The organism is Paenibacillus sp. PvP094, assembly GCF_040546835.1.
Classification (GTDB): Bacteria; Bacillota; Bacilli; order Paenibacillales; family Paenibacillaceae; genus Paenibacillus; species Paenibacillus illinoisensis.
In genome coordinates, this window is record NZ_JBEPOM010000001.1 from 1,557,131 (window position 1) to 1,614,801 (window position 57,671).

The window sequence follows — 57,671 nt, forward strand, 5'->3', positions numbered from 1 at the left end:
AGGCTGCAGCTACACCAAATATCGTATTCAGCGGTACGGTAATCGCTGCAACCAGCAGTGTCAGCTTCAGGGCTGACATGGCATCCGGTTCGGTAAGAGCTGCAATATAGACACCCCACCCTTGCTTCAGTGCTTCCATCATCACAATGATTAATGGCAAAATGAGAAGCCAGAGCAGTACCAGACTCGCCAGACCGATCAATAGCCATTTGACCCATGGAGCTTCCGTAGTTGCACGGTTTGGCCCCGGACCGGTTCGCACTTGGGGAGCAGGCGTTATTGGAACAGAACCCGCCATCATATGTACCTCCTTTTGGTTTAAGGTTGGCTTATTACGCCTAAGCCCTGCCAGCCTTCCGGCTCCAGCGTTGAAGTGAATTAATGATCAAGAGCAGGACAAAAGAAACCAGCAGCAGCAGCAGGGCTACGGCCGTAGCTCCTGCGTAATCGAACTGCTCCAGCTTCGCCATGATCAGCAGAGGTGCAATTTCCGTTTTCATCGGCATGTTGCCTGAGATAAATACGACTGATCCATATTCCCCAATGCCTCTGGCAAAAGCAAGTGCAAACCCGGTCAGCAGCGGAGGGATCAGGTCCGGAAGCAATATCGTCCGAAAAATGCGCCATCTTCCTGCTCCCAGCGTGGCGGCAGCCTCTTCCACTTCGGCCTCCAGCTCTTCCAAAACTGGCTGTACCGTACGTACAACAAACGGAATACCGATAAACATCAGCGCCAGGGTAATACCTGCCTGCGAATACGCCAGCTTGATACCCAAAGGCTCCACCAGCTGCCCTATCCATCCATTTCCGGCATACAGGGCCGTAAGGGCAACACCTGCCACTGCAGTAGGCAGGGCGAATGGCAGGTCAATGACCGCATCAAACAGGCGCTTGCCTGGGAATTCATATCGGACCAGTACCCAAGCCAGGAGCAGCCCAAGAACCAGATTAATCAAGGCAGCCACTCCTGCAGTCAGGAAGCTAACCTTGAAAGAAGCAAGTACCCGAGGGTTACTTGCTGTCTCAATCAACGTGGACCAGGTCAGGCCCGTGGAGTTAAAGATCAACGCTGCCAGTGGAATAAGGACAACCAGGCTCAGGTAGAACACACTGTACCCCATTGTCAATCCGAAGCCCGGCAGTGTGCGTCTCCGGGCCACCATCACCTTGCTCATGGACGTTCATCCTCTCTGCCTTCAGCCGGTAGGGCTGGTTGGCCGCTTACATGGTGGTGAGCTCTTTTTGTATTCAACATTAACTGCCTGGAACGTAGATCTGGTCAAAGATCCCGCCGTCATTGAAATGTTTGGCCTGCGTATCCCGCCAATTGCCAAATACATCATTCAGGGTAAACAATTCAACATCCGGGAACTGGTCTTTGAATTTCTCCTTCACGCTATCCAGCGTCGGGCGATAGTAATTTTCCGCGGCAATGGTCTGCCCCTCTTCGCTATACAGATATTTCAGATAAGCGTCTGCCACCTCGCGGCTGCCCTTTTTGTCTGCATTTTTATCCACGATCGCTACAGGTGGTTCAGCCAAGATACTAACGGAAGGAACAACAATATCGAATTTGTCCGGACCCAGCTCTTTTACCGATAAGAACGCTTCGTTCTCCCAGGCCAGCAGCACATCACCGATACCACGTTCAACAAATGTTGTCGTAGAGCCACGAGCCCCAGAATCAAGTACAGGTGCATGCTTGAAGAGTTCACCTACGAATTCCTTCGCCTTCTCCTCATCATTGTTGTTCTTTTTCAGCGCATATCCCCATGCTGCTAAATAGTTCCAACGCGCTCCGCCGGAGGTTTTGGGGTTCGGGGTAATCACCTGGGTATCCCCTTTGATCAGATCATCCCAGTCCTTGATGCCTTTCGGATTGCCTTTACGTACCAAAAATACAATGGTTGAGGTATATGGGGAGCTGTTGTGCTCGTATTTATCCTGCCAGCCTGCATTAATCAGCCCTTTATCCTCGATCGCATCGATATCATATCCCAATGCCAGTGTAACGATATCTGCGTCCAAGCCATCGATCACGGAACGACTCTGTTTACCGGAACCGCCGTGTGATTGCTTGATCGTCACTTCCTGGCCTTTCTCTTTTTGCCAATACGCCGCAAACGCCTTGTTATATTGCTCATACAGTTCCCGCGTCGGATCATAGGATACATTCAGCAGCTCGATGGCTTTGGCAGCTTCCTTGCCGCTATCCTGCTCTCCCGATGTTCCTGCTGCACTGGAACCGCTGCTCTCCGCGCCGCACGCTGCCAGTACCCCTGTTAATACCAATGCCAGACCAACCAGAATACCCTTATGAATTCTCTTTTTCATAAACAACACTCCCCCCAGAATGGTTCTGCAATGACTACCTCAGGCAGGCTGAACAGTATGGAACGCACCGAAAAAAGAACAAAAGACGGAGGAACCACCCGCACACTTCTCCCTCACAAAGTCATGCCGACCCAAGGCCGTGTATGCTTCATCCAGAAATGATGTGCTGCAGTGTTCCTCCGTCGATACGGTTAGAACGTTATTCTGTTCAAGTTACTCTTCTCTGACTGTCATGACTGCTGCCGCAATAGTTAAAGCAATCATTTTTATTATTCCTACCTGTTTAGTAAGTTATATGCATATCATAAGGGCAGCCCTCTGGCCTGTCAAACGTTTTTTCCGATTTCTTCGGGATTTCAATCCGATTGACATGGAATGAAAAACGGACAACAGGATTACCTGTTGTCCTTCGATCAGGCAGAATAACAGATTAACATTGCATCTTGCTCTGGTTGCTGCAACTCATGCTTATCTCTTATTTCCCGGCGTAATGAATATTGGGTACCGGTGGCGTGCTCATGCCTTCACCCAAATAAAAACCCGTGTGGGGTGGTTGATTATAGGCAACATTTTGCCATGCGATACCAAGACGATACACCGGATCATGCATCAGGGTATAGATCCGCTTGTCCGTGACCGCAGTTGTGGTGTAGATCCGCAGCGCAGAGCTATCGCTTGTCCGCCATACCACCTCTTCCCTCCAATCCCCGAACAGGTCAGCCTGCAGATTCGGTGTGGATTTCGTTCCGTTATTGGAGGAAACACCTGAAGCTGTTAGCAGATTAACCGTTTTACTGTTGGCATAGTCCCACTTATCGATTCGGTTGCTGTCCAGCAGCTCCCGCAGCAGATCTCCATCCCACCAGATACCAAAATTCGTGGATGAAGGCAAGGTTGTTCCAATTTTCTGTCCTTTGGCTGTATACAGACCACCGTCCGCCCAAACTTCAGCCCCCTTATATCTCGGGTCGATATCCGCTGCCATGCCGCGTCCGATATCCTTTGTTGTAGGTATGCCCCAGATCAGCTGCCCTGTACGTGCATCACGGAATTCAACTCCCGCATTGGACGGGGTCTCATGAACCTGAAATACCTCAAGCCCGGCACGGTCGGGGTCCAGGTCACTTAGATGCATGGCGTCGCCATGATGAAGCCCTGTTGTGTACAATCCTTTTCCGTTGTCATCTACCGCCATGGCACCGTAGATAATCTCATCCTTGCCGTCTCCATCCACGTCCGCTACGCTCAGATTATGATTCCCCTGCCCGGCATACCCCGAATTGCCGGATGTATTCGAATCGAATGTCCACTGCTTCGTCAGCTGCCCATTCCGCCAGTTGTAGGCTACAAGCACCGTACGCGTGTAGTATCCACGTGCCATGACCAGACTTGGACGTTCACCATCCAGATAGGCAATCGCTGCGAGGAAGCGATCAACCCGGTTGCCATAATTATCTCCCCAATCGGATACGTTGCCCCGTGCCGGTTCATAGTTCACTGTGGACAGGGCTTTGCCAGTCTGCCCATTGAAGATGGTCAGGAATTCCGGTCCGGATAGAACGTATCCGCTGGAATTGCGGTAATCCTTGCTGGCATCGCCAATGACCGTACCGGTGCCATCCTTGCTGCCATCAGCCGTTTTCATCGCAACCTCGGCCTTGCCGTCTCCATCCAGGTCATACACCATGAACTGGGTATAATGAGCACCTGCGCGGATATTTTTGCCGAGACTAATTCGCCATAAACGTGTCCCGTTCAATTTATAGGCATCGATAAATACTTCACCGGTATATCCACTCTGAGAGTTATCCTTGGAGTTGGAGGGGTCCCACTTCACGATTAGTTCATACTCCCCGTCGCCGTCCAGATCGCCTGCACTGGCATCATTGGCGCTATACGTATAAGCCACCCCATCCGGTGTTGTCCCGCCCGCTGGTATGCTGAGAGGCACAGACAGGTAGTTGTTTCCCCATACACTCGCAGCAGCCGAAGCCGACTGCTCGGTTCCGCCCACTACAGCCCGAACCGTATATTTGGAACTGCTTGTCCCGCTGGCGTCCTGAAGGTTCGTGCTATTGGTTATAGGGGATGCGTTCACTTTGGTTCCATCCCGATATACATTGAACGAAACATTGGATCCTTCCGTACCCAAAAGACGCCAGCTGACAAATACACCCGTACCTGTCTTTACCGCAACCACCCCACGGTCCAGGAACTCCATCTGACGCGTACCCGCCGCCTCGGTTACCGGTGTGTTCCCCAGTCCTAACGCAGTCGTCAGCATGGCTGAACTTAGCAGGGCTATTCCGGCAATTCGCAGCGTCCTTCTCCAAGACAATCGATTCAACATAGAATAATAGCCTCCCCAAATGGAATTGGTAAGCCCGTTGTCTTCTTAGCGTCATCTTTATGTAAGCGCTTTAATATTTCCATTCTAAATTAAACATTTAATTCCATCTATAGGTCTAAATTAGTAATTTCGTGTCGTAAGCACTTTGATTTTGTATTCTTCGGAATACCTTGAACTCTCGGGATACGTTGAATAATAAAAAAATAAAAAGACCATGCTGGATCAGGTCCATGCATGGTCTTGAGTTAATCAGATTTGAATCTGCTCATTGCAGCACTGCAGCTTATACCACAGGCGTAATGCATACCGGACGGGACACTTCCAGCTTAAATCCATTGTGCGTCAGACGACCATCTTCCCCATCCATTTGAAATGCAACAATATTGTTGCTATCCTGATTGGCCACGAGCAGAATCCCGCCTGGCAGCAAATTGAAGTTACGAGGGGTCTGACCGATGGTCGACGTCCATTCCACGGCTTCCAATTTTCCGGATTCCTGATCAATATGATACAGCACGATGCTGTCATCGCCGCGGTTGGAAGCATACAGGAAACGGCCGCAAGGGGATACACGGATATCTGCAGCTGTTCCTTCTCCCGAATGCCCTTCAGGCAGCGTGGAGATATGCTGCAGCGTATTGAACTCACCTCTCCGCTCATCATACATGAATGCGGTAACCGTGTTGTTCAGCTCATTAATGACATACGCCCATTTCCCACTCGGATGGAAAACCAAATGTCTTGGACCTGAACCAGGAGGCTGATTCGTCTCGCGGTGTGTGACCAGCCTTCCTTCTTCCATACGGTAAACAATAATCTGGTCGAGCCCAAGGTCACATACGACCGCATACTGTCCGGACGGGTCCGGCTGTATGGAATGAGCATGAGGTCCTTCCTGACGATCATCATTCTTCCCTCTGCCCGTATGTTCAACCAGTGCACTCATCTCTTCAAGCGTCCCTTGATCCCCTACCGGGAATACATTCACACTACCGCTGCTGTAGTTCGAAGTCAGCACCCATTTGCCATCCTTTGTGACCGACACATAGCAAGGGGAAGCCCCTTTGGTCAGCTTGCGATCCATCAGATGCAGTTCACTCGTTGCCGCATCCCTGCGATATACCAGTAACTCTCCCTCATCGGTTTCACTCGCAACGTACAGACAGTTAGCATCTGGGCATAATGCAAGATAGGATGGGTTGTCCACACCCTCTGTGTGACTGACGATTCTCATCTCACCTGTATCTGCATCCAGTGCGCACAGCACAATCCCTGGTTGATCTGCTGATGCATAAGTTCCTGTATAGAAAAATGTTTCATTCGCTGCTGCTCTTTCCATATTTATCATCTCTCCTTCTCTTTTCCAATTCCATGTCTATCTCTCTTCATGAGTCGGTTCATGCTCTAGATTGATTGATGGTTCCACTATAATGTACTTACCCAATTCACCGGCTTCTGCTTCATCGGAACAGACGCAACGTTCTCAAGATCATGATATTTCTGTGAACGCTTGCATATCCGACATTGACTCCCCCATCCTCCCTCACCATAATACAAGTATGAGACCTTACAACCATACAACCACACTGCGCAAATCTGCTGGATTCCCTATGCAAAAACTCGTTGTACTGCCTGATCCGCTGCTCGAAGAAGCAGCTCGATACCCAGTAACTGCAGGGCTGTACGTTACTGATATCGGATATTTCCATGAAGCGGAGCATCATTACCGGGATCGGCCTCAAGGATGTGACTCCCATATTCTCATGTATTGCGTACAAGGAACAGGATGGTACGAATTAGATGGCAGCAAACCACAAGTTGTACATGCAGGTGACCTGGTCATTTTGCCTGCATATATGGCCCACGTTTACGGGGCTAATGCGGCCGAACCCTGGAGCATCTACTGGATTCATCTGCGCGGCGAACATGCTTCTACCTATATTGAACTGCTCCTGGCCAATAAAATCTCTGCCATCGCTCCTTCCAAAGCCCCCAAATGGCTGGAACTGTTCCATGAATGCTATGATGCACTGGAAACCGGGTACTCCCTGCAAGCCATGATATACGCTTCGCAGATTACAGGCTATATGCTCGGTATGCTGGCCTATGGTCAGGGAACAGCGGTCAGCATGATCAGCAGCAAACGAGCGGCAGAGCAATCGATCCAGTATATGCTGGAACACCTGGAGCGCGGATTGACGTTAAAGGAGCTCGCCGCACAGGCCCAGTTATCGGCACCCCATTATTCACAACTGTTCAAGCAGGCAACCGGACATTCACCCATAGATTATTTCCTGCGACTCAAAATCCAGCATTCCTGCCGTTATCTTGATTTTACGGACTGGACCGTCAAACAGATCAGCTCTGAGCTGGGGTTCAAGGACCCTTATTATTTCTCACGACTGTTCAGCAAAATGATGGGACGTTCGCCCACGGAGTATCGCAACAAATCCAAGGGCTAGTTATGGATTCCCTTGTTACTTGAAACAAAACGAATCATCTGTTGGAAAAATGCAGCAACCTTTTTTAGACAAGGGTCGTCTATAGGGGCAAATAGCTTTTATACAAAGGGACTCCCTAGAAAAGTGAGGCGATTTCAACATGAAAAAAAATATACTAGCCACTATTACTGCCGGAGCACTGCTCACACTCTCCCTGAGTGCTGGCCCGATTAACGCTGCTCAAGCCCATTTTACTGACCTTCAAGGTATTGCAGGTGCTGACAAAATTGAAGCTCTGCATCAGGATGGATTGATCAAGGGAGTGAGCGACAGCTTGTTCAAACCGGAACAGCAATTAAATACCGCACAAGGAGTGCAGCTGATTACCGATGGTCTCGATCTGAACCTGGATGCGATTCGTTTTATCAAACAACCGCTCCCGAGTGATACCTTCAGCAACGTCAAGGACGGTGTATGGTACAGCGATGCCTTCGTTCGTGCCCAGTATAATGGAATTCAGATGCCTAAGGACATCGATCCGGCTGCAGAAATGACACGCGAACAATTCACTCTGTTCCTGATGAAGGGGATCGAAGCCAAAGGCGGCCTGCCGATGATTAACATCAAACCGGTAGAAATTACAGATGAACAGGAGCTTACTCCGGAATATCAGGGTGCGGTTCAGCGCTCGCTGGTTCTTAAAATCAACACGCTTGATGCGGATGGCAACTTCAATCCGAAAGAAACCATCACTCGTGCAGAAGCGGCAGTTATGATGTACAATGCCATCGAATACATGGAAAGCTTCCATGCTCCGCAAATCCCGGAAACACCTGAGAAATAAGAATTGCAATGAAGAGGTGGAAAGGATGGGCCGCTGAGCTACCCAATCCTTCCTGCCTCTTACAGCAAATAGCCGCATGCTCCCTGAGAGGGCATGCGGCTATTTTTAATATGAATATATCTTAGAACGAACCTCTAACTACGACATCAGACAATGGTAAACGACCTGCCGGACGAGCCGGTTGTGCCGCTTTACCTACTGTGATCAGCATGATAGGAATGTAACGAGGAGGAATGTTAAATGTTTCAATCAGTTGCTGCGGGTTGTAACCACCCATTGGGCATGTATCATAGCCAAGGGAACGCGCAGCCAGCATAATGTTTTGCGAAGCCAAAGAAGCATTGCGGATCGCTTCGTCGCGAGCCGTTTGCTGGCTTTGATAAGCACCGTTGATTTGACCAACCAACGCGTCGCGAATTTCAGGCTTCAAGTAGCCCGCTTCAACAGCCTGATCATAGATGACTGCATTGCGATTGGCTTCGAGGTCTCCGAGTACAGCGATCGTAACGGAGCTTTCTGTGATTTGACTTTGGCCATAAGCGATCGGCAGCAATTTAGCCTTATCCGCTTCGGATTCAATCACAAGGAATTTCCAGTGCTGCAGGTTCCATGCAGACGGAGCTTCAGAAGCTGCAGTCAGGATGGCAGTGAGATCCTCCTCTGGCATAACAAATCCGGCTTCATATTTCTTGACTGAATGACGTTCGTTAATGACGCGCAGTGTTTCATTGTTTTCAATGCTGGACATTCATTCCACTCCCCAAAATTGTTTTTTTATTATATCTTATCATTTCTGTTGTTTCATTTATGTTCGCAAGGCCATATCAAGTGATCTCTACGAGATACCCACCTTCCGAAAATAACATCAGCGCAGAGGATCGCACCCATCTGTGTTCACGTTATGCCCGGACTCTCCTGAAACATCCATGAATCTCATTTCCCCGGGACAACGTCCATGCCAATTAACTGTTCGACGACAATTCATTCTTGGACGAAGAGCATGCTTCCCCATTTCCGATACGATGCTTCACATCCTCAATCGATATACTGTCGAAATAGGAAGTTAGCGCATCCTCACCGCCATCATAGATGCTCCCCATGACATCCTGCATGTTAGAGGAGACGATGCAATTGGAACCGGACTCTCCGGAACACCAATTGGGCCCAAGTGAGCCGCCGGCAACCAGACGGTACAACTCCCCAAGCTTGATCTCCTCGCTCGGACGACTGAGCAGGTATCCGCCGTGAGCACCTTCCTTGGTGGTCAGATAACCATTCTTCCGTAGCACACTAAGAACCTTGCGTACTCTCGCCGGGTGCGTACCGACGCTATGGGACAGGTCTTCACTGTTCGCCATGCACTCATCCTTCATGGACAGAAAAACCAGACAATGGACGGCAATGGTAAATTCACTGTTCATCACTTACTCCCTTCCCGGCAGCAATCACCGATGTGGTACAACACAAGGTAAGTTCAACTGTTATTATAGGAATAACAGTTATGTTTGTCAACTTCTGCTCCCCCGTTCAACCAGGCCCAGGATTCCCTGTTATAGCAGCATTTATGGTCCTCAAATAGAACAAGGTCATTTTACGAAAGTAACCGCATTTCTATACAAAATGAACAAAAAAGTGAGCCAATCGCATCGCGAATGGCTCCAAAAAGATAGACATATGAAAGGGCTTACGTCATCATTATAATCGGTATTTCTCAATTTGAAAACGCTTTTTTTGTAAAGAGGAAATTTTCCTCAATTTTTTTTATTTTACAGGGCATCTTGCAAAAACTAATGACATTAGTTATATTACTAATACCATTAGTTTTAGGAGGCCAATTAAATGAGATTAACTCGTGAACATGACGTTATTCAAATTTCCTTTCTCCCCCGTCTTTTCCCTGTGAACGTCTATCTTGTAGAAGAAGAAGATGGTGTAACCGTCATTGATGCGGGGATGCCATTTAGTCTGAAGGGGATTCTTGCAACCGCCGAGTCCCTTGGTAAACCGATCACCCGGATTATTCTGACCCATGCCCATGGCGACCATGTCGGTGCTCTGGATGGCCTCAAGGAGGCAGTTCCTTCAGCGGAAGTCTCTATCTCCAGCCGGGATGCCAGGCTGCTGGCCGGAGACGCTGCCCTGCTCCCCGGAGAACCCCAGACCCCGGTACGCGGCAGTGTGCCGAAAGGCATCCGCACCCGTCCGGACCGGCTGCTGGAAGACGGCGATCGCATTGGCTCCCTGATCGCGATTGCTTCACCAGGCCATACGCCAGGGCATATGGCCTTCATGGACACGCGCAGCCGCGTGCTCATTGCCGGCGACGCGTATCAGCTGCATGGCGGCCTCGCCGTCTCCGGCCGCGTGCGCCCGCTCTTCCCGTTCCCCGCGCTTGCGACGTGGAACCGGGAACTGGCTCTAGCCAGCGCGAAGCACCTGGCCGAGCTGGAACCGTCCGTGCTGGCGGTAGGCCACGGACGGATGCTGCGCCAGCCAGCGGCCGTCATGCGTGCGGCTGCGGCTGATGCGGAACAGCGGCTGCGCCCTGCCGGGGGGCACCTGTGAGCCCGCGGCAGGGGCTGGATCGCGGCACACTGCTAAGTGCCGCGGCCCAGCTTGCCGACAGCGACGGCTTCCAGGCGCTGACGCTGGCCGCACTGGCCCAGCGGCTGGACGTGCGCTCCCCGTCGCTGTACAACCACATCAGCGGGCTTCCCGGGCTTCGCCAGGAACTGGCGCTGATGTCTGTACTACAGCTCAGCCAGGCACTTGCCGCGGCTGCCGCTGAACGCACGGGCGACGAGGCCATTCAGGCCATCGCCGCAGCTTATATCGGCTTTGTCCGCCAGCATCCAGGGCTGTACGAAGCCTCGTTCCACGCTCCAGATATCCATGAACCGGAGCTTGCCGAAGCCAGTGCAGCTACGCTGGACATTCTGCTGCATGCATTGCAGCCCTACCCGCTCACCGAAGCCGAAGCGCTGCATGCGGTGCGCGGATTAAGGAGCCTGTGCCATGGCTTCGCATCCATTGAAGCCCAGGGCGGGTTCAACATGGATTTCGATTCCAATAAGAGCCTGCACCTGACTGTCCAGGCCTTCCTTAACGGACTGCAGCATTTGCATCAGGACTGACTCTACACCGTAAATATCTGAAAAGGGATGCAGCACTACACTGCATCCCTTTCTACCTTCGGCCTTTCTCTCCGAACGGTCTTTCCCTATGGCCACACACGCTCTTCGGCTTGAACTTCCTTCAGAATCTGTTTCATGACAGGCACGTACACCTTCCAGTAAAACATATCTGGTATTTCTTTTCGATTCGGTGTAAGCCAGTCTCTGATGACATCCCATCCCTTGATCCTGCGCCAGAAGGAGTAATGCTCCATCTCTCCGAATGAACCTGTCATATAATAAGACTGATAATCTCCATCATTACGAAGGATGGCTGGAAAATCACCCGGAATACCGGCATTAATCAGCTTCTGTCGTCCTTCTTGAGTCAGGCTCGTTTTATATCTTGCCAGTATCGATTCTGGCGAATCCGGCACGACAACATCGAACCAGCTGGTATATTGGAACTCCTGCTGAATACCGCTCCACTGCCTGCCTTTCTCCGTAAAGGACAGCTTGATCTCCGCTGCCCCGACATCCTTGCCGCCACGCAGCACGATGACCCGGCCATCTTCATGCACCAGGAGAATGCCCTTTCCGGAGTATGGCCAAGCCTGCCCAGCAATACGCTCATAATCCATACGTACCTGTTCAGGCACTTGAATTCGGCTCTGCAGATTGGATATATATTTTCCCCGCCACCCGCTGCTCTTCAAGCCCAAAATGGGTTGCAGCTGCTCCCTGACGTTATCCGACGTCCATAAGGATTGTGTATTATACTCTGCAACGACTGCGACCCCTCTGCTGGCTGCTTCACGAATTTTAAGGACATCATAAACCGTTAATCCTGCGTCCTCTTCGGCTTTCTTCGTTCTGAAACTAACAGGAGGCGCTGCGTTTGTTTTCGATGAAGCCAGATAGATCAGATCGGTTTCAGTGACTTCGTCCGGAAGTTTTTTCGTTATTGGAGAAGCATACTCTAGGAGGTTAACCTCATCCTCGTTTTCGTCATAAACGTATCGTTCTCCAGTCTTCTGTACAATCTTTTGTTGATTTAACAGCCAAACCAGGCCCTTATATCCCGGAGAAGGTGCATTAGCATTCGTTTTGTCTATTATCATGATGTTCAGCAGCACTGGTGCTTGAGATTGCCACCAGATCCAGGGGACAACCAGACCGACCGATATCACTGTCAGACAAGCCAGCAACCATAAGGTTAGCGGCCTGTGGTTTCTTTTCATGCTGTGTCTTCCTCCCAGGGTGTCTTGCTTGCTCTCTTTGTGCATCGATATCGTGCTTGATTACCTGTTTTGCCCTTGTTCGCATAAATGCACCTGCATTGGACAAAATAATACAAATTTTCAATGCCAAACTGTGTTAATCTCGTTATACCGTATTCGGGCAAATGATGCACTAAGCATTCTATCGGCTTTCTTGGTTTGTGATATAATAGAAGCTATATATAGAAACATTAAATTCTATGATTTGTTTGATGATCCGGATGTACGGAACATATATTATTCCAGAAAGAGGGATATTTTCGTGGCTCAAATCAGTCCGTCTTACCTTCAGATCGGTGCAACCCTGGGTATGCTCATCATGGCATTGCTTGCCATTTTCATTCGGTTGAAAGCCAGTCACAGGCCGGTGACCATACGCAAAATTCTGATTCCCCCGCTGGGCATGAGTACCGGATTTTTGATGTTTGTTGTCCCGGAAACGCATATTCCACTATGGTGGGCTGTCATTGCATTTTTGGTTGGCTGGTTCATCTTCTCCTATCCTCTCATTCGCAGTACCCGGTTTGAAAAGGTAAACGAGGAGATATTCGCGACCCGTTCCCGCAGCTTTGCCTTCATTCTGCTTGGTTTGCTGGCGGTACGCCTGATCCTGCATGAAGTCATTCAGCAGTACGTTACCATTCCGCAAACAGGCGGATTATTCTTCCTTCTGGCCTTCGGCATGATTGTGCGCTGGCGGGTATATATGTACAAACACTACAAAGAAGTTGTCGCTGCATCGGCTTGAGCCTAACTAGCGACGACGTCAAAAAAGACACGTTCTCGGCATGTACGCATGCGGAACGTGTCTTTTTGTTGTTTATCTGGCCTTGATTCATGGCACATAGGGTAGCGCACGATCTTACTCGGGATCTGCAACTTTCACCAGCTGTTTACCCAGGTTATCTCCCGAAAACAGCCCCATGAAGGCTTCAGGTGTTTGTTCAAATCCCTCTACAATGTTCTCCTCATACTGAATGAGACCTTCCTTCATCCATTTTGCCAATTTGGCGCGTCCTTCTTTGAAGGATTTGGCATAGTCCCCGAGCAGAAATCCTTTCATCAGCGCCGTGTTGGTCAATAGCAGCGTCTGCGGTCTCATGCCGATGTCCGGCTTCTCCAAATTGTATGACGAAATCTGCCCACACAGCGGAATACGTGCATTTCGGTTGATATGTCTGAGTACCGCATCCGAAATGTCACCGCCAACATTGTCGAAGTAGACGTCTACCCCATCTGGACATACCCGTTCGATCGCTGCGGACATGTCATTCTCCCGCTTGTAGTTGAGGACCACATCAAACCCGAGCTTTTCTTTCAGATATGCGCATTTTTCGTCAGAACCTGCGATTCCAACCACTCTTGCTCCGACAATCTTGCCGATCTGACCGGCGATCATACCGACGGCTCCCGCTGCGCCGGATACCACCACCGTTTCGCCATCCTTCGGTTTGCCGATATCCTCCATGCCAAAATAAGCCGTCAGGCCCGTCAGGCCGAGGGCACCAAGATAGGCTGTAAGCGGCGCTTCCTCCGTATCGATCAGCGAGAGATCTCCCGTGTTGACAGCTGCATACCGCTGCCAGCCCCACATGCCGGAGACGAAGTCACCTTTGCGCAGATTGGGTTCTGACGAGTCCACCACTTGTCCGATGGCCCCACCTTTGATCACTTCATTCAGCGCGTATGGAGGTGCGTAAGACTTCGTATCCTTCATACGGCCCCGCATATAAGGGTCAACCGACAAATATAATGTACGCACCAGAACCTGTCCTGCTTCCGGTTCAGGGAGCGGCGTCTGAATGAATTTGAAATTATCCCTGGATGGTGCACCTTCCGGACGGGATGCTAGTACGATCTGTTCATTTTGAGACAACTTCATGACCTCCTTGTTGCCAGTGGCCTGCGTATAACCCTTATCATCGTATATGTTATACCACCAGCACTATATGTTATCTTTTCGAGCATTTGGACATAGCTGATCTGGAAGGCACCGTTAGCAATTCAGAATCCCCATGATGCTTTCTGTATCCCATATGCCAAATACTGACTCTTAATAGTTTAAACCGAAACAGGCGGATCACAAACGTGGGCCGCCTTGAAAACATCAAATCTCATTCTATTGCCATAATTGATTCACTATTCCTGCGCAGTCAAAATTACAGGACCATCTGCTGTGATGGCAATGGTGTGCTCGTATTGTGCAGACAGGCTTCCGTCCTGCGTACGGGCTGTCCAGCCATCCGCATCCAGCTTGCTGCGGTACGTTCCGATGTTCAGCATGGGCTCAATGGTAATGACCATGCCTTCTTTGAGGCGGGGACCACGATGCGGTGGACCATAGTGAGGCACCTGTGGTTCTTCATGCATTTTCTCGCCAATGCCATGACCGATAAACTCACGTACGACAGACAAGCCCTCCCCTTCAGCATACGTCTGAATGGCATGGGAAATATCACCGATCCGGTTGCCAACTACGGCAAGCTCAATGCCTTTGTAGAGGGACGTTTTGGTGACATCCAGCAGATGCTGGGCTTCCGGTGTCACTTGACCCACTGCATAAGACCACGCAGAATCGGCCAGCCAGCCATTCAGATTCACGACCATATCAATCGTAACGATATCGCCTTCTTGCAGTACGTATTTTCCCGGAAAGCCATGACAAATCACGTCATTTACAGACGCGCATGTCGCATATTGGTACCCGTTGTACCCTTTTTGCTCCGGTGTTGCGCCATTTTTCTTCATAAAAGCTTCTGCGAACTGGTCAATCTCCTGGGTGGTGATCCCTGGACGAATCATTTTCGCGATTTCTTTATGGCACGCGGCGAGAATTTCGCCCGCCTTTTTCATATTCTGTATCTGCTCTTTAGTTTTTAACGTAATCATTACAACTTCTCCTGTCCGTTAAGATCTTATCCTGTCTTCTATTGTAACGCGAAACGCACAAAATAAAAAATTCGTACAATCCGTAAACCGCAACATCCTATTATACGCCAACCTCGTGTGCAATGAATACCACATTCCATAAAAAACACGAAACCCTCCCCCCAAAGGCTGCGTATATGCTTAAAACGGAAGACGAAAGGATGATCTTGCATGTTCAAAAAAATTATTGGCAAACTCCTTGATTCGAAATCTTCATCACACCGAAGGCGCTATAGCTCCTCGGACAGACGCTCCTATAAACGCTACAGCAGCTCCTCAGGGAAACGAAGCTATAAACGATATTCATCGTCGGATATGAAATACAGGGATAACCGCCATGGCTCCGGTTATTACAAAAGCAGAAAGTACAGCTCCAGCTAATATGGTGCTGCAATGATGATATACGCCAATAGGGGATGTTCAGTCAGCCGTATCTCACGGCAGCAGAACATCCCCTATTGGCGTTTCCGATTCACTTTTAATAAGAATCCAGCAGGCGTTCTATCTCGGCCTGTAATTCAGGTGCTCCTTCTGTGTATCCCGGGCGAAGCCCCAGCAGTCTCTCCAGCATGTGGTGCAAACCAGGCGTAAGCTTCAGCTCTTCCTGCCAGCTTGCAGGTGCCTTGCCCTTCTCCGGCTCATATGCCGAGTACAGCATAAACAGAAGAAAGTGTCCCAGATCCTGCAGATCCTGATCAGGTGCAGCCGGCTCATCCTCCGGCATGGGCAGTTCCCGCATTCTTCGCTTCAGCTCAGGCAGCAACGGCTCCCCCATACGCCGTGCCAGACCGAAGTCAATCAAATGTACGCGCTCATCACGCAAAATAACGTTGGGTATCCGCACATCCCCATGGATATATCCCCGCTCGTGAACATGGACCACAGGCTCCAGCAGTTGGAGAGCCAGTGCCAAGCATTCCTGCTCTGTATACTTTCGGCCCTGTTCAAATATACACTGTTCCAGTGTCTCTCCCCGGATATACTCTGTGGAAATGTAGCTTCTCCTCTTATATATAAATGCATGCAGCAGCTTCGGGATGGCCGGGTGATCCATCCGGCTCATCACGTCCGCTTCCCGTTCCAGCAACCGGGCAGAAAGTCTGCCTTTGCTGGGCTTCGATTCCTTTAACGCCACTTCCTTGCCATTCAGTTCGTCGATACACAAATAGGTGAGTCCATAACTCCCCATACCAAGCAGCTCCTGAATTCGGTAACGTCCCGAGATCAGAGAACCTTCTCGCCGAGGACGGTCTGTCCACAGACCCACAAATCTTTGCCAGCTTCGTTGCAGCTCCACTTGTCCTCCCACACTGGCGACTTCTGAACTTCACGCGACCCTTCACAGGCACATTCGAGCAGTCGTAACAGCCAGTTTTCCTGTTGTACTATGGAGCCTATTATATCAGGCTGCCTGCACGAAATCACGGCAGCCCCCCTGCCGTCACGCTTCCTTGTGTTTCTTGGGCAGCAAGCCAAAGAGCATACGCAGCGAAGTCCCTTTTGGTTTGCGTTTACGGCCTTGGAAGCTGCGCAGATTGGTGACCAGTTCACGATCCCGTTCTTCTTCCAGCTTCTCATTCATCCATAGACGCTGCTTCTCCATCTGATCCTGGAGAGCCGTATGCGTATCAGCAAGCTGCTTCAGCGTTAACTCCAGTTCATCCACCCGCTGCTGGAGCATTTGCACACGATCATCCTGTGGCTCGATCATCCCGAAGGTCACTTCATTCACAAGCTGACCCAGACCTTCATAGGACCGGAGATGGCCAGTCGGCTCCGTTTCTTCAGAGAATACGGCAGGCAGCACGGCTGCTGCACATTCCTTCTCAGAAGTCATCTCTACTGTGCTCTCTGGCACATTCGGAGACAGGACCGTCACCACGGCATCTGCAAGTGGCAGGTTATGTTCCCTCAGCTCCGTCATTAATCGTTCAATGCACTGAATATCGTCCGATCTGAACAATCTGGACTTGTTGGCGGAACGCTCGAATCGATATCCCTGTTCCTCAAGTGCTGCCGCATATTTACGAAGAGTACTGGCTCCTATGCCCAGGCTCTTGGCCGTTTCCGTCGTTGCTCCTGCTTCTTCAATCATCATTATTCCCTCCCGGAATGAAGTCTTTTGAATTCGAAATGGTGGCTTCAGCGTTCCCTTCTGGAACTGTCATCGGATCGGGTCAACCTGTCTCATGAACAAATGGCTTTTGTTTAGCTTGCCATAGGTATTCGTCAACGTCTGGCTCGATCCCTTTGGCGGTTTTGTTCTGTTTCTGGGGATTCATAAGAAGTTTTGTCACGTCTGTTATTCGTAAAAATCTCTCTTATTCCGACATGGAGGAGGAATGCTGTCACAATCGAATTATGCTGGTGCAGACGCCGTCGGTTTATGAAAACAGGATATTCATGTCAATTTTGTTAACCCCACTACTCCAATACGCTCCCGCGACAGAGGATATCATTGCTGCACTGCTTTTCCATGTGTTATCTTATGTAACGTAGAAACGGATTTCGGCATAAATTAAAGGACTATACTTAACATATGGCTTAAAGTCAGGACAATTACATGATTAGGATATGGGGGTTGAACGGCAGTGTTAGGCAAATCAGGTAAAGTGGCGGTTATCGGGGCGGGTCTTGTAGGCTCAAGTTGTGCATATTCCATGATTAATCAGTCGATATGCAGGGAAATCATGATGGTGGATCGGACGTATGACCGTGCTGTTGCCCAGGCGCTGGATTTCTCGCATTGTATGGATTTTACACATAATCGTACCAAAGTATATGCCGGGACATATGCAGATTGCGGAAACATGGATGTCATTGTCCTGACTGCAGGAGCCAATCCAAAAGCAGGCCAGACACGTCTGGATATTCTGGAGGAGGCCGAATCGATTGCAAAAGACATCGTCCTCCCCATCATGGATAGCGGATTCAACGGTATCTTTGTCGTCGCAGCCAATCCGGTTGACATAGTAACTTATATGGTATGGAAATTGTCAGGCCTTCCGCGTGAGCATGTCATTGGCACAGGGACTTCCATTGATTCCTCCCGGCTCAAAACGCTGCTATCCGAAGTGTTTTCGATCGATCCGCGCAGTGTGCACGGATATGCTCTCGGAGAGCACGGGGAATCCCAATTCGTAGCCTGGTCCCATGTGACGATTGGAGGCAAACCGATCATGCACATCATGGAACAGCATAAGGAACGCTTTAAACATCTGGATCTCGATGATATTGCCCGCAAAACCAAAGATGCCGGTTGGGAAATCTTCACTCGCAAAGGTTCCACCCAATTCGGGATTGGCAATGCACTGGCTCATATTACACGTTCCATCCTTAATGATGAACACAAAATCATTGCCGTATCGGCCATTCTGGAGGGAGAGTATGGTCAGAAAGGCGTCTGTGCAGGCGTTCCGGCCATTATTGGAGGAAACGGAATTCAGGAAGTCATCGAATTGAATCTGGACCCATCCGAGCGTGAAAAATTCGAGCGTTCCTGTGAGATTTTAGCGGGCAATATCAATCGCCTGACCTTGGCCTAATTGTTCCATCAGCCTTACAGACTCATTTCTGAATTGAAAAGCAGGAACAATCAAACAGGCCAGCGACCTCCTGCTAGGAGAAATCGCTGGCCTGTTTGGATTAACATCTCAGGGTTATATTCAATTCGGTGCCAACTGGGGCTGATCTGTAGGCCCCCATTGCTGAAGCACCCGTTTCAGCTCACTGAGCATCACCGGTTTACTGATGAAGTCACGCATACCAATCTCGAGACACGCTTCCTTGTCTTCCCGTTTTGCATTGCCTGTTACGGCAATAATAGCCGGAATGCGATCCTGTGGAATCAGACGATGCACCAGATCGGTTGCCTTGAGCCCATCCATGACCGGCATGTGAATATCCATCAGCACAATATCATACGAATTCTGCGAGATGGCCTCAATGGCTTCGACTCCATTGGTACATACATCCGTTTCATAGCCCAGCTTTTCAAGATACTCGGTCAAAATTTTCCGGTTCACCGGGTGATCCTCAGCCACCAGGATACGCATCGCTACCTTGTCACCTTGACGTGTACGATCATGACTGAATTGACGTGCTGTGTCTTCTGACGCATAATCTACACTTGTGGCAGGTACCGCAAAACGGAAGGTCGATCCTTTTCCTTCCTCACTCTCCACACCGATACTGCCGCCCATAATCTCCACAAGTCGTTTCGAGATGACAAGGCCTAGGCCTGTACCTCCATACTTGCGATTAATGACCGGATGCAGCTGGGAGAAAGACTGGAACAGCTGATCCAGCTTGTCCGCAGGAATACCGATTCCGGTATCTTTCACTGCAAAATCAAGTACACTATCTTCAGGCTTTCTGCCCTTTACAATATCCACGTTGACATCAATACTGCCCTTGTCCGTGAATTTCAGTGCGTTACTGACCAGATTGACCAGAATTTGACGGATACGCATGGCATCACCCACCATGAATTCTGGAATGCTTGGATTCAGACGATACCTGAGCTGCAGCTGTTTTTCGTCTGCCCGAATTTTAAACAGCTCTGCCACCTGCTCCAGCATTTTGCGTAGAGAGAATGGTTCATATGCAAGAGCCATCTTACCCGACTCCAGTTTGCTGAAATCCAGAATATCATTCAGAATATTCAGCAGTGCATCCCCACTCTCTTGAATGATCTGTGCATATTCCCGCTGCTCTTCCGATAAATCGGTTCCAATCAGCAGTTCGGTCATGCCGACGATTCCGTTCATGGGCGTGCGGATCTCATGGCTCACCATTGATAAAAATTCCGACTTGGCCTGCGCTGCCAGCTCAGCTGTCTCCTTCGCACGCACAATTTCACGCTCTCCGGTTACATCATTAAATACAATCACCACGCCCTGAATCTGCTCCTGATCAATAATCGGTGTAACCTGGTATTCCACAAGGAAGCTGCTGCCATCCTTGCGCCAGAATACATCTTCCTTGACCGAGCGTCTTTGTCCATCCATGACGGTCATGTGAATTGGACATTCTTCTTTAGGAAAATAACTTCCATCCGCACGGGAGTGATGGATGATCGGATGGGCGCTTTTGCCGATAAACTCTTCCACTTCATACCCAAACATGGAAGCCGCCGCCGGGTTCATAAACATGGTGGTTCCTTCTGCATCCAGACCATATATGCCTTCTGTAACGGAATTCAGAATCAGCGCATGCTGTTTGCTGAGCTCCTGAATACGATCTATATATTCCTTACGTTCGGTAATATCAGACAATATTCCGTATACTCCAACCAGTTCCTGATCGACGATAATGGGCACATTGATAATGGATGCATCGAACGTCTTCCCCGTGGAATTCACAATACGCGTTTCATAATGCTGCGGTTTGCCCTGCTTCACCAGCTCAAAGTAGGATTTGCCGCGCCCTACCTCACATGGATCGAGATTGGACAGAAACGATTGTCCGATCAGCTTGCTACGAGGAATATTGAGCATTTTGACCAGATTACGATTCACCGCACTATACTTACCTTCAAGATTCAATGAATACACCGCAGCCGGATTGTGCTCGAACAAGGATTTATACCGCTGACGACTCTCTCTCAGACGTCTATCCGCATCCTTGTGCTGGGTAATATCACGGCTTATGCTTACGATCTGAATGCCTCTTCCCTTCTCTCCAGCTACTGGCTTAGCGAGAGTTTCCATCCAGATATAGTGCCCTTTCTTGTGCCGCACACGCATTTTGCAGCCGTTGCCAATCTCAGACAACTCCATCGGATCCGGGAAATCTCCGGGATAGCAATAATCCTTGAAGGACTTGCCAGTCACTTCTTCCGGTCGATATCCTAGCAGAGAAAATACGGATGGGGAAACGTAAAGCAGTTTGCCATCCAGAGCACTTGTCGTAATCAGATCCTGGGCGTGCTCAGCAAGCACCTGATACTTTTCTTGTGTCTCCTGGAGTTTCCGTTCCACTTCAACAATGTCCGTCACATCTTTGGCAATACCGTAGATGCCTACAACCTCTTCTCCCGCTGTTATGGGCACGTAGGTAATTTCAGCTTGTCTTACAGATCCATTTTTATGATAAAACGTTATGCTGTTACTGACTGAACGGCCAGTAATGACCTCGTTAATATATTCCTGCCTCGACTGTTCACTGTCTGGTGGACAGACCTGACCTGGATTCATACGCATCAGCTCGTCAAGAGTATAGCCTGATATTCGCTCTACTGATGGATTGGCATCGATATAATTTCCATGGATGTCCATCACATATATGGCATCCGGGTGATTAAAAAACAATGATTGGTAAGAACTTCCCTCAGAAATAATCCGCTTCAGGGTTTCCGTTTTATTAGTATCCAAGGCTTACCCCTCTTTTCTCAGCCTGTATCTTTTTCTAAACATTCTAAAAAGCCATTTTTAGTAATAAGTGTCTACCCTCGAATAACCATGTAAAGCTGCCTAGAAACAGCTTTTTTTATTTTACCAGATTCCAGTCTGATTTTGCTTGCAATCTCGTTTAAATTTGTAATATCCCAACTTGAAAAAGATGGAACCTTCCATTCTTTATTTCAAAATCAAAATCAAATGATTGTTCCGGAAGTCCAAAATTGGCTTTGAAAATCTGTATATTAGTTACAATGTCTTAGATACATTATGTATCATTTCAGCTATAATCGATACACATAGAGCATGCCTGTCCTGTATCAACATTACTTAATTCATGATCGACGCAACAGGACGCGGCTAGTTTTTGGAGAGGATGGAGATTATGCTGCCCAATCGAGTTAAAGTTGCTTATGGGAAGGTAAGAGGAATGGCCTTATTTGGAAGAATTCAGCCGTCACTTAAGCTGCTGCCACGAATAAGAGGCAAGGTATATCTGAATAAATTTGGTGATCTCCATGTGGGCAAACGACTCAATATCATTGGAAAGCCTTGGGGGACACAGCTGACTGTTGTCAAAGGGGCAAGGTTAACCATCGGGGATGACGTCATGATTAACGCCGGAGTGGGGATTGCTGCCAATATCGAGATCTCCATTGGCAATAATGTCATGATTGGACCAAGGACAAGCATATTCGATAGTGCCTACCACCGAATTGACTCTCTTGATGACGGGAGCAGCATGGCCAAAAAAATCATCATTAAAGACAACGCCTGGATCGGAACCGGCGCATTGGTCCTTCCCGGAGTAACTATAGGAAAAAATGCTGTCGTTGCCGCGGGGAGTACGGTCACCAAGGATGTACCCGACAATACATTGGTTGCCGGAACACCGGCAAAGGTGGTTCGTGAACTTACCATACACGAAGGTTGGTTGAGATAAAGAAAAGATCCCCCATGTCCGCGCATCATCCTTGCTCAGTGGACGGTCTTGGGGGATCTTGTTTTAATGAAGATCTGTTTTTAACATCGTGCAATCCTAGATTTCTTTTTTTCTAAAATACAAAACTCCGATCAAAATAAACAGCACTGCACTCCCTCCAACTACTGCAAGGAGCGTACCCAGCGGTACATTGTAGGCTCCGAATCCTCCGCCTTCCGCCTCTGTCATCAGCAACATCGGCTGAGCCCAAGGATAGAATGGACCGAATGTCGCCGAGTTCACAATCAAGATGTTCGGTACAGTCAAGGCGAAATTCAGAGCGAGTGGTGCTGCGAAGCTGCTCCAGATCAGGGAAACCAACATTTGCAAACCGGCAAGGGGCAGGCAGGCGAACAGGCCCAGCAGCAATTTGCCCCCAATCCATGCCCAGGGTATGGGCTCGGTTAGACCCTGAATAAATCCGGCCAGCAGAATGGATCCCAGCAGTAACACTTGGGTGCAAAGCAGCAGTAAAATGACGATCGTCAGCTTGCCTGCATAAACGCCTGTCCGGGTAAGCGGCAGCACCAGCATTTGCTTCCATCCCCCGCCAGCATGTTCAAAGCGGCAGACAAACGAGGTGAATACCCCTGTCAGGATCGGCATGAGCAGCATTCCGTGCAAAAAGACCATCGTGCTCATAAGGGTTTCCCACTGACCGGATGGCTCGCTGAGCAGCCCGATAAGCAAAGCTATCAATGGACTCAGCAGAATCAGAAGCCATATGGGAGACTTGCCCATCTTCAGCCGCTCGGCGGAAAGAATCCGGAAATAGGTCTTAGCAAAGTTCATCCTAGGCCACATCCTTCCTGCTGAAATGCATCATGCCAAGCAGCATAATCAGGAGTCCCACAGCCAATCCCATCCCTGCGTACATGAATGGATTCGGTCCATTCCATGCCATCTGCGCCCATGCAAGCGGGAAGGTTGGTGAGATACTAAGGGAGAACATGCCTGTGATGGCAAGCACAATACCAAGGGTAACCGGAAGCGCCTGATTTTTAGCAATCATGGTGAGCCACAGCTCAATTGACAACACGGGAAGTGCCCCAGCCAGTGGAAGCAGCCCCAGCTTGATTGCCTGCCCCCACGGGATTTCTCCTGCGCCGAAGCCGAACACCAGACCCAGAATGACGATTCCGGCTGTTAGGAGCAGACAAGAGATGATAAGCAGCACACATGCCAAAAGGAATTTGGCCAGATACACCGCCGGCCTCGGAATCGGCATGGCCAGAAGCTGCTTCCAGGAACCTTGCTCATGCTCAACATTGGCGATCATGGAGCTTAGGATTGTTGCACCCAGCATCAATGCAAGCGGCACAAAAACAACCACATTTTCCAAAAGCCCGTTCCACATGTCATCGCCAAATACCCCTTTTAGATAATCCAGACGCAATCCGAAATTCAGCGCCTGCATTAACGTAAGTCCAATGGGTGCAAGAAAAACAAGAAACCAGATCCCTTTGCCACGAATTTTGAGCCAGTCTGACGATAGTGCACGTCCCGTCATACCATTGCCCCCTCACCAATGACCCGCATGAAGAGGTCTTCGAGCGACTGACGGTGCTCCTCCACCCGGTAAATGGCGTGATCTTGCTCAACCAGTCTGCGCACCAGCAGCGCGATCGCACTGTTGTCCATGTATGGGAATGTAAGCTCAGACCCTTGACGCTGGCCAAATTGTCCTTGTTCTCTCGCCAGCTTCATCGCTTCCTCCGGCTCGGAGACGGTCAATCGGATGGAGCTGCCTGTCTGGCTGTGCAAATTCGCAATTGTATCCTGAAGGACCATTTTGCCTTCGCGAATAATCCCAACCCGGCTGGCCATCTGCTCCACTTCACTGAGCAAGTGACTTGATACCAATACCGTAATCCCGTGTTCCAGCGGCATGCGCTTAATTAACTCCCGGATCTCCTGAATACCGGCCGGATCCAGTCCATTCGTAGGTTCATCCAATATCAGCAGTTCCGGCTGGCCCAGCAAGGCACTTGCTATTCCGAGCCTCTGCTTCATTCCAAGCGAATATCCTTTAACCGAGCGTTTCGCATCCCTCGTCAGGTCAACAATGGACAGAACCTCGGAAATTCTCGATTTGGGCACGTTCAGGATCCGGCGCAATGCCTCCAGATTCTCCACCGCATTCAGATGGCCGTAGTAGGACGGGTACTCCACGAGCGACCCGACACGGCTCAGGATATCCATGCGATCCTTCCGAATGTCTTTGTCGAAGACACGAATGACGCCTTTTGTCGGTTTGATCAAGCCCAGCAGCATGCGGATGGTTGTTGTTTTACCCGCACCGTTAGGCCCCAGGAAACCGTAGATATCCCCTTTCTTAATATGCAGATCCAATTCGCGAACCGCCGCACGATCGCGATATGTTTTCCATAAGTTAGCCGTTTGAATAATGTTATCACTCACTGTTTGATCACCTCGGATATCATCGTAACCGCCCAAGGTTAAATCTAAAGTGATCTGAAGTTTAAGATTAGTTTAAATCGGGGTTCTACCCCACCTATTCAAGTCAGTAGATAAATATCCTTACGCCCTCCGGCGAGCTGTCCACCTTCTTGCGCAGACCCATCTCGCGAACGAGCAGATCCACAATGGACAGCCCGAGACCTGTACCTTTTGCTCCTATTTCATGCTGCATCCCAGGCCCCTTATCCCGAATAACCAGAGCTGTTCTGTCGTGAATTCGTTCAGTGGATATGCCAATGTATTTTCCGTCTCCTGCATACCGAACCACGTTCTGAAACAGGTTATCCAGAATACGTCGCATGCCCTGTTCATCTACGAGCCAGATCAGCGGCTCATCCGGCAGGTCAATATCGATGTCGAACTGCTCTTTCTCCCATACAGGGTACCATGCGGCAGCCGTTTCCCTGACGATCCGGAAAACATCTTTCTCTTCGAGCTTCAGCGTGTACTTACCGCTCGCCAGCAGATTGTACGATAACATGTTATCAATAAGTCCGCTTAGATCATCCATTTTGGACTCCATGCGTGATAATGAACTGATGCCCTTATCGCTGAGTGCTTCCTTGTGAAGAGTATGCATATGCCCACGAATGACCGTTAGTGGCGTCCGCAAATCATGAGAGAGTCCTGCAATGAGACGTTTGCGGAATTGTTCCTCCTCACGTTCCCTGTGACGGCTTTCGGTCAACTGATACACCATCTGATTAAAGGAGTCTTCCAGATGACCGATCTCGTCCGATCTGCGAATATCAACTGGAAGCGGTATGCCTTCCTTACCCGGCGTAATCATGGCTGTCTGCAGACGGATCAACCGTTTACGAATCCGCGCGAAGAACAGAATCGACATCACAATGAAGAACAGAAAAATAATCGTCATCAGCAAACCAAGATACAGGAGCTCCATCGGCCAGTTGCTCTGGGATTTTTGCAGCAGATATCTCGGCACTTCAATGACCATGAAGCCTTTTCCCTTGTCCTCATTGCCTCCACCTATAAATGAAACGACGGTTAACGGGTCACGATAGACGGCCTCCTTCATGAATGCCAGCGTGTAGGATGCATCCCATACTGCGGGAATGCGGGTTTCGACCTTTTTCTGATCATCCAGCGGCCATTTCAGAGTAGTCAGGGTTGAGCCATTTGCCGGAGTTTCAACTACTTCTACGCCTTCACCTCCAAGTATAAAAGCAGTTTTCCCATTCTCATCCACTCTGTACACTGAAGATTTGGGATACCGCGCATGCAACTGCTTCATGCGATTATCTATCATAGCAGGCGTTGCCTGACCCAGCTTCTTCGATTCATTGGACCAGAGATTGCTTATGTGTGTAACGTCACCATAAGGAGCAGTATTACTGCTCTTGCCCATGTTATTCACAATCACCACATATACGATGGAGGTGATGGGAAGAACGACGGGAACAAATAAAACGGCACACAAGATCAGAATCATATAACGGGACATGAGTGATTGGCCAAATCGAAACTTACGTTTCCCGGTATTTTCCCCTTCGCTCTGATCTTTCATATTCTCTTGCTTTCTGAACCGTCTGATCATGGTTTCTTCACACGGTATCCAACCCCACGTACGGTTTGAATGACCGACGGATTGGCCGGATCCCGTTCAAGCTTCTCGCGCAGATGGCGAATATGTACCATTAATGTCTTATCCCCATCCAGATAAGGCTCATTCCAGACAGCCTCATAAATCTGTTCTTTCGTACGGATCATGCCCATATGCCTGAGCAGGTACGCGAAGATGTGAAATTGTTTTCCCGATAGAATAATCTCCTCCCCCGTCTCCTCATTGACGATCCGATTGTCCTTCTCATAGATGGACAGGTGATCCAGCTTCAGGGCAGCATCGGATGAAACGGTGGTTCCTGCCTTTCGCAGCTGTACTTCAATGCGTGCTGCGAGCTCATCGGGGTGAAACGGCTTGGTTACATAATCATCGGCAAAATCAAGCCCATGCAGCTTGTCATCAATGGATGTTCTGGCCGAGAGCATGACGATGGGCACAGAAGGATGTTCCTTTTTCAGCCGTTGTCCTACCGTAAATCCATCCAGTCCCGGCAGCATGACATCCAAAATAATCAGCGAGCAGCCCCCGGCAGCTTCAGCTGCACCCTCTCCGCTTCCCAGCCATATGACCTCATAGCCACGCTCCTCCAGATCGGCTCTGACCCATGTCGCGATTTCCGTATCGTCCTCAATGTATAGCAGTTTTGTTTTCATGCGTAAATTCGTTTCCTTTCTGCACCCTTTGGGTTAATTATATATCTGAACATATTGGAGTAAGCTGTATGTATGAACGAAGCACCATCTAAAGGGACTACTCCGTTACTTTCATTAGTATTATACCTTAATCTTCAGCTACAGAAATGCCATACCTGATGTCCATGAAGTACATATGAAGTGAATAGACGGGAGGAGTTTTAACATGCTGCTGGAAGCCATCTATCATCAACCCAAACGGAACTGGGCATATGCCTACGATAAGGATACTGTTCGCCTGCGCCTGCGTGCCAAAAAGAATGATCTCACCGAGGTATACGCCATGACTGGCGACAAATACGCATGGGAAAATACCAAAAAGCAGATCTCTTTAACCAAGTTCACCTCAGACTCCATGTTCGACTACTATGAGGGTGAAATAAAGCCTCCGTACCATCGTCTGAAATACTCCTTTTTGCTCAAAAGCGGAGACGAGCAGATCTGGATGTCGGAAACGGGTTTCCATGAAGACGAACCGGACGATCCGGGGCAGATGTTTCAGTTCCCCTATATCCACCAGGGTGCGGTCTTTACGCCGCCTGAGTGGGTCAAGGATGCGGTTTTCTATCAGATCTTCCCCGAGCGATTTGCCAACGGCAATCCGGAACTTAATCCGGAGAATGTTGAACCATGGGGCGGCGAGCCTACACCATCCAACTTCTTTGGAGGCGACCTCCAGGGTGTAATGGATCATCTGGACTACCTCAGTGAGCTAGGCATTAATGCCATTTATTTTACCCCCATCTTCGAAGCAACCACCAATCATAAATATGATACCGAGGATTACCTCCGGGTAGATCGGCATTTCGGTGATGCAGACACCGTGAAACGATTGGTCAAACTGTGTCATGAACGCGGTATTCGGGTGCTTCTCGATGCGGTGTTCAATCATTCCGGGAAGACGTTTGCCCCATTTGTAGACGTGCAGGAAAACGGGGAGAAGTCCAAATACAAGGATTGGTTCCATGTTCATGAATTCCCGCTGGATGTGAAGGATGGCATACCTACGTATGAGACCTTTGGATTTGAGCCTCACATGCCGAAGCTGAACACGGAAAATCCGGAAGTGAAGGACTACCTGCTGAAGGTAGCCGAGTATTGGATCAAGGAAGTGGGCATGGACGGCTGGCGACTGGATGTCGCGGACGAAGTGGATGATGCGTTCTGGCGGGATTTCCGCCGGGTAGTCAAGGCTGCGAATCCGGAGGCGTATATTCTCGGAGAGATCTGGAATGAATCCTCTGCATGGCTGCAAGGTGACCAGTTCGATGCTTCCATGAACTATCCGTTTACCGATGCCGTGAATAGTTTCTTTGTCAAAAATAAAATGAATGCCGAGACATTCGCCAATTCCATTGGACGGCAGCTGTCACGTTATCCGCTGCAAGCCAGCGAAGTGGCATTCAACCTGCTGGATAGCCATGATACGCCAAGGCTGCTGACACTGTGTGAAGGCGATCAGCGCAAGATGAAACTGGCAGCATTGTTCCAGTTCACCTATCTGGGCACGCCGTGCATCTATTACGGAGACGAGATCGGGCTGGATGGCGACCATGATCCGGGCTGCCGGAAATGCATGGAATGGGACGAGGCGAAGCAGGACCGTGAGTTGTTCACCTTTTATCAGCAGCTTATCGCCCTTCGCCATGCCCATCCCGCTCTACGTGCAGAAGGTCATGTTCGATTCCTGCAAGCCCGTCCTGAAGGCAGCCAGCTCGTTCTCGAACGGCAGAGTGAGGATGAACGCATTCTCGTTCTGTTCAATCGTTCGGAGGAAACGGCGATGATTGAATTCGAGGGTGGCGCGGGCGAATGGACCGAATTGTTGGACGGTAACCACCGCACAGCTAAGGACGGCGATGTTCTCGCTGTTGAACTGCCAGCATACGGTTATGCTGTGTTAAGTACAGATATCAGTCAGGGATAAACGGTAAATATTTATTTCTCATCGTCGTAGATTACAAGAGTTTTCTCCTGTAAAGCCCGGAGTTAGGCTGAGGCTCTTTCTCATCAAATAAAAAAAAGGCGTCCAGCATGACCTGTAAAGGCCAGTGGACGCTTTTCTCCATTTTGTCTCCTGTATAATTAATCCTGTCCTATGGGCTTCGTTCTATGCCTGCTCTTTCGAAATATCGGTTGTGCTCTGTGGTTCGGACTCAGCTTCAGGTTCCGCACGCTTCGCTTTGGGTTTCGCCAGCTTCTCCATCATTTTCCGGCCCGTTGGCGTCTGGGCCAACCCGCCCTGCGCTGTCTCGCGGTGTCTGCTCGGCATCGCACTTCCCACTTCCAGCATGACATCAATGACTTCATCCGATGGAATAGCACTTCTTACCCCGGCCAGCGCCATATCGGCTGCAGCCAGTGCCGTTACCGCACCGAGTCCGTTGCGGACGATGCATGGAATTTCAACAAGCCCTGCGACCGGATCGCAGATGAGGCCCAGTGTATTTTTTAACGCGAGACCTACGGCATGAACGACCTGCTCCGGCGTCCCCCCACGCAGCTCCACCATTGCACCGGCAGCCATGCCGATCGCCGAACCGACTTCTGCCTGACAGCCACCCTCTGCACCAGAAATAAACGAGTTATTGGCGATGACATATCCAATTGCACCTGCACAGAATAAGCCGTTCACCAGATGCTCATCACTCCATCCGAATCGCTCCTGGGAGCTGATGAATACACCGGGGATAATCCCGCAAGAACCCGCTGTCGGCGTAGCCACAATCCGGCCCATGGATGCGTTGACTTCAGATACACACAGCGCATAGGCCATTGCCAGTGCGGAAGCGTCCCCCGAGCAGGTTTCGCCCTGGCGAATATATTCGGCCATCTTTTTGCCGTCTCCGCCGGTCAAGCCACTGCGCGAAGTGGTGTCCTCCGTCAGTCCTTTCCGTACAGCCTCTTTCATCACCTGATAATATTCCGACATCTGCCGCACAACATCCGCTTCCGGCGTATTGGTCTCCTGGACCTGCTCCTCGATCATTAGCCGGGCAATGGTTTTGGATTCAGCCGTACAGATCGTATTCAGCTCATGCAAGTGCTTAAAGCGCATCCGGATCAACCCCTCTCTTCAAATCAATGACGCGAATATCCAGCACATGATCCAGTGAACGCAGGCGTTCCAACATCTCGGCACTTGGTGCTCCGTCCATTTCCATCGCTGTTAGTGCTTCGCCATCCCGGGCTTTTCGGTCTACCTGCATATAACCGATGTTAACCCCTGAGGAGCTGATCGTAGACGTCACGGAAGCAAGCACCCCTGCCTTGTCCGCATGACGCAGAACGAGTGTGGGGAATTCCCCGCTGATCTGTACCCGGAAATCATTAAGCGCATGCACCGACACACTGCCGCCGCCAATCGAAGCACCAACGAGTGAACATTGACGCTCACCGTGCCACAACTCAATTTTGACCGTATTCGGATGCGGAGCAGGCAGTCCACTTGTATAGAACTCAACCTCCATACCCGCTTGTTCGGCATACGCCTCGGCGTCCGGTATCCGCGGATCATCCGTGACATAGTCAAGCAAACCACCAATTAACGCCAGATCTGTACCGTGACCTTGATACGTATCGGCAAATGAGCCGTATAGTGTCAGCCTGGCACGTTCAGGCGTACACCCCAGCCACTGCCTTGCAATTCTTCCCAATCTCGCTGCCCCAGCTGTATGTGAACTTGAAGGGCCCGTCATCGACGGACCAATAATTGAAAAAACATCTTTAAATCGCATCCTGCACCCCTCCATATCGTCATATCCATCCAGACATGCACCATAATGTTCCTTCATTACTGAATGATGACATCAAAAAAGGACAGTAGAAGGCCTTAGGCCCTCTCTCTGTCCTCGTTACCTGAGAGTTTCATGATCAGAGGCCGCCCCATGGGGTACCCTTCTCATCATATACCCCTTGGGTGGCGCATTCGCGCACTCTCCAGAGTTGCGTCCAACGATGGTACATTTACCTGAGAGATTAACCACCTGCGCCGGGTGCGCAGCGGCTTGCTCCTTCGGTGCCTGGCAGCCTACTTAAACCAATGGCCTGCCCAGGTCTCTCCCGCTCGTTCTCATCCGCTGTATCGTATATATTCGCTTGAACACATATCAAACGTTGTCCTTGTGAAATTGATCATTCATATAACAGATTAATATGCAACACACGTAATGTCAACAAAAGTAACGCATCATTATCATCTTGGCAAAATTCCTCTAATATTATATGCAGCTTTCCACGGAATCGTTCAGTTTTCAATAGGATATAGACTAGCTATGTAGAGATTTTGAGGAAGAGCTGTGATCCTTATAATATGACTGTCTTGAAGGAAGCCAGCTCGTAAGCCATAACAGAAGGGAACCCAGCATCAGAACTGCCGAAACGACCGTATATACCGTTCGAAGAGAGATCACTTCGGCAACTACACCCATGACCAAAATCGAAATGACCTGCAATGCACTCAGCATGAGTCCAAGTACGCTGCTCATTCGCCCCATCAAGTCTACCGGTATATTATTCTGATAAAAGGTGACCAGTCCCGTGTTTGCCGGCGCCGAACACAACCCAAGCAGAATAAAGGCGAATGCGGCAAGTTCGAACGAAAACGAACGAGCGAACAGGAAATAACCAAGCGCAACCAAGAGCACGCCTCCGCCCATCATGTGACGGATGGACAAGTGTTTGGCGAACAACCAAACCAGCAGAGAACCCGCCATGTATCCAGCTCCAGTAACACTCATCAACGCACCATAGTGTGACTCGGACAGGTTCATGACTTGACGGATAAACACCACTTCCTGTGCATCCAGCGACATGCCAATAACAAGAATAATCTGGAACAAGGCATAGATGCCCACCACATATCCTGCTTGGCGACTGAATAGCATTACGGCTCGCCAATCCTGGGCAATCAGGCGAGGGGTTAGCCTTGTCCTACCGCTGCTCTGCTCTCCAGTGCCCAGCCTTGGCAGTAACATCAGGATTAGCGCCGACACCACAAAGGAAGCTGCATTGGCATAGATCGCCGCTGCAGGTGACAGATAAATCAACATGACTCCGGCTATGGCTGGGCCTGTAATAAAAGCACCAGAACTGATCATTGCCTGCAGGGAATTGAATCGCTTGCGCCGCTCAGCAGGAACCAGCCGGGTGATGTACACCTGCGAAGAAGGTACGAATATGGATGAGGACATGCTGACAAGAAAAATGATGCCGTACATCATCCATAGACTGGGCATCAGCGGAAGCAATGCCACGAGCACAGCTCTCACCACATCCGCCCCAATCATCAGCTGCCGCTGGTCGTAGCGGTCAATCAGACTGCCTGACCAGAACTTGGTGCATACCGAGGCAATCGGCGAGATAATCCACAAGCCTGCAACTGCCGCCGGGGACTGTGTCATGTTAAGCACCATCAAATTAATGGCTACAATGTAGATGAAATCCCCCAGGTTGGATATGCCTACTCCGCCCAGGAGCAAACCAGCATGTTTCCATCCCCCTGACTGGGTGCCCTTCCCTTTCTCCTGATCTCGATCATTGCTCATCCATCAGATCCCTCCCAGGTTCATTCATGAATTTTAAGAAGCACTGAATTAAAACCCAATAATTGTATTATCTCCTATTTGATCCTTTTTCGCAGTAAAAAAATGGACGATGCCCGGCGTCGATCATCATGTTTCGCAAGGCTTCCCGTACCAAAAAGACTGCCGTTAATCGGGCAGTCTCAAGTCGGTTTAATCCAAGTTGCTTTTCTATATCATTTTTGGGTCAAATTCGAAGCCTGCCGAAACCATTCCTTTACGGCATTAGCCTGGCCATATTCTAGGAATATGGCTTTGAAGCCGCCCCGATTCACCATCAGCCTCGCCCGAACGGATAACAAGGACTTGCTTCGCTGTCTTCGGGTAGCCACCGTATCCACTGTGACCACATGAGGCCGGCGCATCAGCGCTGTTCTGCGGGAGATGGCCCGGTGGCGAAGGGTTAGCAGCTTGCCCTGAATGCTCAGCCCTTCATCCTTGAAGCACCCGTATCCCCAAACGACACATAAGGGAATAAGGAGAAATAGAAATGCACCCATCGGGCCCAGAAATACCGTCCCCGCTGTTCCCAGCAGGGCTGCACCAAGCAGTTTCCAGCGTAAGAATAACCAGCGAGCTCGGTCCGGGGGTCTGTTAGCAGGTGGCTGCATGACGAATTGCGGTACAATTCGGGCAAGCAGCTCATTGACATCGCGGAGCGGCAGCAGCGGATGAAGCATCATTTTTTTCTCCGTCTCTGAAGTCAAAACGAAAATCTCCACCTCGGCATAACCAAACGGCTGTCGCAGCAGTCCCTCCCTGATCTCCACCGCCTGGACCTTCCCTGGTGAGAACACATGCTTCTTTCGGTCGAGCAATCCGGAAACAATCGTAATATTACCGCCTTCCTGCTCCACCGTGAATCCGGCATACTTTATCGTGAACAGGACAGCAGACAAGATCCAAGCCAGCAAAAACATGACAGGAACCAGTCCGAGCCACCAGATCGCTGGCAGCTGTCCAGCCCGCTCAACCAAGCTGCTGTAGAAGTGCGCAGGGAGCAGGTCATCCGCGAAGGAATAAACCCCAGTACCGAATACGACAACGAGCGGCAGATTCATCGTGGTCAGCGCTCCGGCGAACAATCTGCCGGCTGACAGCCGCAGCAGGACCTCCCGTTCTGGCTGAATAAGCGGAGAAGATGCCTGGATGTGTCTCTCCTTTTGCTCAAGGGATTCTCCCTCTCCATCTGAGTTAAGATCTTCAGCATGTTCAGCTGAGAGAGGTGCTTCCGCTTTCTTCACAGCCTCATTCCGCTTCTGATATAACCACTGCTCTACCCGCTCGGCCTCCGCAACGGCGAGAGCGGGTAATACACCATCTGCCTCTTTGCTGCCGCCCGGCGTCTCAATCTTGAGCTGTGCCAGCCGGAGCAAGCGCTGAATCAGAGGCTGCTGTGTCTGGATGGAGTGAATACGGCTGAAATAGATCGATTTCTCCTCTCGGACAAATATGCCCTGACGCAGCACAATCCGATCATCCTGAAGCGTGTAGCTGAATTTACGCCATTTAAACCACCCGTACAAAATAAAAGGAAGCGTAAATAGAACAATGGCAGCAGCATAACCATACCAGGGAAACTTGCTCCAGTTCACGCCTTTGATGATGAGTAGAACGAGGATGGGAATGATGGACTTCATTACGCTAAAAAAAGGAAATAACATGTACAGCTTATGTAGATGCTTTGATTCATTCATCGGGATCTTCCACCTTCGCCAGATGTCCGATACTGCGCTTCAATTGCTCTGCTTCCTCTCTTTCCAGTCCGGCGATATGGAGTGTGGCTGCCGCAGTAACGATGCTGACTTTGGCAAGTCCATACTTTCGCAGCAGCGGACCGCTCTCCAGTTCCACCTGCTGTACACGCGTCATCGGCACAATCGTATCCGTATGCCATAACCAGCCGGAATGGATCTCCACTTCATCCTCAGCCACCCGAAAACTAAAGTGTCGGTGTCGTAATCCGGGCAGAATCCAGGTGTACCAGACCAGTGAAATGATAAAAAGCCCTAATCCAATCCAGCCCGGCCACAGCACCCATTCTCTAACCCATGCGATCATCAGATATCCAGCAGCCAAAAGAGTCAACAGCCCATTGACCATAAGGGCCGTCAGGGCTGTAGCTTGTTTGGCTTTGGGGTGGAGACGTCGCAGTTCTTCGTTGTTAACCTCTGTGTAATCCATTGCGTGACTCACACTCTCCTACCATTCAAAATTAAGGCTGATTAGGAAGCTTCAGATTCTTCGCCCAAGCCTGAAGCTTCTCCTTCGTCCATTCCTCGTTCTCACCCATGATGGAGTACCGCAGCCCATTCTCAGTCCATGATATGTTCCGTATACTCTTCATATACGAACCCTCGGTATCCCGAACCTCCACCTTGGACTCATCAGGCAGCAGTGTATCATCCACATTTTCATCCGGCGCCTTGAATACGGTCAGACTCACTTCAACCTTGTCGTTGTTGACGTAATACAAGGTCACTTCATCCCTGCCAAACTCTCCGCTTGATGAATACATTTCCATCCGAGACAGCTCCAGCTCAACGCTCATATCCTGTAAAAAGGGTTGGCCCAACGCTTGTTCCGCTTCTTCCAGACTCACTTCCGAACTCTGGCTCAGATCGTTCAGATCTTTCACTTCCACTTCTTCGGGAATGTCGATTACGAACGTATCCTCAGAAAATTCGGGATCATATTGAATCGGATCATAGACCATTTCTGACTTTTCATCACCATATGTGCTAATGACTTTAACAATCATCCACGTTTTGGGGTCAACCCAATATTCGGAGGAAATGGATAAAGTGCCATCCTCTTTCGGCATCAGCTTGATGTGAATGACTTCCTGTCCGTTAAGCTCTTCCTGTCCCATCATATCCACATCATGGGAATCCCGCAACCGTTCCAGCTGATCCACCAGCATCTGTTTTTGAGTCTGTTCTGGCTGTTGTCCCGTGTCAGATACGTTCATCGAATAGGCCGTTCCGGTCTCTTTTTCGTAAATGGTGATGTCTGTTCCGTTATTGACCGCGTAGCTGATATTGCCATTCTCCTCGGTTTCGGTGCGCTTACGCCCGGTCTCTCCGTCGACCCATTCCTTAATGTGCATGGTGTGACTCAATTTGTCATCCGACCACACTTTCATTACACCTTCAGCATAGTACGAAGCGGGTTTCGTTTCTGCAGTGACAACCTTCTCGATCATCTCATCTCCTGACAGGCCAACCAGATCCTTCTCAGCGCAGCCTCCGAGCAGTGACCCCGCAAGTAGCGCTGTACCGAGCATCATCCATCCTTTTTTCATCATTATCGTTCATCCTCTCTCATTCGTTTAAGGGCATTACAACTCGGGCAATCGACATACAGCCAGCGTGCCGTATCCTTCAGCCGACCACATGCGCATCTCACCTCCATGCTTGATGGCAATCCGTTTGGCTATGCTTAATCCGAGACCTGAACTGCCCGCATATGCCTTCTCTTCCTGATTCTGATGTTGAACATAGGGTTCGAAAATACGATCCAGCTGTTCTTCGGGAATAGCAGTCCCTTCATTTTGCACCAGAATTAATGTTGATCCCGTTCTGTACTTATCCAGCTCCAACGCCAGTGTTGGAATAACCCATTCCGGCAGCGGCTGATCTGAAGCAATAACACCCAGACCCATCAAACCGTTCTTGCTTGTATGACGCAGTGCATTGTTGATCAAATTATCTGTCAGACGCATCAGTTGTTCGGGATGAAGCCGGTAAAGGCGGTCTGTGCGGACAACCGTTCTTACCTCAACCTGTCCACGCTCAGTTAGTCCCCCGTAACTTCCAAGCAGCATATCGAAAAACTCTTCTCCTTCCACCTCAACCATGGCCATCTCCAATTCACTGGAACCCAGCGCCGAATACATTTCAAGTTCACCAATCATGTGTTTCATCCGTTCCACATTACCAAGCAACACATTCCGGTAGTCCCGTCTCTCTGACGGTTCCAGCGGAGCATCAACACTGAGTGCCTCTGCGTAGGCACTGATGGACATTAATGGCGTCTTCAGATCATGAGACAGCGAAGCGACCATGAGCTCTTTCTCTTTTTGCTCCTTCTCCACCTCTGCCTGAGTCTGCTTGACTTTCTCCTGCATCGCATCAAATTGCTCCAGCAGCATGCCCATTTCATCCCGACGTGCCGGTACGTCATCCATAGGAATTTTCCCCTGTGCAAATGCATGCATTCGGCCCATCAGATGTCTCATCGGACGGAAGAGCTTTCTGGATAGCAGCCAGAGCACGGTGCCGTATAACAGGATAAAGAAAATACCAGCAAACCCAACGACCCAGGCTGTCCGAACCGAGATGCCCTCCAGCCACTCTCCGCGAAGCATGGTAATCTCGTAAATGCCAATCAGTTCACCCTTTTCCCATACCGGCTTTTTCAGCGTAAACGTGCGATGACGAATCTGCATGTCGTACAGATCACGATATAGCTCCGAACCCCTGACTGTATAAGCTCCGGCAGCCCAGGTATCCCCGCCGGATGTATACACCCGGATCCCTGAAGGCAGATAGAGGTCAACGTTCAATTGATCACTAGCCAGCCCGGAGAGCGAAGCATAGGCATCCGAAGATTGCAGACGGTACAAGTCCGGATCGGACAACCTCTTTTCAATAGGAGCCAGCCGTCCGGCTAACTCTACATATTCCGCTACGGAGCGCTGGTCGTTATAGTAGTTGTACAGGGAGAAAAGTGCCCAACCTGCAGCGACAGGAAGCAGCATCACAATGAGAAAAGCAACCATCAGCCAGTACTTCAGCTTCATTCTGCTATATCTCCTATAAATCGGTATCCGCTGCCCCACACGGTCTGAATCCAGCGTGGTTGATGTGGTTCGTCGCCCAGCTTGGCCCGCAGGCTTTTTACATGCACGGTAACCGTACCTGAGCTTCCTGCTACTGGCTGGTTCCACACATGTTCATACAGCTCCGCTTTGGTGAATGCACGGCCCGGATGAGAGGCGAGCAGCGTGAGCAGGGCCCATTCCTTGTTCGTCAGCATGACATCTTCCCCGTGAACCTGCACCTGTTGTTTCAATGGGTTGATTGACAAGCCGTCGTTGTACGCTTGATGGGTCGCTTCCGGCTTGATGCCCTGATATCTGCGATATCTGCTCAGGTGGGCTTCAATGCGTGCTGTAAGCTCCGCCAGGCTGAACGGCTTGGTAATATAATCGTCAGCGCCCAGACCAAGACCTCTCACCTTGCTCTCCTCTTCGATGCGTGCACTCATCATGAGCAGCGGAACGTCGCTGATCAGCCGAATATTTTTACATACCGTGAACCCATCCATCTCCGGCAGCATCAGGTCGAGCAGGACCAGCTGATAGGTCCCCTTCCTGAAATCTTCCCAGCTCTCCAGGCCGCTCGAAGCCCAGGTCACCCCATATCCCTCACGCCGAAGATGGTCCATCAAAATGCGGGCAATTTCCGGATCATCCTCCACCAGCAATATGTTCACGTTGTCTCTCATCGCTGCTCATCCTCCCATGACTGTATTGTAACGAAATACAACTTTTTCTCCGCAGAGTTTATACTTTCTTCATAAATGGTTCTTGAAGCAAAAAAGCTAAGAGTATACAAAAAGAGCCCCCTGAGTTCAGGACGCCCCAATTATATTGGCTCAAGCATGTGGTCGTAATGTCGTGCTTACTGTATTAAATAACGATCTTATAATTCATAGAAAATACTGTGGTTCTCGACGTAGGGTCTGCAATATTTGCTGCAGAGCTTCGGCATCCGATCCTTCATCCATGCATGTCTGGACTCGTTGGCCATCTGGAAGGCATAGTAACCGAACGTAAAAATGAGCATGAATCCTTCCATCAGCCTGATCTCTTGTTTGGTAAGCGAAGCTGTTTGTTTGGTATAACCCGACAGGAAGATATCCCGTTCTTCCCTATTGAAGATCAAGGCTGCACCTGCAGCATCGAAAAGATAATAGCCATAACCATATAAGCAAAAGTCGATCATGGAGATCCCCTGTTCCGTCACCAGCAGATTCCCCCGGGTGATGTCACCATGAATGACTCCCCATGTCTCTGGGCCAATAGGATATGCTTCCAGCTGGTTGTTGATATTCTCAAACGTCTCACGTATCAAGGCAAAATCCTCAGGTGTAAATATGCCCAATGTGACGCCTTCCTCAAGCTGCCCAAGCATGTTCAGATTTTCTTCGATACTGCCATATGATGGACGGACTTCAGTCTGGCCTATCCAGCCATCCTTCGCTTCGAGTCCGGCGGCGATTATATCAAGCCTATCCTGCATGCGACCATATTGATGAAGTGTCTGCATCTGTATCCCCAAGTCATGAATCTGCTCTGTTGTCAGCTGCTCCCCTTGATGAATGTCCCTGCCTTCAATCCATTCCAGCATGGTGCAGCAGATTACCTCCCCACTTTCCAAGAAGCAGACAGTAACCCAATCTCCCGACAGATTACGAACAGGGTGCTGCACGCGTAATGCAGTCGTTGAATTTAATTCATGAAGGAGATTCATCTCCGCTTCCAGCGCTGGACGTGTATGTTGAATACCGGTCATGCTTGCATAAGCAGCTTTATGTATACGCAGCAGATACTTCTGTCCACTTGCTTCGTCCATAATATGATATGTCAGATTCTCATTGTGACGGATAAAGGAGGCCGCGGGCTTCCTTACGGGATAGCGCGTTATTGCATCCGCTACCAAGCTGTCCATGAATCGTTCGTGGTCCGTTGTTATCATCAACATCTCCTTCAGAGTCCTAGATATCCAACTTGTCATCATCTCTACCTTCAGAAAAATAGATCTGTGCTACTCATCATCTTGTAACTCTGGTTATCGTAGCATGATTGTTTTTGTTATGGCAAACTCTACCATTACTAAAATATAAAAAGCATAACCCCCAAACTTTGTTGTTCGGGAGTTATGCTTTCTTCTCTGTTTATTGCTTTATATTATACTCCATCCAATGTAATACACGTTCCTTAACCGAAACGTCCCATAATGTACTCTTGCGTCAAACGGTTGTCGGGGTTGGTGAAGATATGTTCTGTATCCCCGTGCTCAATCATGCTTCCCAGATAAAAATACGCTGTATAATCCGAGATGCGTGCTGCTTGCTGCATATTATGGGTTACGATTACGATTCGGAGATCCTTCTTAAGCTCGGAAATGAGTTCCTCCACTTTCCCCGTTGATACCGGGTCCAGCGCGGATGCCGGCTCATCGAGCAGCAAAATCTGAGGATCAACAGACAATGCGCGGGCAATACACAGACGCTGTTGTTGTCCACCAGAGAGAGACAGGGCGGACTCATTCAGTCGATCCTTCACTTCATCCCATAGCGCGGCGCGGCGCAAGCTTTTCTCCACGATTTCATCCAGTGCCTTCTTGCCTTTGATACCGCGGTAGCGGGGGCCAAACGCGATATTGTTATAGATGGACTTATGAAATGGGTTTGGCTTCTGCCACACCATGCCGATTTTCTGGCGCAATTTGATCACGTCGGTGCCTGGCTCGTTCAGGTCTTTACCATCCATCCAGATGTGCCCCTCTGTGCGGGAACCGGAAATCTCATCGTTCATACGGTTGAGGGACCGCAAAAACGTGGATTTACCGCAACCGGAAGGTCCGATCAGCGCTGTAACGCTGGCTTCAGGAAACGCGAGGCTGATCTGCTTGACTGCCTGGAAATGCCCATAATATATGCTTAACTGTTCCGTACCAAAAGGTATGGCCATGTTGGTTCCTCCTTATTTCGAAGCTGTCATGCGGCGGTATACAACCCGGCCGATCCAGCGCGCACTCAGATTGAACGCCAGTACAAGGATAACAAGCACCGCAGATGCTCCGGCTGCTACTTCCTTGGAATCTGGCCCAATGCCTTCACTGTTGACTTTCCAGATATGAACGGCAAGTGTCTCTGCCGGACGGAATGGGTTAAGCGGCGATCTTGGGCTTGTCGGATTCCAATCCGTGAAGTCCAGCGGCGGACTGCTCATCCCTGCCGTAAACATCAGGGCTGCCGCTTCACCGAAGATCCGGCCGGAAGCCAGGATTGTACCTGTAATCAAGCTTGGCAGCGCCACAGGCAGCAAGATGGACGTGATGATTTTCCATTTGGACAGACCCAGTGCCAGGCCCGCTTCCTTCTGTTCCTTCGGAACGGCCCGGAACGCCTGCTCCGTTGTACGTACCATGAGCGGCAGGTTGAATATCGCGAGCGCCATGGCACCCGAGATCAGGGAGAAGCCGAGGCCGAACGTATTTACAATCAACAAGAGACCAAACAAACCGATAACGATCGACGGGAAGGAGGACAATACCTCAACAACCAATCGGATAAAACTTGTAATCTTGCCTGGCTTCGCATACTCCGCCATATAGATTCCTCCGCCCCAACCGAGCGGAATGGTGATAATGAGCGTTAAGATCAACAGGAAGATGGAGTTAAAGAGCTGCGGTCCAATCCCGCCGCCCCCTTTGAGCAGCTGCGGCGCACTCGTCAGGAAGTGCCAGTTGATTTGCCCTACTCCCCGGAACAGGATGAATCCCAGCAAACCGAGCAGCAATACCACGATGAACAAGGCTAAAACAACTATGACGGATGTAGCAATTTTATCGACCGTTTTCGCCTTCATTTTCATACCCGGTTTCTCCTTTCGAGCAAACGAACCAGAATGACGAATACAAACGTCATCACAAGCAGGACAAGCGCCATACTCCAGAGTGCATTATTATGAACCGAACCCATTGTGGTGTTACCCATACTCAGGGTGATTACACTTGTTAATGTAGAAGCTGATTCAAGCAAGGATGTCGGTACATGCGGTGCATTACCGATAACCATTTGTACAGCGAGTGCTTCACCGAAGGCACGAGCCATACCCAGAACGATCCCTGTCAGCAAGGCTGGCAGAACCGTTGGAATAATAACGCGGTAGATCGTCTGCCAGCGCGTAGCGCCCAGAGCATAGGACGATTCACGCAAACCTTTGGGCAGAGCAGACAGAGCATCGGCCATAATGCTTGTTACGGTAGGCAGAATCATTACGGATAGAACCAAACATCCGGCTGCAATCCCGATGCCGGCTCCGCCGAAGATGCTGCGCAATAAAGGCACGATAACACTCAGACCGATAAAACCGTAAACGACAGACGGAATACCGGACAACAATTCAATGGCAGGCTGCAGTATCTTTTTCCCTTTACCCGGCACGATCTCCGTCATAAAGAGTGCCGCACACAAACTGAGCGGGCTTGCAATCAAAGCGGCCAGCAGGGTGGTTGTGAAGGAACCGGTGATGAACGGTAATGCTCCATAGGCTGCTGGTTCTGATGATGGACTCCACGTTTTGCCGAACAGGAATTCACTCAGGCTCACACCATCCTTAAAAAAGGTGGAGAGACCCTTGGACGCCACAAAATAAACGATGGAGAACATGACAACGATCAACAATACGACACAAATCGACGTATAGATCCGTCCTGTCCATTCTTCCCAGAAATGTTTCTCTCTCAAGGGTCGGCGTGACTTGATCTTGCTGTTCATTACCGTTCCCCCTTCGGTCTGTTCCATAACAACCATCCTTCTATAATAGAGTAATGTAAAATATGGGATTATTTCAGTTCAAACCGCGCAAAGAGGCAGGACCTTAGTCCGCCTCTCTCGCTGTATGAGCAAGTTCAAAGATTATTGAGTCAAGTTACCTGCTGCATCGCGTTTTACTTTCATGCCGGATACCGGAATGTAACCCAGTTCCGTTACGTCTGTTTGTTGAATTTCATCACTCAGCATGTAGTCGAGGAATGCTTTTGTAGCTGCATCCGGCTCACCTTTCGTGTACATGTGCTGGTAAGCCCACACTGGATATGTTCCAGCTTCTACGTTCTCAACCGTTGCTTCAACGCCTTCGTATTTCAAAACTTGCAGGCTGTCATCCAGGTAAGACAAGGCCAGGTAACCAATTGCTCCTGGAGTCTCGGACACGAGCTTCTTCACTGTACCGGAGGAATCTTCTTGGATGGATCCTTGAATATCTTCAACTTTCGTTCCCAGAGCGAAGTTCTCGAATGTTGCACGAGTACCGGAGCTGCTAGGACGGTTAACGATAACGATGGCTTGATCTGCACCGCCAACATCTTTCCAGTTCGTGATTTTACCGGAGAAGATATCGATCAGTTGTTGCTTCGTCAGGTCTTCAACACCTGCATCTTTGTTGCTTACTGGTGCAATAGCTACTACTGCTACTTGGTGATCAACCAGTTCTTTTGCTTTTGCTTCGTCTTCCAGCTTCTCTTCTGCAAATACGTCGGAGTTACCGATTGTGGCTTGTCCGTCGGATACTTGTGTCAAACCCGTACCACTACCGCCGCCTTGCACTTGCACTGTTACATTTTTATATTCATCAACTGCCATAAATTTTTGTCCAGCTTGCTCTACCAGAGGTTGCAGTGCTGTTGAACCAACAGCCAGGATGTTTCCGCTAAGCTCAGCAGCTTCGCCTGATCCTGAACCATTGCTTGCGGCGCCCTCTGTACCAGCATCATTTTTGGATCCGCATGCTGCGAGTACCAGTACGAACGTTAAGGTCATCAAAATAAACGGCAACTTTTTAAACATGTTTTGTTTTCCTCCCCCAATGTAGTGATGGCGTTTTGTGAATTTGTTTGTTCACCATCAACTCTTTTATCATTGTAGTTTCGGTATGTCATCTCAAAATCAATGTTTTGTAAACGCAATGTTAAAATTGTGGGCGGTGTTTTGAAATAAATGGAAGGCAAAACAACACCCTAAGCGACCTTTCCGGTTCCGGATCGTTCTTCCGAACGCTGTATTGGCTCGGCCTCACGGAAATTACATAGTGCCACTACGCTGACAGAACAATCTTCCGATCGCTGTTATCCCCGGATTTCATTAATTTTTCCCTTTGGTAAAAATCCGGTGATAAAGGCGAGCGCTTCGCTTCTACAGATTATTGCTGTCCTCTCCGTTCCAATGTAATGTTAAAAACTCCAGGCAGCAGGCGAATGCTTCGCTTCTTCAGAATCGATCCATCCCCTCCACTGCTTCGGTGTTGTTTGGTCGCTTCCAGACGTTTCAATCCATCGCCTGGGAGAGGTGAGAAAATAAAAAGAAACAGCCAATAAAAGGCTGGTCTAATGTAAATACTTTTTGTTAAATATATTTAAACTTCATATATAGAAGAAAATAAAAAAACTGCTCTTCTCAAGTGCATGGGCACCAGAGCAAAAGCAGCCTTTCTACTAATTCAAAATCCATAGCCACAGGGCCAGTCCAGCCAAGGTAATCAACAATGTCGGGATCGTCAGGATTACACCTACCTTGAAATAATATCCCCACGTAATCTTTACACCCTTCCGAGACAATACATGCAGCCACAACAATGTGGCCAGCGAACCGATCGGCGTCATTTTGGGACCCAGATCAGATCCAATCACGTTGGCATAGATCAACGCTTCTCGAACAATGCCTTCGGTATGTGCATCCTGGATCGCCAGTGCGTTAATCAACACGGTTGGCAGATTGTTCATCACCGACGATAATACTGCTGCGATCAATCCCATGCCCACCGATGCAGCCAGCAGGCCATGCTCTGCTATGGCATCCAGCCAGCGGCTCAGATGATCTGTCAATCCAGCATTCCGCAGTCCGTATACAACAATGTACATGCCTACCGAGAAGACCACAATGGACCAAGGTGCTTCCTTGACAACACGTTTCAGGTCAACTGCTTCACTCTTTCGTGCCAATATGGCAAATAGCAGAGCGACGGCGCCCACGATAACCGATACCGGGATCGGCAGAAACTCACTGGAGATGTAAGCTATCAGAAGCAGCGCAAGCATATACCAGGCAATACGGAACATCCGCGGATCGCGAATGGCTTCCTTGGGATCGCGAGCGGCGGAGATGTCGTAGCGATGGGGAATACTTTTACGATAAAACAGATACAGCATTCCTGTACTCGCTGCAATGGAAAAGAAATTGGGAACAATCATCCGCACAGCATACTCCACAAACGTAATTCCAAAATAATCGGCTGACACAATATTCACCAGGTTGCTGACAATCAGCGGCAGTGACGTGGTATCGGCAATAAACCCGCTTGCCATGACAAATGCAAGTACCATGCGTTCATCGAATTTCAGCGCACGCACCATGGCGAGAACAATCGGAGTCAGAATAAGCGCCGCACCATCGTTGGCAAATAAAGCAGACACTGCTGCTCCGAGCAATATGGAATAGATGAATAGTCTGCGTCCATTCCCTCCAGCGAGTCTCGCCATATGAAGTGCAGCCCATTCGAAGAACCCGGTCTCATCCAGAATCAGTGAAATCATAATGATGCCGACAAATGCCAGTGTTGCATTCCATACGATGGATGCCACATCGGAGGCATCATTCAGACTGACGACACCACATAGCAAGGCGAGCACGGCTCCACCTGAAGCAGACCAGCCAATACCCAGTCCACGAGGCTGCCAGATCACCAGCGCAACGGTTAATACAAAGATTAGTATAGCTACGTATGTCATAAATCCTCCTGTACCTTCACCCTATAACTACTATTATAAATACACCGCAATTTAAGAGAAAAACCAACGATATAGTTATACAGGGCAACAGGAGGATTGTCTATCTTTATTTTATTCTATGAACAAGTAATATCACCGGGTTATGCCTGGTCCTTATTTTTCGGCGCATCTTCCACCATTTTGAACATGCCCAGCAGGCCCTGCAATTGTTCCGCCATACTGTTCAGATGTGCTGATGACGACGCAATCTCTTCTACAGATGCCAGCTGTTCCTCAGAGGAAGCCGATACGGATTCCGTATTCGCAGCACTCTCCTGGGTTACGACAGAAATATCATTCATGGCTTGGGCAACACGAGCCGCTCCTTCTTCCAGCTGCTTCGTTGTTTGAGACAGATCATCGAGCGTATGGGCTGCATCTTCAACGGCCACACGGATCTGTGCGAATGACTCTCCTGAAGTATTTACGGCCTGAATGCCATCCTCTACCCGGGTCTGGGCAGCCGTCATGGCATCCATGGCGGCATCCATATCCAGACGGATATTATGAACGAGTTCACCGATTTGTGCTGCAGAGCTGCCGGATTCTTCCGCCAGTTTCCGAACCTCGCCTGCTACCACTGCGAATCCACGACCAGCATCCCCCGCTCTCGCCGCTTCAATGGACGCGTTCAGTGCAAGCAGGTTGGTCTGTTTGGAAATGGTGGCGATGACATTAACCATGTTTCCAATTTCTGTGGACCGCGCATTCAAGGACTGAACTACCACAGCCAGCTGTTCCACCGTCTCCTGAATGCTGCTCATCTGATCTATGGCCTGTCCCGCTGCTTCATTACCGGAATAAGCTGCTCCGGATGTATTCCGCATGTTCTGCGTAATGGATTGCACACGTTCAGACATCATGCGGACATCTTCGGCCATACGACTCATCTGCCTCGATCCGTCGGTCACGCTCTTCACCTGCTGCTCTGCACCTTCCGCAAGTTCCTGAATGGAAAGTGTCGAGTGCTCAATGGCTTTGGTCGTTTGCTCCGCACTCGCCGACAATTCCTGAGAGGAAGCCGATACCTGCTCCGTCGTCTCCTGTACACCCAGAATCATCATTCGAAGGTTATCTACCATCCGCTCAAAATACTTGGCGAGATCACCGACTTCATCTTTTCGTCCGGTTTCCATCTTGACCGTCAGATCCCCTTTGCTTACCGCACGAGCAGACTCCTGGAGACGCCGGATTGGACGCAGCATGGAGCGTGTAAACCAGATAATGAATATTAGCGTAAGGAAGGTCGCAGCCAGAATGACGATTAAGGTTGCCATACGAATGTCTTTACTGGCATGGGACAATTCACTTTGGAACATCGTTCCGCCAATCTTCCAGCCCGTAGCTTCATTAGTGGAGAAGATCATCATTTTGGAATCACCATTGTAGGTGTAATCGAACGATCCCTCTTGTTCTGCAAACATGGGGTCCAAAGCCTCTGACGTTTCGTGTGTGCCAGATTCCACCACAGGTGAGGAGATATAATTTCTCTCCGGATCCATGATAATAACGTACCCTTCCTTGCCCACCTTAATGGAAGCCTGTTCGCTAAGTTCCGTTAGATCCAAAGACAGACCTACTACACCAGATTGATCTTCCAGTGTTTTGGAGATAAACACAACCGTTACTCCATCCGTATTCTTGGACACGGCTGACACAGCGGGATTGCCCGGGTTGGCCATCGCCAGCTTGTACCATTCCCGCTCCCTTGGATCATAGTTGGACCCTTGTGCACTGCCGGTTTTTTCTTTCCCCCTAACCATGGTCCCATCTTCAGTTCCTACAAATATATTCAACGCATCAGGATGCAATCCGACATACTGCTGTAATTTCACTTCCAATTCAGAAAGGCCACTATCCCCGCTAAGCATGTCCGTCCGAATGGAATCGGCAAAATAATTGATATCGTGAATCTTCGCATTGACATGGGTTTCAATAATTGAATTCGTCGTGCTTACACTTTGTTTGGCACTATCCATCAGTTGACCTTCCACCGTGCGATCGGCAATCAACAGTGTGATCATTCCAATGATCAAACTGGGCACCAGCAATACGGCTAGAAAGGATACCAGCAATTTATTTCGTATACTCCAGACAAAGCCCTTTTTCTTGTTCTTCTTTTTTGCTTTATTTTCTTTCTGTTTGACTGGTTTGGCAGCTTTTTTCGCTTGCCCTTGGTCCTGATTCTCCCCCATCTGCTTTTCCCCCTCTAGAAAGTTCAATCCTTCTTTATTTGTATGTAGGACCCTCTCCATGTCTATCTCAACCCTTCTCTTCACACCAAATCCTATCGATAGGGCTATCTTATATATCGGCTTAAGTTCAAATTTATTTGATTACAAAAATTTACATGGCATGTCAAACAAGCCACTCCGCTAATTGGAAGTGACTTGTTTATATGTACATATTAAAAAGGCATTTATCTAGGCAGATGTTTGCCGATATGGACCCTGCGGCGGTTTGGCCGACGGTTTGCCAAAGTAATATCCCTGAGCCAGCTCGATCCCTATGGAACGGCAAAAATCAAATTCCTCCATGCGTTCGATGCCTTCAGCAAGCACACGTCCCCCGAATCGGCGTGACATCTCCACAATATCGATAATTTGCTGTTGTTTCACCGGGTCACGATCACACTGATCAATCAGACTGCGATCAATTTTGACAAAATCAGGCTCCAGCCGATTCATCAATTCAATGGTCGAATACCCTGCCCCGACATCATCCAGTGCAACCGACATTCCATGGGAACGATACACCGAAAAAATATGCTGGAGAATGGACATATGCTGGATCTGTTCCGTTTCCACAACTTCAAACACAAAATCCTTGGGGTCCAGTTCCAAGCGCTCAATCGCTTCAAACGTATGGATCAGGCAAAACTCAGGATTGTATATAGAGGAGGGCAGGAAATTCACAAAGCGCTTAACACCATGAGGCAAAAAGGCTGCACTTGTTTCGATTGCTGTGATTCTTGCGGTCCGATCCAAAAAGGAATGTAAACCCGTGTCCCGGGCAACCTCAAACAAGTTATACGGGCTAAATGGCGTGCCATTTTCGGAAGGTCGAAGCAAAAACTCGAATCCGACAATCTGTTCATTTGCATCAACAATAGGCTGCATATGACTGCTGAATTGGTTGTTCAAAATAATCGATACCAGATCAGCATGCTTGAATCGAGATTTCATCATCTGAAGACTAATCCAGCCTGCTTGATCCGCCTGTTCATGCATTGGAGTTACCTGTACTGTAATCGATTCCGGGCGGATGGCTTCGAGCTTCTGTATCGCTTCCAGCCAGTTTTGTACAGATTCAGCATTCGTATAGGTCATCCATATCGCTTCATCCGAATGTTCAACATGCACACCCAACGTTCTCAGCAATTCCAGCAAAACGGGGAAAACGGGACGCAGATACAGAGTACCTTGATCCTCAATTGGATAGATTGGACTGCAGCCACTGCAATTCATGTAGAACCCCCTTGCCGGTTTATGTTTCTATTTCAATTAATGTTAAATGGTATATACCCAAAGTTTGTAAATATTATAGCATGGGTCATAAAATTAATCTCTAGTGTTTTGATGACTTCCGGTATGAACGTTTTTGCTACAGTCCTAAACATTTTTGCAGAAAAAAAGACCGCCAGTCTGTTGACTGTCGGCCTTCATCATCCGCTTTATATTAAGAAGCGGGAATTACGATTTTCTGTCCAACTTTCAATTGATGTACATTTGAAATTTTGTTGGCTGTGGCAAGCTTGCGCCAGTCCACACCATATTTCAAGCCGATGCGGTACAGGTTGTCCCCTTTTTTCACCACATATACCACTTTGCCACTTGCTGGTTTCTCAGGTTGCGGTTCTGGTTTTGGTGTTGGGGCAGGTGTTGGTGCTGGAGCAGGCTTCGTTCCCGGTTCAGGAGTCACCGCGGCTTCTCCAGTCAATTTCAAGCCATACTCGGCAAAACCTTCGTCATCCGTACCAATGAACGACATTGCCGGGTTAGCTTCAACCAGCGCTTTGGCATCCGGAGAAGACGCAAACACCACTTCAAGATCGTTCAGCGCTGCTGCAGTTACACTTGCAGAAGGCTTAATTGGTGCCAGTGACCAGTTGCCATCTGCAGCCGGATTGATTGTTTTGTTATCACGGATGTAGTCAATGATGACTTGACGGTTCTCATCCGGTGCTGCCAAAACGATACGTTTACCATCCGGATTGGCCAGTTTGGACGAAGAAGCACGATAGTTATTCGTTGCCACGATAAACTTTTGCTCCGGATCAATCGGTTTGCCATTGAAGCTCAGGTCCTTGATCCGGCTTGCCGATGCATTCACCACGGTTGCTTTGGAATCGTATTTGGCAGGCTGAGTCACATCGATTTGATACGTTACACCATCGATAACATCAAAGTTGTACGTCGGGAAATCCATGTTGATCAGCTGCTGCTGTCCACCCTTAGCCGGGTCGATCTGATTGAACTGGCCTGCAGACCATTCCAGCCATTCTTTGATTTCAGCACCGTTAACCATAACGGCATGTACCGTATTCGGATATACGTACAGATCAGCTACGTTTTTGATCGCGATGGTGCCTGCAGGGATATTCGTATAGTACGAAGCACCTGAACGACCGCCTGCTTTAAATGGAGCTCCTGCAGACAATACCGGGATATCTTCATACTCGGTTCCTTGCATGTGTTTCTCCACGTACCATTTCTGAGCATTCGTCACGATCTGAATGGATGGATCGTCCTGTACCAAAGCGAAGAAGCTGTTGATTGGAGCCGTTGTCTCTCCGACCGGACCACGTACATACTCAAGCGTACCTTCGTGCTCTTCATGAACCGCATCGATGATCTCCTGATCTGCATCAACCAATGGCTTTTTGTTCGCAGTGTCATAGATTGGACGTGCTTCTGTCGCGGAATCTACCACTTTCCACTTGCCATCCACCAGCTCCAGATCAAGATCAATGATTCCGAGATGATCACCCCAGAAGCCTGGCTCCACCGCTGGAACGCCATTAATGGTGCCTTTTTCAAGATCTACTCCCTTTTTGCCTTCAAAATCAGCACTTGGAAATACCTTGTGGGCATGTCCAAACAGAATCGCATTAATGCCCTCTACCTGGCTCAGGTACAGCACCGAATTTTCCATCAGATCCGTTTGAGGGATATCTTCAAAACCGGAGTGAGGAATGGCAACGATAATGTCTGCACCTTCAGCCTTCATTTGTGGAATGAATTTCTTGGCTGTAGCAATAATATCCTTGGCAATGACTTTGCCTTCCAGATTAGCACTGTCCCACTGCATAATTTGTGGCGGTACGAATCCAATAACACCCACTTTGATCGTGTGCTCTTTACCGCTCTCATCCGTTACTTTTTTGTCCAGAATTTCATAGGGAGTGAAGTAATTCTTGTCGTTCGTTTCATCGTCATCGCCGTCATCTACATAGACATTCGCATTAATATAAGGGAAGTTGGCGCCCTCCAGCGTCATGTCCAGGAAATCCAGACCATAGTTAAACTCGTGGTTTCCGATGTTACCGGCATCATAATCGAGCAGGTTCATTGCTTTATATACAGGGTGAGTCTCACCCTTTTGAAGTGGATCGATTTTGGCTACATAGTCTCCGAGCGGGTTACCCTGAATCAGGTCACCATTATCGAACAAGAGGCTGTTCTTCGCTTCATCACGGGCTTTTTTGATCAGCGTAGCTGTTTTGGCGAGTCCATATTGATCGGTCTCTTTATCGGAGTAGTAGTCGTAGTTAAGCAGATTGTCATGAATGTCCGTTGTTTCCATGATCCGCAATTTTACTTTGGCAGCATCTGCAGCCGATACAGGTACCGGAAATACTGCAAGCACGTTTAATGCAACCAAAGCGGCAGTCAGGCTTGATAATACTTTTTTGTTCTTTTTCAAAATAACCCCTCCCGGTTATGTACATTGAATCATGCCATAGTGTGCAAACGAATAGGCGCAGAAATAGCATAGATTTCATGGGTTGTGCGTGCTGAAATCATGGTCTTCACCAGCTGAATTCAGGTTAGTTTATCTCACATGAACATCTATTCATATCTGTGCGTATCGTTTACATTCCAAATCATAACGCAATGAGGCGTGGTTGAAAAGCATTATTTTTTACATTATCCGCACATAAGAATCCAACTTTACATAATCATGCGGGATTTCGACATTATTCTCTCTTTTTTTGTTAATATATAGTTTACTAAACGTGTTAAATACGTATATTACATAGGACTTACATATGTATCCATTTCAGCCTGTTCATCAGCCAGCAAAAAACCGCGAAGCTCTGCAGCCTCACGGTTTATATGTCCATCAAGATATATCCGATTATTCAGCGCTCCCAAAGAGCACTTCATTCGGTTGCTTTATTGTTCCCACACCTGATGCTCATGGTCCTTGCCTGTATATTCAATGCGTACTGGTGTAATATCCAAAATGACATAATTCGGATCGTCCGGTCCGTCAAACCATGCTTTCAGTTCATCATTCCACACTTCTTCACGCAGGTTTTCATTTTTGGTTACTTCACAGGTTCCTTCGATCTCAACCACTTCTTTGGAGCCACCCGCCTCATAGCCGAGCAAAAGACTGACATTAGGGTTGTTCTCAAGCTCCTCTACCTTATGCGTGCGGCGGTTCGTCGCCAAGTGAATATTCATACCATCATTGAAAAGCGCCATATAGCGGGATTTCGGTTTACCATTTTCCACGGTTGAGAAGCTGCAAAAAGGGTTGTTTTCCAATGCCTTTACAATGTTTTGTTCTAGTTCCGTCTTATTCATGGGACATGCTCCTTCCGGTTTGGGGATATATAAGCAGAACTTACTGTGATTACACGTAAGCACTCCACTGACAGAACAACCTTCCGATCGCTGTTATCCCCAGATTTTTTTTATTCCCTTTTCGCAAAGGAAAAATCCAGTGATAAAGGCGACCGCTTCGCTTCTTCAGGTTTCTTCTGTCCGTTCCGTTATCGTGTAATTCTATGTTCCACTTCTATTAAGTTTGTTGTGACATAAAAGCCTGTACTTATAGTGTACCCACCCCACCTATGGTGAATCCATGAATCCGTTCGTAAACGTGACAATATTGGAAAGGTTATTAGTTGATATCCCCAAGATAAATCCGTAATGGTTCACGTTTCAGCAGCAATTCGCCAATCGTTTGGGGATACAAACGGACGGAAGGCAGATCTTCAAGCGCAATCCATTCCACCGCAACCTGATGGTCATCCGGGTTGGAGCCTTCAAATACTGTGGCATTTATATCCTTCAGACTGCATTCAAAATAAAATTCAACCTGGTGTATGTCAGCATCCCATTCGGCAAACTCATGATTCTTCCCGATGTATTCCCGGATATGAAGCAATTCGCCTACGTTCACGGCCTGTCCAATCTCTTCCAGACATTCGCGGGCAACCGCATCCTTCAATTCTTCGCCCTTCTCCTGGCCTCCACCCGGGAAAACATAAGCTGTACCATATTGATCCTCCAAACGGATGACAAGCAGCCTTCCATTCTGTACAATAACCGCCTTTGCGGAATTTCGTATCGGTTTCATTTGTTCATCGACTCCAATTCATTCATATGTATCTATCTCGGAGGGTTCCGGTACCGACCCATTCTCAAGCATGACCTGCAGCCGATAGAATTACCCCTTCAGCTTCAAGTACTCTGCGGATTTCTCTTACAAAAGAGAGGGCATGCTCCCCATCACCATGTATGCATATGGTCTCCGCTTTGAGGGGAACCGCTATGCCTTCCGTGGACACTACGATACCTTCATTCACCATGCGCAGCACTTGAGCCAGTGCTTGTTCTGGCTGCCCAATGACTGCTCCTGCATGACTGCGGGGCGTCAATTTACCATCCGCACCGTAAGTCCGATCTGCAAACACTTCACTTACGCTGCGCAGACCGGTACGATCCGCCGCCTCAATGAGCGCGCTGCCCGCAAGTCCATACAGGTATAGTTCTGGCCTTACGTTGTAAACCGCCTGAGCAATAGCTTCAGCAAGCATCATATTCTCCGCAGCCATATTGTATAACGCGCCGTGCGGTTTCACATGATGCATGCATCCACCGGATGCTCTTACGAAGGCATCCAGTGCCCCGATCTGGTAAACGACCATGTCATAGGCTTCTTGCGGGGTTATATCCATGCTTCTCCTGCCAAAACCCTGCATATCCGGCAATCCCGGATGTGCTCCAATCGCAATCTGATGCTCCATCGCCTTTTCCACCGTGGATCGCATCGTAGCCGGATCCCCTGCATGAAATCCGCAAGCAATGTTGGCCGAAGTGATCAGCGGCAAAACCGCTTCATCCCACGGCATTCGGTATATACCATAACTTTCGCCCAGATCACAATTGATATCTACCGTCTTCATTGGCGATCCCCCGTTTCGGTCAATCTTCTGCGGATGAATGCAGCGCACAGCTGTAATCCCCGTTCCTGCTCCAGGAACAACTGCTGTGCTTTGTCATGTGTAATTGGCTGAAAAGCAACTCGTGTCCCGGGTCTTGCCTGTGCCAATACCGGTAAATCCACCCTGGCTACCTGTGCAATCACTGGGTATCCTCCAATGGTCTGATGATCTGCCATCAGGATGATGGGCTGACCATCTGCTGGGACCTGAACTGTGCCATAGGTTACGGCTTCTGATAACCGGCTCATGGGTTGTTCAAGCTCCAGCCTTGAACCCTCCAATCGATATCCCATCCGATCCGACTGAGGAGCAATCACATATTGTTCATTATACAATCGTTCCAGGCTTTCCCTGGTAAACTTGGAGGTATCCGTACCCGCCATCACACGGATCACTGGATCCTTCTGATAGAAAGGCCATTCTCTGCTGGATAGGTGCCATATCGGCCCCTTCATTTGTGTTTTCTCCAAATTCGCTTGTTCCAGCAATTGATGGAGCATGGCTCGTGCTTCCCAAGATGCCTCCGCAGCAGATAAAATATCTCCTGCCCGCAAAGCTCTGCCTTTCAAGCCACCAATGCCTGTTTTCAGATCCGTACTTCGGCTCCCCATGACCTCATTTACCTCTATCCCACCAGCAATGGACAGATATGCTCTCAATCCGGAACGACATCGCCCAAATTTCAATACACTTCCGGCCATTAACGCGACCGGACGCCACAGGGGAACCGGCTGATCATCCACGGTTGCCGACAGATCTGCACCACATAGAGCGATGAGGCTATTTTCATGAAATCGAAGCTCAGGGCCCGTCATGGTTATTTCCATCACAGCTGCATTACGGCGATTATTCACTAGCATATTGGCTGTTCCTGCTGCAAATGTATCCATGACTCCACCCGGATGTACACCATGCCGTCGATATCCGTACCTTCCCTCATCCTGAACGGTGGACAACAGGCCTGGGCGAATGACCTCCATTCTCATCCTTCGCCCTCCTTCCACTCCATGTAATCCTGCTCCGTTATCGCTTCAAACCGGACCCGATCCCCTGCCTGAAGCAGGCTCGGCAGATCATGTTCAGGACGAAACAGCTTCAGAGGTGTTCGTCCGATGCAGTGCCAACCACCAGGAGTGGCTACCGGGTATATTCCGGTTTGCTCGCCGCCGATTCCGACGGTCCCGGCTTCCACTCTCAGCCTCGGAGTTGCTCTTCGGGGTGTAGCAATCCGCTTGGGTAATCCGCCAAGGTAGGGGAATCCCGGTGCAAATCCAATCATGTGGACCAGGTATTCCCCGGATGTATGAATCGCAACAACCTCATCTGGGGTCAGTTCGTTTTCATTCGCAACATACTCCAGATCAGGCCCGAATGGACCTCCGTAGCAAACTGGAATCACAATGGTTCTGAATTGATTATGTACGGATTCTTCAAGCATCTCTAACCGGGACAATAACATCCTGCACACCTGTTGATATGGAGAAGATTCACTTGCTCCTTTCCCTGAAGCCGATCGAGTAAATTCTGCAACATCCATTGGATCATAAAACAGTGCAATCGACCCGAATGATGGAACCAACTCCACCATACCCGGAAAGGAATTTTCCTCCAGCCAAGCACAGACCGAGATCACTCTGCGGTGAACTTCATCCGATATTGCATCTCCGCAACGAATCATCACTCCAGCCTCACCCAGTGGAGACAGCATCTCTTCTGTCCATACATACTTGATTTTGCTCACGCCATCTCCCCCTGTTGGTAAGTTTAGGATTGATCATGTTCTATTTCGGATTCAGATGGACACTGCAATTGTATAATTCGCAGGCCCAGGATCCAGCTTTCTTTTCAAGCCGGGTAATCGAGGTATTGGACAACTTCGTACTGACATCAAGCGCAGGCACCAATCCTCGGAGGGTATTACGCAGAATGGCCCCATGACTGACCACAATCACTTTCCCATCAGGATGCTCTTTGCATATATCCTCGATCGCAGCACTGCCGCGCATCGTCCCAGCTTCTGCAGCTTCCCGTCCCAGCTCAAGAGTGCTCCATTCTGGGCCCCATTTGGCTATACGTTCTGCCTCAGTTGTTCCTTCCACCTGACCGCCGCCCATCTCACGCAGCCTTGGGTCCAGATGAATCTCACTTATACCCAGCCGTTCACTGATAATCTTCGCCGTCTCATGTGCACGCCCCAGATCGCTGGCATAGATGGCATCCCACGATTCAGAACTCAGCCTTTCCGCAAGCAAAACCGCCTGTTCTCTCCCTTCCTGATCCAGCGGATTATCCGTCTGTCCCTGAGACCGTTTCTCCTTATTCCAAGCTGTGCTTCCGTGACGTATTAATGCAAACTGTGTCATAGTGTCCCTCTCTTTGTTCTATAGTAAGGTTAATCATGCCGCTGATCATCCGTGTCTAACTCATCCGCGGTAAAATGTCTGCGTTCTTTTGGTTTGGCAAACTTGCTGCCGTTGTATACTGCTGACCCATTTCTTGGTATGGAAAGGCTGGTCCATGGTGTTTCTTTCAGCATTTTGGCTGCATAAATAATTTGTCCCACATGGTACGGATAATGCGCCAATTGCCGTGTAATAGCCTCCATGACGGTATGACCTTCATTGCGAATGTATATGATCTGTGAGAGTTGTTCCGGCGCAAAAGAACGAATGGCACTCAGCAAGCAGTTCCAGCCCTCTTCCCACTTGCCCAGCAGTTCTTCACGTGTAGAGATGTCATTGACGAATTCCGCATCCCGTTCTCGCCAAGGCTTTTCTCCATCGCTTGTGAGCACATCCGTCCAGCGGGATAACATATTACCCCACAGATGCTTCACAATGACGGCAATGCTGTTGGCATCCTCATGCCATGCCTGAAATAATTGCTCAGTCTCAAGCTGGTCCATAGCCTTCTCTCCGAGCTGCTTATAATACAGAAATTGCTTCTCGGCTGTCTCCAAAAATGCCTGATTCATATTCATATCCAATTGGCCAACACCTTTCTATATCCATAGTGAGTGCAAGGCTTGCTTTATTCGGGAAATACCAGTACGCCTTCTTCATTCGGCGGAAAAGGAATCACTTTTTTCACCGCATCGAGATTAAGCTCTCCATAAATATGAGGAAACAGTTCATTTAACTCATACAGGTCTTCATATACGAGTTCTGGCTTCAATGTTTTTTCATCAATACCCAGCAGCAGAAGATCCGTACGCCCTGCATAATATTGCGCAGCTACCCATGGAATCTGCTCTTTGGTAGAGCAATGAATGAATCCATCCGTTTCCAGACTATCCGGTGCATACACGCTCTCCTTGGATACCTGTTCCCATACCGATTGAGAAATAATGCTGTAGATCATTGCGCCGCCTCCTTATCAATCTCTTCTATGTATCCTGTGTATCATTGCAAGTATTATAGATCATCCCGTATACGGGAGTACAATTTTTGATCCGTGAACACGCCTTTAATCTTCAATTGCTTGCGAAGCAGGCCTTCATACGACATGCCCAGTTTCTCCATGACCCGTGCCGAACCGATGTTGCCAGCATTGCATCTGCCCTCCAGCCGGTTGCAGTCCA

General features: G+C 49.2%; 52 protein-coding genes and 2 riboswitches (2 of these 54 running past the window's edge). Of the genes, 8 read left to right on the top strand and 44 right to left on the bottom strand.

The genetic code is table 11. The annotated features are described in order from the left end of the window. From cysW to ABIC22_RS07215, 5 genes are all read right to left on the bottom strand, one after another. On the bottom strand, positions 1-298 hold the beginning of the coding sequence (cysW, locus tag ABIC22_RS07195) for a sulfate ABC transporter permease subunit CysW (protein WP_354485889.1). Its footprint begins 578 nt before the window's first position; only the first 298 of its 876 coding nucleotides appear in the window; it begins with the start codon at positions 296-298; its stop codon lies off the left edge, out of view. 40 nt (positions 299-338) lie between these two features. Then, the gene (gene cysT / locus ABIC22_RS07200) at positions 339-1,175 is read right to left on the bottom strand and encodes a sulfate ABC transporter permease subunit CysT (RefSeq protein ID WP_354479710.1); all 837 of its coding nucleotides are present in this window, start codon (positions 1,173-1,175) and stop codon (positions 339-341) included. A gap of 79 nt (positions 1,176-1,254) precedes the next feature. Next, positions 1,255-2,334: a sulfate ABC transporter substrate-binding protein gene (locus ABIC22_RS07205; protein WP_127539182.1), complete on the bottom strand. Its 1,080-nt coding sequence runs from the start codon at positions 2,332-2,334 to the stop codon at positions 1,255-1,257. A gap of 475 nt (positions 2,335-2,809) precedes the next feature. After that, positions 2,810-4,618 carry a rhamnogalacturonan lyase gene (locus ABIC22_RS07210; RefSeq protein ID WP_354485891.1) on the bottom strand — a complete coding sequence of 603 codons (1,809 nt, stop codon included), beginning with the start codon at positions 4,616-4,618 and terminating at the stop codon, positions 2,810-2,812. A gap of 349 nt (positions 4,619-4,967) precedes the next feature. Next, the gene (locus ABIC22_RS07215; RefSeq protein ID WP_127539180.1) at positions 4,968-6,023 is read right to left on the bottom strand and encodes a lactonase family protein; all 1,056 of its coding nucleotides are present in this window, start codon (positions 6,021-6,023) and stop codon (positions 4,968-4,970) included. A 271-nt stretch (positions 6,024-6,294) separates the two neighbouring features. Between ABIC22_RS07215 and ABIC22_RS07220 the strand changes: the two genes are divergently transcribed. Further along, positions 6,295-7,146, top strand: coding sequence for an AraC family transcriptional regulator (locus ABIC22_RS07220; protein ID WP_354479714.1), 852 nt, complete (start codon positions 6,295-6,297; stop codon positions 7,144-7,146). A gap of 139 nt (positions 7,147-7,285) precedes the next feature. Then, positions 7,286-7,969 carry an S-layer homology domain-containing protein gene (locus tag ABIC22_RS07225; protein WP_336783748.1) on the top strand — a complete coding sequence of 228 codons (684 nt, stop codon included), beginning with the start codon at positions 7,286-7,288 and terminating at the stop codon, positions 7,967-7,969. A 121-nt stretch (positions 7,970-8,090) separates the two neighbouring features. Here the strand turns inward: ABIC22_RS07225 and ABIC22_RS07230 are convergent, their stop codons facing one another. Next, positions 8,091-8,717 carry a nitroreductase family protein gene (locus tag ABIC22_RS07230; protein ID WP_127539177.1) on the bottom strand — a complete coding sequence of 209 codons (627 nt, stop codon included), beginning with the start codon at positions 8,715-8,717 and terminating at the stop codon, positions 8,091-8,093. A 214-nt stretch (positions 8,718-8,931) separates the two neighbouring features. After that, complete coding sequence (locus ABIC22_RS07235; RefSeq protein WP_127539176.1) at positions 8,932-9,390, bottom strand: Rrf2 family transcriptional regulator; 459 nt, start codon at positions 9,388-9,390, stop codon at positions 8,932-8,934. 418 nt (positions 9,391-9,808) lie between these two features. Here ABIC22_RS07235 and ABIC22_RS07240 point away from each other — a divergent pair, with 418 nt between their 5' ends. Both ABIC22_RS07240 and ABIC22_RS07245 read left to right on the top strand, forming a co-directional pair. Then, complete coding sequence (locus ABIC22_RS07240; protein WP_354479719.1) at positions 9,809-10,534, top strand: MBL fold metallo-hydrolase; 726 nt, start codon at positions 9,809-9,811, stop codon at positions 10,532-10,534. Next, positions 10,531-11,103 (top strand): TetR/AcrR family transcriptional regulator, encoded by a 573-nt coding sequence (locus ABIC22_RS07245; protein ID WP_354479722.1) that lies wholly within the window; start codon positions 10,531-10,533, stop codon positions 11,101-11,103. The genes ABIC22_RS07240 and ABIC22_RS07245 overlap by 4 nt, the downstream gene beginning before the upstream one ends. A gap of 86 nt (positions 11,104-11,189) precedes the next feature. Here the strand turns inward: ABIC22_RS07245 and ABIC22_RS07250 are convergent, their stop codons facing one another. Next, positions 11,190-12,323, bottom strand: coding sequence for a hypothetical protein (locus ABIC22_RS07250; RefSeq protein WP_354479724.1), 1,134 nt, complete (start codon positions 12,321-12,323; stop codon positions 11,190-11,192). A 301-nt stretch (positions 12,324-12,624) separates the two neighbouring features. Here ABIC22_RS07250 and ABIC22_RS07255 point away from each other — a divergent pair, with 301 nt between their 5' ends. After that, entirely contained in the window at positions 12,625-13,110 is a 486-nt protein-coding gene (locus ABIC22_RS07255; protein ID WP_186812136.1) for a CcdC family protein, read from the top strand. A 114-nt stretch (positions 13,111-13,224) separates the two neighbouring features. On the opposite strand, the gene ABIC22_RS07260 is transcribed toward ABIC22_RS07255, so the two are convergent. The 4 genes from ABIC22_RS07260 to ABIC22_RS07275 all read right to left on the bottom strand — a co-directional run bounded on the left by ABIC22_RS07260 (position 13,225) and on the right by ABIC22_RS07275 (position 17,388). Further along, complete coding sequence (locus ABIC22_RS07260) at positions 13,225-14,244, bottom strand: NADP-dependent oxidoreductase (protein ID WP_336783753.1); 1,020 nt, start codon at positions 14,242-14,244, stop codon at positions 13,225-13,227. 257 nt (positions 14,245-14,501) lie between these two features. Beyond that, positions 14,502-15,251, bottom strand: coding sequence for a type I methionyl aminopeptidase (gene map / locus ABIC22_RS07265; RefSeq protein WP_154896565.1), 750 nt, complete (start codon positions 15,249-15,251; stop codon positions 14,502-14,504). Positions 15,252-15,768: 517 nt separating this feature from the next. After that, the gene (locus ABIC22_RS07270) at positions 15,769-16,587 is read right to left on the bottom strand and encodes a serine/threonine protein kinase (RefSeq protein ID WP_354479728.1); all 819 of its coding nucleotides are present in this window, start codon (positions 16,585-16,587) and stop codon (positions 15,769-15,771) included. Positions 16,588-16,731: 144 nt separating this feature from the next. Further along, complete coding sequence (locus ABIC22_RS07275; RefSeq protein WP_186812135.1) at positions 16,732-17,388, bottom strand: MerR family transcriptional regulator; 657 nt, start codon at positions 17,386-17,388, stop codon at positions 16,732-16,734. A gap of 493 nt (positions 17,389-17,881) precedes the next feature. Between ABIC22_RS07275 and ABIC22_RS07280 the strand changes: the two genes are divergently transcribed. After that, positions 17,882-18,835: an L-lactate dehydrogenase gene (locus ABIC22_RS07280; RefSeq protein ID WP_127539168.1), complete on the top strand. Its 954-nt coding sequence runs from the start codon at positions 17,882-17,884 to the stop codon at positions 18,833-18,835. A 120-nt stretch (positions 18,836-18,955) separates the two neighbouring features. On the opposite strand, the gene ABIC22_RS07285 is transcribed toward ABIC22_RS07280, so the two are convergent. Continuing rightward, on the bottom strand, positions 18,956-21,664 hold the full coding sequence (locus ABIC22_RS07285; RefSeq protein ID WP_127539167.1) for a PAS domain-containing hybrid sensor histidine kinase/response regulator: 2,709 nt from the start codon (positions 21,662-21,664) through the stop codon (positions 18,956-18,958). Between the two features lie 409 nt (positions 21,665-22,073). On the opposite strand from ABIC22_RS07285, the gene ABIC22_RS07290 reads away from it, so the two are divergent. Then, positions 22,074-22,631 carry an acyltransferase gene (locus ABIC22_RS07290; protein ID WP_127539166.1) on the top strand — a complete coding sequence of 186 codons (558 nt, stop codon included), beginning with the start codon at positions 22,074-22,076 and terminating at the stop codon, positions 22,629-22,631. Positions 22,632-22,727: 96 nt separating this feature from the next. Here the strand turns inward: ABIC22_RS07290 and ABIC22_RS07295 are convergent, their stop codons facing one another. The 5 genes from ABIC22_RS07295 to ABIC22_RS07315 form a co-directional block, all read right to left on the bottom strand. Beyond that, complete coding sequence (locus tag ABIC22_RS07295) at positions 22,728-23,462, bottom strand: ABC transporter permease (RefSeq protein ID WP_354479733.1); 735 nt, start codon at positions 23,460-23,462, stop codon at positions 22,728-22,730. A 1-nt stretch (position 23,463) separates the two neighbouring features. Then, positions 23,464-24,180 (bottom strand): ABC transporter permease, encoded by a 717-nt coding sequence (locus ABIC22_RS07300; protein ID WP_354479736.1) that lies wholly within the window; start codon positions 24,178-24,180, stop codon positions 23,464-23,466. Next, complete coding sequence (locus ABIC22_RS07305) at positions 24,177-25,091, bottom strand: ABC transporter ATP-binding protein (protein WP_354479738.1); 915 nt, start codon at positions 25,089-25,091, stop codon at positions 24,177-24,179. Before ABIC22_RS07305 ends, ABIC22_RS07300 begins: the two co-directional genes overlap by 4 nt. A 103-nt stretch (positions 25,092-25,194) precedes the next feature. Beyond that, positions 25,195-26,679: a HAMP domain-containing sensor histidine kinase gene (locus ABIC22_RS07310; protein WP_354479741.1), complete on the bottom strand. Its 1,485-nt coding sequence runs from the start codon at positions 26,677-26,679 to the stop codon at positions 25,195-25,197. Between the two features lie 26 nt (positions 26,680-26,705). Then, complete coding sequence (locus ABIC22_RS07315; RefSeq protein WP_095291732.1) at positions 26,706-27,389, bottom strand: response regulator transcription factor; 684 nt, start codon at positions 27,387-27,389, stop codon at positions 26,706-26,708. Positions 27,390-27,594: 205 nt separating this feature from the next. Here ABIC22_RS07315 and ABIC22_RS07320 point away from each other — a divergent pair, with 205 nt between their 5' ends. Continuing rightward, positions 27,595-29,355, top strand: coding sequence for an alpha-glycosidase (locus ABIC22_RS07320; protein WP_354479744.1), 1,761 nt, complete (start codon positions 27,595-27,597; stop codon positions 29,353-29,355). A gap of 183 nt (positions 29,356-29,538) precedes the next feature. Here ABIC22_RS07320 and sdaAA read toward each other — a convergent pair whose 3' ends face one another. From sdaAA to ABIC22_RS07450, 26 genes are all read right to left on the bottom strand, one after another. Further along, positions 29,539-30,486 (bottom strand): L-serine ammonia-lyase, iron-sulfur-dependent, subunit alpha, encoded by a 948-nt coding sequence (gene sdaAA, locus ABIC22_RS07325; protein ID WP_127539160.1) that lies wholly within the window; start codon positions 30,484-30,486, stop codon positions 29,539-29,541. Further along, positions 30,476-31,165, bottom strand: coding sequence for an L-serine ammonia-lyase, iron-sulfur-dependent subunit beta (gene sdaAB, locus ABIC22_RS07330; RefSeq protein WP_354479747.1), 690 nt, complete (start codon positions 31,163-31,165; stop codon positions 30,476-30,478). Before sdaAB ends, sdaAA begins: the two co-directional genes overlap by 11 nt. Before the next feature lie 106 nt (positions 31,166-31,271). Next, positions 31,272-31,373, bottom strand: a riboswitch (glycine riboswitch). A gap of 4 nt (positions 31,374-31,377) precedes the next feature. Continuing rightward, positions 31,378-31,503: riboswitch (glycine riboswitch) on the bottom strand. Between the two features lie 193 nt (positions 31,504-31,696). Beyond that, a complete protein-coding gene (locus ABIC22_RS07335) occupies positions 31,697-32,974 on the bottom strand; it encodes an MFS transporter (protein WP_354479750.1) in 1,278 nt (425 codons plus the stop codon). Positions 32,975-33,186: 212 nt separating this feature from the next. Then, positions 33,187-34,707 carry a PH domain-containing protein gene (locus ABIC22_RS07340; RefSeq protein WP_354479753.1) on the bottom strand — a complete coding sequence of 507 codons (1,521 nt, stop codon included), beginning with the start codon at positions 34,705-34,707 and terminating at the stop codon, positions 33,187-33,189. Further along, positions 34,700-35,194 (bottom strand): PH domain-containing protein, encoded by a 495-nt coding sequence (locus ABIC22_RS07345; protein ID WP_354479756.1) that lies wholly within the window; start codon positions 35,192-35,194, stop codon positions 34,700-34,702. Before ABIC22_RS07345 ends, ABIC22_RS07340 begins: the two co-directional genes overlap by 8 nt. A gap of 31 nt (positions 35,195-35,225) precedes the next feature. Next, positions 35,226-36,317 carry a LolA family protein gene (locus ABIC22_RS07350; RefSeq protein ID WP_354479759.1) on the bottom strand — a complete coding sequence of 364 codons (1,092 nt, stop codon included), beginning with the start codon at positions 36,315-36,317 and terminating at the stop codon, positions 35,226-35,228. 33 nt (positions 36,318-36,350) lie between these two features. Next, complete coding sequence (locus tag ABIC22_RS07355; protein WP_354479762.1) at positions 36,351-37,814, bottom strand: sensor histidine kinase; 1,464 nt, start codon at positions 37,812-37,814, stop codon at positions 36,351-36,353. Continuing rightward, positions 37,811-38,521: a response regulator transcription factor gene (locus ABIC22_RS07360; RefSeq protein ID WP_127539153.1), complete on the bottom strand. Its 711-nt coding sequence runs from the start codon at positions 38,519-38,521 to the stop codon at positions 37,811-37,813. Before ABIC22_RS07360 ends, ABIC22_RS07355 begins: the two co-directional genes overlap by 4 nt. Positions 38,522-38,718: 197 nt before the next feature. Continuing rightward, complete coding sequence (locus ABIC22_RS07365; protein WP_354479765.1) at positions 38,719-39,774, bottom strand: phosphotransferase enzyme family protein; 1,056 nt, start codon at positions 39,772-39,774, stop codon at positions 38,719-38,721. Between the two features lie 242 nt (positions 39,775-40,016). Further along, positions 40,017-40,772 (bottom strand): phosphate ABC transporter ATP-binding protein PstB, encoded by a 756-nt coding sequence (pstB, locus tag ABIC22_RS07370; protein ID WP_095291715.1) that lies wholly within the window; start codon positions 40,770-40,772, stop codon positions 40,017-40,019. A gap of 12 nt (positions 40,773-40,784) precedes the next feature. Beyond that, on the bottom strand, positions 40,785-41,672 hold the full coding sequence (gene pstA / locus ABIC22_RS07375; RefSeq protein WP_095291810.1) for a phosphate ABC transporter permease PstA: 888 nt from the start codon (positions 41,670-41,672) through the stop codon (positions 40,785-40,787). Positions 41,673-41,674: 2 nt separating this feature from the next. Beyond that, a complete protein-coding gene (gene pstC / locus ABIC22_RS07380; RefSeq protein WP_236146679.1) occupies positions 41,675-42,610 on the bottom strand; it encodes a phosphate ABC transporter permease subunit PstC in 936 nt (311 codons plus the stop codon). 114 nt (positions 42,611-42,724) lie between these two features. Continuing rightward, positions 42,725-43,654: a phosphate ABC transporter substrate-binding protein PstS family protein gene (locus ABIC22_RS07385; RefSeq protein ID WP_127539151.1), complete on the bottom strand. Its 930-nt coding sequence runs from the start codon at positions 43,652-43,654 to the stop codon at positions 42,725-42,727. Between the two features lie 644 nt (positions 43,655-44,298). Next, positions 44,299-45,591, bottom strand: a complete 1,293-nt coding sequence (locus ABIC22_RS07390) for an arsenic transporter (RefSeq protein ID WP_354479770.1) — start codon at positions 45,589-45,591, stop codon at positions 44,299-44,301. 140 nt (positions 45,592-45,731) lie between these two features. Then, the gene (locus ABIC22_RS07395) at positions 45,732-47,825 is read right to left on the bottom strand and encodes a methyl-accepting chemotaxis protein (RefSeq protein WP_354479773.1); all 2,094 of its coding nucleotides are present in this window, start codon (positions 47,823-47,825) and stop codon (positions 45,732-45,734) included. Between the two features lie 228 nt (positions 47,826-48,053). Next, the gene (locus ABIC22_RS07400) at positions 48,054-49,097 is read right to left on the bottom strand and encodes an EAL domain-containing protein (RefSeq protein ID WP_354479776.1); all 1,044 of its coding nucleotides are present in this window, start codon (positions 49,095-49,097) and stop codon (positions 48,054-48,056) included. Between the two features lie 211 nt (positions 49,098-49,308). After that, on the bottom strand, positions 49,309-51,555 hold the full coding sequence (locus ABIC22_RS07405; protein WP_354479778.1) for a bifunctional 2',3'-cyclic-nucleotide 2'-phosphodiesterase/3'-nucleotidase: 2,247 nt from the start codon (positions 51,553-51,555) through the stop codon (positions 49,309-49,311). Positions 51,556-52,028: 473 nt separating this feature from the next. Beyond that, positions 52,029-52,445, bottom strand: a complete 417-nt coding sequence (locus ABIC22_RS07410; protein ID WP_354479781.1) for a pyridoxamine 5'-phosphate oxidase family protein — start codon at positions 52,443-52,445, stop codon at positions 52,029-52,031. A 319-nt stretch (positions 52,446-52,764) separates the two neighbouring features. Then, on the bottom strand, positions 52,765-53,223 hold the full coding sequence (locus tag ABIC22_RS07415) for an NUDIX domain-containing protein (protein ID WP_354479783.1): 459 nt from the start codon (positions 53,221-53,223) through the stop codon (positions 52,765-52,767). 64 nt (positions 53,224-53,287) lie between these two features. Further along, a complete protein-coding gene (locus ABIC22_RS07420) occupies positions 53,288-54,052 on the bottom strand; it encodes a 5-oxoprolinase subunit PxpA (RefSeq protein ID WP_127539145.1) in 765 nt (254 codons plus the stop codon). After that, positions 54,049-55,077, bottom strand: coding sequence for a 5-oxoprolinase subunit C family protein (locus ABIC22_RS07425; RefSeq protein WP_354479786.1), 1,029 nt, complete (start codon positions 55,075-55,077; stop codon positions 54,049-54,051). Before ABIC22_RS07425 ends, ABIC22_RS07420 begins: the two co-directional genes overlap by 4 nt. Further along, complete coding sequence (gene pxpB / locus ABIC22_RS07430; RefSeq protein WP_354485892.1) at positions 55,074-55,799, bottom strand: 5-oxoprolinase subunit PxpB; 726 nt, start codon at positions 55,797-55,799, stop codon at positions 55,074-55,076. The genes ABIC22_RS07425 and pxpB overlap by 4 nt, the downstream gene beginning before the upstream one ends. A gap of 73 nt (positions 55,800-55,872) precedes the next feature. Next, positions 55,873-56,454, bottom strand: a complete 582-nt coding sequence (locus tag ABIC22_RS07435) for a histidine phosphatase family protein (protein WP_354479789.1) — start codon at positions 56,452-56,454, stop codon at positions 55,873-55,875. Between the two features lie 29 nt (positions 56,455-56,483). Further along, positions 56,484-57,071 (bottom strand): DUF1572 family protein, encoded by a 588-nt coding sequence (locus ABIC22_RS07440; RefSeq protein ID WP_354485893.1) that lies wholly within the window; start codon positions 57,069-57,071, stop codon positions 56,484-56,486. 50 nt (positions 57,072-57,121) lie between these two features. Further along, the gene (locus tag ABIC22_RS07445) at positions 57,122-57,451 is read right to left on the bottom strand and encodes a DUF952 domain-containing protein (RefSeq protein ID WP_127539142.1); all 330 of its coding nucleotides are present in this window, start codon (positions 57,449-57,451) and stop codon (positions 57,122-57,124) included. 53 nt (positions 57,452-57,504) lie between these two features. Further along, on the bottom strand, positions 57,505-57,671 hold the 3' end of the coding sequence (locus tag ABIC22_RS07450; RefSeq protein WP_354479792.1) for a GNAT family N-acetyltransferase. 391 nt of this gene lie beyond the right edge of the window; 167 of the gene's 558 nt are visible here — the last part of the coding sequence; its start codon lies beyond the right edge, outside the window — the gene reads right to left on this strand; its stop codon occupies positions 57,505-57,507.

Excerpts from the sequence above, each read along its gene's own strand:
- ABIC22_RS07295 (WP_354479733.1), bottom strand. The coding sequence starts at position 23,462 with ATGAACTTTGCTAAGACCTATTTCCGGATTCTTTCCGCCGAGCGGCTG.
- ABIC22_RS07205 (WP_127539182.1), bottom strand. The coding sequence starts at position 2,334 with ATGAAAAAGAGAATTCATAAGGGTATTCTGGTTGGTCTGGCATTGGTA.
- ABIC22_RS07445 (WP_127539142.1), bottom strand. The coding sequence starts at position 57,451 with ATGATCTACAGCATTATTTCTCAATCGGTATGGGAACAGGTATCCAAG.
- ABIC22_RS07290 (WP_127539166.1), top strand. The coding sequence starts at position 22,074 with ATGCTGCCCAATCGAGTTAAAGTTGCTTATGGGAAGGTAAGAGGAATG.
- ABIC22_RS07210 (WP_354485891.1), bottom strand. The coding sequence starts at position 4,618 with ATGCTGACGACTGCGTTAGGACTGGGGAACACACCGGTAACCGAGGCG.
- ABIC22_RS07355 (WP_354479762.1), bottom strand. The coding sequence starts at position 37,814 with ATGAAGCTGAAGTACTGGCTGATGGTTGCTTTTCTCATTGTGATGCTG.
- ABIC22_RS07440 (WP_354485893.1), bottom strand. The coding sequence starts at position 57,071 with ATGAATATGAATCAGGCATTTTTGGAGACAGCCGAGAAGCAATTTCTG.
- ABIC22_RS07235 (WP_127539176.1), bottom strand. The coding sequence starts at position 9,390 with ATGAACAGTGAATTTACCATTGCCGTCCATTGTCTGGTTTTTCTGTCC.
- cysT (WP_354479710.1), bottom strand. The coding sequence starts at position 1,175 with ATGAGCAAGGTGATGGTGGCCCGGAGACGCACACTGCCGGGCTTCGGA.
- ABIC22_RS07360 (WP_127539153.1), bottom strand. The coding sequence starts at position 38,521 with ATGAGAGACAACGTGAACATATTGCTGGTGGAGGATGATCCGGAAATT.
- ABIC22_RS07220 (WP_354479714.1), top strand. The coding sequence starts at position 6,295 with ATGCAAAAACTCGTTGTACTGCCTGATCCGCTGCTCGAAGAAGCAGCT.
- ABIC22_RS07320 (WP_354479744.1), top strand. The coding sequence starts at position 27,595 with ATGCTGCTGGAAGCCATCTATCATCAACCCAAACGGAACTGGGCATAT.
- ABIC22_RS07215 (WP_127539180.1), bottom strand. The coding sequence starts at position 6,023 with ATGGAAAGAGCAGCAGCGAATGAAACATTTTTCTATACAGGAACTTAT.
- pxpB (WP_354485892.1), bottom strand. The coding sequence starts at position 55,799 with ATGCTGTCTCCACTGGGTGAGGCTGGAGTGATGATTCGTTGCGGAGAT.
- ABIC22_RS07315 (WP_095291732.1), bottom strand. The coding sequence starts at position 27,389 with ATGAAAACAAAACTGCTATACATTGAGGACGATACGGAAATCGCGACA.
- ABIC22_RS07390 (WP_354479770.1), bottom strand. The coding sequence starts at position 45,591 with ATGACATACGTAGCTATACTAATCTTTGTATTAACCGTTGCGCTGGTG.
- ABIC22_RS07435 (WP_354479789.1), bottom strand. The coding sequence starts at position 56,454 with ATGACACAGTTTGCATTAATACGTCACGGAAGCACAGCTTGGAATAAG.
- ABIC22_RS07240 (WP_354479719.1), top strand. The coding sequence starts at position 9,809 with ATGAGATTAACTCGTGAACATGACGTTATTCAAATTTCCTTTCTCCCC.
- ABIC22_RS07350 (WP_354479759.1), bottom strand. The coding sequence starts at position 36,317 with ATGATGAAAAAAGGATGGATGATGCTCGGTACAGCGCTACTTGCGGGG.
- pstC (WP_236146679.1), bottom strand. The coding sequence starts at position 42,610 with ATGGAACAGACCGAAGGGGGAACGGTAATGAACAGCAAGATCAAGTCA.
- ABIC22_RS07230 (WP_127539177.1), bottom strand. The coding sequence starts at position 8,717 with ATGTCCAGCATTGAAAACAATGAAACACTGCGCGTCATTAACGAACGT.
- ABIC22_RS07335 (WP_354479750.1), bottom strand. The coding sequence starts at position 32,974 with ATGAGCAATGATCGAGATCAGGAGAAAGGGAAGGGCACCCAGTCAGGG.
- ABIC22_RS07425 (WP_354479786.1), bottom strand. The coding sequence starts at position 55,077 with ATGAGAATGGAGGTCATTCGCCCAGGCCTGTTGTCCACCGTTCAGGAT.
- ABIC22_RS07385 (WP_127539151.1), bottom strand. The coding sequence starts at position 43,654 with ATGTTTAAAAAGTTGCCGTTTATTTTGATGACCTTAACGTTCGTACTG.
- sdaAB (WP_354479747.1), bottom strand. The coding sequence starts at position 31,165 with ATGCGATTTAAAGATGTTTTTTCAATTATTGGTCCGTCGATGACGGGC.
- ABIC22_RS07275 (WP_186812135.1), bottom strand. The coding sequence starts at position 17,388 with ATGATGATTGAAGAAGCAGGAGCAACGACGGAAACGGCCAAGAGCCTG.
- pstB (WP_095291715.1), bottom strand. The coding sequence starts at position 40,772 with ATGGCCATACCTTTTGGTACGGAACAGTTAAGCATATATTATGGGCAT.
- ABIC22_RS07420 (WP_127539145.1), bottom strand. The coding sequence starts at position 54,052 with ATGAAGACGGTAGATATCAATTGTGATCTGGGCGAAAGTTATGGTATA.
- ABIC22_RS07310 (WP_354479741.1), bottom strand. The coding sequence starts at position 26,679 with ATGAAAGATCAGAGCGAAGGGGAAAATACCGGGAAACGTAAGTTTCGA.
- ABIC22_RS07260 (WP_336783753.1), bottom strand. The coding sequence starts at position 14,244 with ATGAAGTTGTCTCAAAATGAACAGATCGTACTAGCATCCCGTCCGGAA.
- ABIC22_RS07365 (WP_354479765.1), bottom strand. The coding sequence starts at position 39,774 with ATGATAACAACGGACCACGAACGATTCATGGACAGCTTGGTAGCGGAT.
- ABIC22_RS07225 (WP_336783748.1), top strand. The coding sequence starts at position 7,286 with ATGAAAAAAAATATACTAGCCACTATTACTGCCGGAGCACTGCTCACA.
- pstA (WP_095291810.1), bottom strand. The coding sequence starts at position 41,672 with ATGAAGGCGAAAACGGTCGATAAAATTGCTACATCCGTCATAGTTGTT.
- ABIC22_RS07415 (WP_354479783.1), bottom strand. The coding sequence starts at position 53,223 with ATGAAACCGATACGAAATTCCGCAAAGGCGGTTATTGTACAGAATGGA.
- ABIC22_RS07395 (WP_354479773.1), bottom strand. The coding sequence starts at position 47,825 with ATGGGGGAGAATCAGGACCAAGGGCAAGCGAAAAAAGCTGCCAAACCA.
- ABIC22_RS07400 (WP_354479776.1), bottom strand. The coding sequence starts at position 49,097 with ATGAATTGCAGTGGCTGCAGTCCAATCTATCCAATTGAGGATCAAGGT.
- sdaAA (WP_127539160.1), bottom strand. The coding sequence starts at position 30,486 with ATGCGCTTTAAGCACTTGCATGAGCTGAATACGATCTGTACGGCTGAA.
- ABIC22_RS07410 (WP_354479781.1), bottom strand. The coding sequence starts at position 52,445 with ATGAATAAGACGGAACTAGAACAAAACATTGTAAAGGCATTGGAAAAC.
- ABIC22_RS07300 (WP_354479736.1), bottom strand. The coding sequence starts at position 24,180 with ATGACGGGACGTGCACTATCGTCAGACTGGCTCAAAATTCGTGGCAAA.
- map (WP_154896565.1), bottom strand. The coding sequence starts at position 15,251 with ATGATTACGTTAAAAACTAAAGAGCAGATACAGAATATGAAAAAGGCG.
- ABIC22_RS07250 (WP_354479724.1), bottom strand. The coding sequence starts at position 12,323 with ATGAAAAGAAACCACAGGCCGCTAACCTTATGGTTGCTGGCTTGTCTG.
- ABIC22_RS07345 (WP_354479756.1), bottom strand. The coding sequence starts at position 35,194 with ATGGATTACACAGAGGTTAACAACGAAGAACTGCGACGTCTCCACCCC.
- ABIC22_RS07340 (WP_354479753.1), bottom strand. The coding sequence starts at position 34,707 with ATGAATGAATCAAAGCATCTACATAAGCTGTACATGTTATTTCCTTTT.